This is a genomic window from uncultured Phascolarctobacterium sp. (genome assembly GCF_958349595.1).
In the GTDB taxonomy this organism is placed as follows: Bacteria; Bacillota; Negativicutes; order Acidaminococcales; family Acidaminococcaceae; genus Phascolarctobacterium.
The window spans coordinates 1-57,671 of record NZ_CATWDQ010000011.1 but is presented as its reverse complement, the minus strand read 5'-3'; the positions used below and the strand labels follow the sequence as shown (position 1 = coordinate 57,671).

Genomic DNA, 57,671 nt, shown 5'->3' with positions numbered 1-57,671 from the left:
TCCTCCTGCACAAAAACACCTACGGCCTGAACCCGTAAATCCAGTTCTGCCCGCAGCTTAGCGGCCTGTCCGGCCGACACCTGTCTGGGACTGGCCGCAAAAACAAATCCGGCATATTCCGGCAGCAGCCTGTTGGCAAAAGCTATATCTTCTTGACGTTTTAAACCGCATATTTTGACCTTGGTCATTTTAACTCACCCGCCAGCCGCCGCAGCTCTAAAGTAATATTCTCACTTCTCATCAGCGTTTCGCCGATCAAAACACCGTTCACTCCCGCCTGCTGGAGCTGTCTGACATCTTCCGCAGTCCTGATACCGCTTTCAGAAACAAATATTTTATCACGCGGCACCAACTGCCTCAGCTGCAGACTGTTCTGTAAATCGACACTGAAATCTTTTAAATTACGGTTATTGACGCCAATGATCTCTGCCCCAGCAGCAAGGGCTGCCTCAACTTCTGCCGCATCATGCGCTTCCACCAAAACCTCCAGGCCTATACTGGCGGCTATAGCCAGAAATTCCCTGATCCTGGCCGTTTCCAGCAATGCGCAAATCAACAGTACGGCATCAGCGCCAATAGTTTTGGCTTCATAAATCTGATACTCGCTGATCGTGAAATCCTTCCGTAACACCGGAACGTGCACTGCGGCGCTGATCGCCTGTAAATATTCATCCCTGCCTAAAAAAAACTGCGGCTCTGTTAAACACGAAATTGCCGCTGCCCCTGCTGCTTCATACTCTCCGGCAATCCTCAGATAATCGAATTCCCGGGCAATGATCCCCTTGGAAGGCGAGGCCTTTTTGATCTCCGTGATAAAATTCATACCTGCTCTTGCCAGACGCGCTTTAAAACCACGCTTGCTTTCAGGTAACTCCTCAGCCTCAAACCTGACGCTGCTTAAGCTTTTGCTTTTCTGCAGCCGCTCTACCCTGAGCTGTGTCGCCGCTGCAATATCATCTAAAATCATCGTCCACCTCAGGCATTGCTCAGCGCTATCAGCTGCTGCAATTTTTCTAAAGCCTTACCGTTGTCAATAGTTTCCCTGGCAAGTTCGATACACTCTTTAATAGAACCTTTACCACCCAAATACAGGCTCAGCCCCGAATTTAAAACTACGGCATTGCGTTTTGCTCCCTGTTCTTTACCGCTTAAAATATCATAAGTGATACCAGCATTGACCCTGGCGTCACCGCCCACCAGATCACTTTTCCGGCAGGGTGCAAAACCCAGAGCCTGCGGATCAAGAGTGTAAGTCGTGATCTCGCCGCCGTTTATTTCCGCTATCGTATTCGTTGCCGAAACAGTCACCTCATCGATCCCGTCATTGCCATAAACTACGATACCGCGTTTAACGCCCAAATTGGCAAGAACCTTTGCCAAAGGTTCTACCAATTCTTTTTTATAAACGCCTAACAGCTGCAGGCTGGCAAAAGCAGGGTTCGCTAAAGGGCCGATAATGTTGAAAACCGTGCGGATACCAAGCTCTTTCCGTACCGGTCCGGCAAAACGCATGGAAGCATGATAAGACTGCGCAAATAAAAAACATAGGTCTATCTCCTGCAGCAGTTCCTGATTGCGTTCAGCCGAAAGGTCGATCTTCACGCCCAGTTCCTCCAAAACATCGGCAGCGCCGCTTTTACTGGAAACGCTGCGATTGCCATGCTTGGCTACTGGAACTCCTGCCGCCGCGATCACAAAAGAACTGGTCGTGGAAATATTAAAGGTATTAGCACAATCGCCGCCAGTCCCCACGATATCCAGCACATCCTTGCCCGGATCGATATGCGTGCATTTCTCACGTAAGACCTTGGCACACGCCGTTATTTCTTCAATAGTCTCGCCCTTCATCCGCATCGCCGTAATAAACGCCGCGATCTGCGCATTAGTAGCTGCACCGCTCATGATCTCGCCAAAAGCCCCCACCGTCTCTGCGCCGGTCAGATTCTGTTTGTCAGCCAGTTTATTGATTGCTTCATTGATCATTTTTTTCACTCCTTAATGTATCGCTAAAAAATTTCTTAAAATTTGCAAACCGTCCGGCGTCATAATAGATTCCGGATGGAACTGTACTCCATAAATATCATGATCGCGATGCTTGACCGCCATGATCTCACCATCTGCCGTAGCTGCAAGAACTTCCAGACATTCAGGTTTTGATTTCTTCTCAACTATCAGCGAATGATACCTTGCAGCCGGTATTTCCTGCGGCAGCCCCTTAAACAGTCTGCTGCTGTTATCTATTTTGATCAGACTCTGTTTGCCGTGCACCAGTTCTTTAGCATGTACGATCTTTCCGCCAAACACTTCACCGATCGCCTGATGCCCCAGGCAGACACCTAAAATCGGCAGCTGCCCCTGCAGTTTTTCCAAAATCTCTTCGCAGATCCCCGCAGCCTTGGGGAACCCAGGTCCCGGCGACAAAATAATATGGGAAGGCTGCAGCGCCGCTACTGCTTCCACCGTTATCTGATCGTTGCGGTATACCTTGACTTCACTTGTCAGCATCCCTACAAACTGAAATAAATTAAATGTAAAACTGTCATAATTATCAATAATAACTACCATTGCTTTGCTCCTTACCGTTCCTTTGCCGTTTCCTGCAAGGCTTTCAAACAGGCCCCTGCTTTATTAACGGTTTCAGCAAACTCATTATCGATCACAGAATCAGCGACGATCCCGCCGCCGGCCTGCACATAAACTTTACCTTCACGTTTCACCATCGTGCGGATCGTAATACAGATGTCCATGTTCCCGCCAAAATCTATATAGCCCATACCACCGCCATAAATACCCCTGCGCTGCGGTTCCAGCTCGTCAATGATCTGACAGGCCCTGATTTTCGGCGCCCCGCTTAACGTCCCGGCCGGAAAGACTGCCTGCAAGGCATCCAGACAATCTTTATCCGCTCTTAGACTTCCAATGACGCGGCTGGTGATATGCATCACATGGGAAAATCTTTTGACTTCCAGATAATCAAGCACCTTAACGCTGCCAAATTCACTGACGCGGCCGATGTCATTCCTGCCTAAGTCCACCAGCATATTATGCTCGGCTATTTCTTTGGCATCTGCCAAAAGCTCTTTTTCCAGGGCCTGATCCAGTTCTTCTGTAACGCCCCGAGGCCTTGTCCCCGCGATCGGCATCGTCGTGATCTCACGCCCATTGACCTTTATCAGTGTTTCCGGTGAACTCCCTGCTATCTCCACATCATCGTTTTTCATCAGCACCATATACTGTGACGGATTTGTTGTCCGCAGGATGCGGTAAGCATTGAAAAGATCCTGATCATAATCTGCCGTAAATTTCTGTGAATACACGATCTGAAAAGCATCGCCATTTCTGATATGCTCCTTACATTTCTGCACATTCTCCGCATATAATTCCTTACTCTGGTTAGATTCTACTGCGCCAAGTCTGGCCGCCGTCAACGGCTTCTGCTCCACCGTACTGGTCAGCAGCGTTTCGATCGCCGCAATTTCCCGTTCTGCTTTTGCATAATTCACTTCGATATTATCAGTGCGTACATTGACGATAATAAAAATTTTCTGCTTTAAATGGTCAAAAGCGACCAGTTTATCAAACAGCATCAAATCAAAATCCGGGAAAGCTGTAGCCTTGGCCGGATCAAAATGCAGACTTGGTTCACAATATTGAATAAAGTCATAACCAAAATAACCTACAAACCCTCCTGTCAACGGCGGTATCCCTTCGATTTTCGGCACCTTATATTCTGCCAGCACTTCTTTGATACAGCTGACAGGATCATCTGCCTTAAATCTAACTTTAGCGCTGTTTATCACTTCCACAACTTTATCCTTTGACCTTAGCTTAACGATCGGATCATACCCAATAAAAGAATAACGACCCCAGCGCTCACCGCCCTCCAGACTTTCCAGCAGAAAATAATCGTTGCTGCTGTTTTTGACTGTCGATAAAAACGCCAGCGGCGTTGTCATATCAGCCAGACATTCTTTAGCGACTGGAACTGCGGTATAATCCTTTTGATAGGCTTTAACTTCTTCCAGCGTAAGATTAAGCACTGTGTTCACTCCTTCATCGTCAAAATATAAATAAAAAAGCCTGTCCTTGATATAACAAGGACAGGCTGAAAAAACATCTACCTGCGGTACCACCTTGATTCACGAAAACAAATCGTGCACTTGAAGCAGAGTGCCAACACACCCCTCGCCCCTAACGCAGGCGTTGCGTTGCAGAGTACTCTCGGCAGGCCGATTTGACTGCACCCTCAGCGGTCCATTTATCGAACTGCATTTCTATCCGGCTCCCAGCCCCCCGGACTCTCTGTAAGCGCATCTTTCGACTTGATCTCCGCCTCTACGGTTTTGTGGTCGTTATTTAATTGCTGTAAGTTTAACACCATGTTCAACAGGCGTCAACAAGTTTTTTTAAATTTCCTGAAAAACTTTTGGAACAGGCTAATTCTGTCAACCAGTTTACACTTTTCATAAATTTACAGAAAATTTCCGTTATTTTCAATATTTATGCACGATCACTCTTCGTTGCTCAAAATGATCCTGCTTACATCGCCATCACTGTTAAGATAAAAATCCAGCGTTTTACCAACTTTACTTTCCTGCGGGAAGTCATAACCATACATCATCACGGCGCCTTCCTTATCATCTTTCAGATAAACGACTCTGGCCGGGATCCCGTACTGGCCTATGACCCGGGCACCGCTGTCCCCTGCGCCAATACCGCGCATCGTATAAATTACAGGCGAAGCTGTGGTAAGCTCCACGATTTTTTTACTGCTCCGCTTGACCTTGACCCGCAGCTGCTGAAAATCATAGATCTGCTTACTGCCATCTTTGCTTTCCTTTTTTACCTTGCCAAGCGTCTTTGCTGCAGCGCTGTCAAAGAGCTGCCCTAACTGCCAGTCACCCAAAGAATTATCTTCGTCGATCAGTTCTTCAGCTTCAGGCTTTGCCAGGTAATCGGCAAAAATGTAACCGCTTTTGCCATTCCAGTCAACTTTTTGCCATTCACCGCTTTTACCGCCATTCAGACGAAAAAGCGAATGCCGCGGCAGGCATGCTAAAACAGCGGCAGTCGTTGAAGGACCGGAACGAAAATTCACATCATCATCAGCTAAAACTGCAAACTCTCCTTTTTTATGATCTGCAATTTTTTGTGTTGTATAATAAGCTTCGCTTTTTGCTGCCCAAGCGAGGTCTGTCTGCAGGAGCAAACCCGTCCCCATGATGATCCCCAGCGCAGCAGCAGCTATTTTATGTATCAGCATTGCATTACGTCCTCCTTCATGCTTCTTACGCTTTATTATATGCTAAAGTCTTTACGAATACAAACTTAGAAGATTGAAATAAATGTAAAAACCTGCCTTTTGAGGCAGGTTTTTACATTTATTACTGCATTAATTATTTTATATACTGGTTATCCAAACGTGCCAGCGTACCATTTAACTCCATCTCTTCCATCCACATATTCACATAGTTAAGAAAAATCTGATCGCCCTGCTGCATCAATATGCCAAAGTTATTTTTCGTAAACGGTTCATCGATCAGCGGCGCCGCCAGCTTTGCATTATCACGTACATAACGGCGGGCTTCCATTGTTTCAGTGATCATAATATCTGCTTTGCCCTCTGCAATCAAGCCGGGAATTTCAGCATTTTGCTGATGTACGATCAGCGTGCAGTCAGGAAGATTCGCCAGGGCAAATTTTTCATTGGTACCGCCAGGATTGACCATCACGCGCACATTTTTCTTATTCATATCGGCCAGCGTTTTAAACTTTTCAGCATCGCCTTTACGGCACAAAATAGTTTTGCCAAACACAAGATAACCTTTACTCTGCGCCATCTTTTGCTCTCTGGCCAAAGTACGGGTAATACCGCACATCGCGATATCAAATTTGCCGGCTATAGTATCAGCCGTCAAAGTGCTCCACGTTGTTGGTACAAATTTTACCTGCACTCCCAATGACTGCGCTAAAAGCCCGCTTGCTTCCACATCAAACCCTTCATATTTACCTGTCTCCTGGTTTAAGTAACTCATCGGCTTATAATCGCCTGTAGTACCAACCAAAAGGTAGCCCCTGCTTTGGATCTCGTCCAGTTTTGACGCTTCCGCATGAGGGAACAACCCGCCAAGTCCAAGCATCGTTACTGCTACAAGGGTCATCATCACAACTTTCTTTACACTTACCATACTACCATCCTCCATTTCAAAGATTATTACTCCTTTATTGTAACTATAAAAAAGCGTTTTGTCTATGCCACATTTTTTTCATTTGTTTTCAGTCCGCCTTTCTGCTATCATAGTACTTACAATCTCATCTGTACATCTGGAAGAAAGTATGGTAGGTACTGCTTATGAAAAAATATCTTTGGCTGATCGCGCTGATTTTTTTAGGCATCGGCATCTGGCAACAACAATATCTCAGCGTGCTTCGCAAAGCAGCTATGATCTGTCTGGAGTGTATCGGCATTGGCTAAACGAACTGTTATTCAATTTCTTACAGCTTTTCTTTATAACGGCAATCTTCCAGGTTTTCTTAACGGGCGTATCTGGCAGGGCCCCAGCAAAAGCATCTGTGTCCCCGGGCTCAATTGCTATTCGTGTCCCGGCGCTTTAGGCGCCTGCCCTCTTGGAGCCTTACAAAGCTCTTTATCCGGAGTTGTTCTCCGCTTTCCTTTTTATGTTTTGGGACTTATGATCCTTTTTGGCCTGCTGCTGGGACGAGTTATCTGCGGCTGGCTTTGCCCCTTTGGTCTCATTCAGGAACTGCTTTATAAGATCCCGTCACCCAAGCTTGTCAAAAATAACGCTACACGCACTCTGACCAAACTAAAATATATAATCGGACTGCTTTTTGTTATTATTTTGCCATTGGTATTTTTCTATGCTGTCGGTGTTGGCGCTCCTGCATTCTGTAAATATATCTGCCCTGCCGGTACACTGGAAGCAGCAGTACCGCTTTTAAGCACCAATCCCTTCCTTAAACAGAATCTGGGGCTGCTTTTTAACTGGAAATTGTTTTTACTGATCGTCACTATTATTGCCAGTATTGTTATTTATCGTCCCTTCTGCCGTTTTATCTGCCCTTTGGGGGCATTTTACAGTTTGTTCAACAAGCTGTCTTATTTTGGCATTCAGGTGGACGCAGCCAAATGTATAGGCTGTGACGCCTGTATCCATAAATGCAAAATGGACTGCGTCAAAGTCGGCGACCGGGAGTGCATCAACTGCGGCGAATGTATCGATACCTGCCCTACGGGCGCGATTTCTCTTGGGCGCAAAGTAAAAGCAACAGACGCTGATGTTGCCGGAGCAACAAATAATTAACTTTTGTAACCATTTATAAAAATAGTATAACAAACGTTCCGTCTTTAGATTTTGTTATACTAAAATAAAGTTTATTACACTATTCTAAAATTTTGCAAAGCGAGGTACTGTTATGAGCACACTCAAAAAAGTTATCTTAGGCGTAGCTTTACTTACTGCCGTTGCTGTCAGCGGCATACATTTTTTTGACCTTCCGCATGTTGCTAAAGCCGAAACCACTGCAGCCCCGTCTTTCACTGTAACTGATATGAACGGCCAGCCTGTTTCTCTGGCCTCTTTAAAAGGCAAACCTGTTTTCCTTAATTTTTGGGCTACCTGGTGTCCGCCCTGTGTTGGTGAAATGCCTGATATCCAAAGAGCATATGCAAAATATGGTGATAAGATCCATTTCGTTATCGTCAATATCGACGGCACAAAGCCTGACGTAACCTCCTTTATGGAAAATCACGCGTTCAGTTTCCCCGTTGTCCTCGATACAAACGGTTCTGCTGCTTCCGCCTATGCAGTTCAGGCCATACCAACCAGCTATATTATCGATGCTGATGGTAATATTATCGACAGCCATGTAGGCGCATTAAGCGCTGACGCTATGGAAAGCTTCGTTACTTCTGCTTTCTGACCTTTAAACCCAAATAAAAAAACGACTGCTTTGCAGTCGTTTTTTTATTTGTTTTATTACATTTTATTCATACAAACCTAAAGTTTTCTCAGAAATATTAATCATGATATTTTTAGTCTGGCTGTAATGCTCCAGCATTACCTTGTGGGTTTCACGGCCGATACCGGATTGCTTATAGCCGCCAAAAGGAGCACCGGCAGGAATGGCATTATAGGTATTGACCCACATTCTTCCGGTCTGTATGGCTTTGGCCACACGCAAAGCACGATTGATGTCCTGTGTCCAGACCGCGCCGCCTAAGCCGTAAACGCTTTCGTTTGCCATCCGGATGACGTCTGCTTCATCTTTAAATTTGATAACTACGGCAACAGGTCCAAAAATTTCTTCCTGCGCTACACGCATATTATTAGTGACATCGGTGATCAGCGTCGGAGCCACAAAATTGCCTTTCTCCAAACCATTTTCTGTCAGCTTATAACCACCGCAGGCAATCGTAGCGCCTTCCTTTTTAGCAATATCGATATAACCCAGAATCTTTCTGACCTGATTCGCATCGATCTGCGAGCCCATTTGTACGCCTTTATCAAGCGGCAGCCCTACTTTTACCTTTTGGAACCGTTCGACAGCAGCTGCTACAAACTTATCATAAATCGATTCATGTACAAAGACACGGGAACCTGCGCAGCAGACCTGACCCTGATTGAAGAGAATCCCCAGCAGTAAGCCTTCCATTGCCAGATCCCAGTTGCAGTCCGGGAAGAATATGTTAGCCGATTTTCCACCCAGCTCCAGAGTCGCAGGGATCAGTTTTTCAGCAGCAGCCTCGGCAACAGACCGTCCAACTTCAGTTGAGCCTGTAAAAGCAAGCTTGGCAAAACCAGGATGTTCAAGAATATCGTTACCTGATTTTGAACCTTTGCCGGTAATAATATTCAAAACACCTTTCGGCAGCACGCCTTCAAGCAATCTGGCCAGCTCCAGGATACTGAGCGAAGTCTGGCTGGATGGCTTGATAACGATAGTATCGCCTGCCGCCAGCGCAGGAGCCAGCTTCCAGGCCGCCATCAAAAACGGGAAATTCCAGGGAATGATCTGTCCCACAACACCCAGCGGCTCATGCAAAACCAGACTCATAGTATTGTTATCCAGCATGGTCGCAGTGCCTTCCTGCGTTCTGATCGCTGCCGCAAAATAACGAAAATGGTCCGCCGACATCGGAATATCGATCCCAGAAGTCTCACGCAATGGTTTACCATTATCCATAGATTCAACTTTTGCCAGATGCGCGGCATTGGCATCAATAATATCTGCAATTTTATTCAAGATCTCAGCTCTTTGCTGCGCAGTAGTATCTTTCCAGGTCTCAAAGGCCTTCTGAGCTGCTTTTACGGCTGCATCGACGTCTTCTTTAGTTGCTTCTGCGCATACGGCCAGATGTTCTCCCGTTGCAGGATCGGTAGAATTAAAAGTTGCTCCGTCAGAAGCAGGACGCCATTCGCCATTGATATATAGACCATATTCTTTCAATAAATTTTCTTGCATCATTTACACTTCCTTTATTGTTTTTTCGTTGTCGGCAGCGGGATTGCAGCCGGCTCTTATATATATGATTATAGTGAATTTCCGGCATATGTCAACAAAGTTTTATGTAACATCTACTACATTTTGTTGTTTTCTAATTTATTTAACAATATATTTTGTATTTTAAAGCATATGTCATTTATCCTGATAAACTAAAACGCGGTTTTAAAAACCGCGTTTTATAATGTCTTCCCCAAATTTAGCTTTTAATTTATCAACCGCCTGATTCCGTTTCCCCAAGCGCTCATCCTCGACAAAATTCAGAACAGGCACTGCGCCCGCCGGTTCCAAATGCGCAACGCTGACGCCCAATAATCTTACACCTTCAGTCCATTTTACAGACTGCATCAACTTCTGCGCCAACTCAAAAATTTCTTCGTCATAAGCCACAGGGCCTTCGGCTGTTATACTGCGGGTAATGATCTTGAACGATGCAAACTTTACCTTTAAAGTTACGGTATAACCAACAAAACCGCTGCGCCGCAGCCGCCAGCCGACCCGTCCGCACAGATCAAGGACTGCGTGACGCCGCTCTTCTTCCGTATGCAGATCATGCTCAAAAGTACATTCCTTCCCGATAGATTTAGCAGTATAATCATTAACGACCGGTCTGTCATCCAAACCATGTGCCAGCTGCTTTACCACAGCCGCATTACTGCCCAGCGCTTTCTGCAAAATATGTACATCTGCATCCGCTATCTGCCCGACCGTTGCTATGCCAAACTGCAGCAAACTCTTCTCAGCACTGCGCCCGATACCAAAAATACGCCGCACCGGCAAAGGCCGCAAAATAGCCTCGGCCTCCTCTGCCCTTATAACCACTAAACCGTCCGGCTTTTGCATATCGGAAGCCAGCTTGGCTAAAAATTTATTGGGAGCGATCCCTACGGAAGCCGTTAAGCCTGTTTTTTCTTTGATCGCTTTCTTGACCTGCAGACCGATATCACGCTCACAACCAGCCAGTAGTTCCATTCCCGAAATATCCAGAAATGCTTCATCCACTGAAAGCTGCTCAACCAATGGTGAAAAGCTGTCAAAAACAGCCATTATCTGCCGTGATACTTCCTGATAACGCTTCATCCTTCCCGGTAAAAAAACGGCCTGCGGACACAGCCGCCTGGCTTCTACCATTGGCATTGCCGAATGCACACCGTATACCCGTGCCTCATAAGAACAGGTAGATACAACGCCGCGATCCGACTGTCCCCCGACAATTACCGGCAGTCCCAGCAGTTTGGGATTATCAAATTGTTCGACAGATGCAAAAAACGCATCCATATCGACATGCATGATCCAACGGCGCATAACGATCCTCTCAATACAACAGTAAAAAATATACAGACGGTACTAACAAAAACAGCCCTATCGCATTATAATACAAAAACAGCAGCAAATAATGCCTGACCTGGGCAGGATAGGCCTCCGCAAACAGTTTATAAGATATCACACTGGCCATAGAAGCGATCAGTGTTCCCAACCCGCCGATATTGACCCCCAGCAGTAAGGCTTCCTTCTGTTGCGTAAACGCGGCCAGCAGCATTGCTGCCGGCACATTACTGATAAACTGACTGGCAGCGATACCTGAAAAATACGTCCCGGCAGCACTTCCTAAAAAACTGTCCCTGATAATATTTAAAAAATCAAATTGCGTCAAATTGCCAATAAAAATAAAAAAACCGCCAAAGGTAATCAAAAGCGAATAATCTATCTGTCTGAACAAGCCACGATCCAGCACCAACACCGCCGTTACCGTTATTGCCAGCAGCAGCCAGTGATCGAACCAGTGAAATACCGCAGCCACACACAGTAAAAACAGCAGCGCTAAAACGCCCAGATCCCAGCCCCGTTCTACCTTTACCGCAGCCAGATCCACTTTCAGCGCCCTGTCCTGCTGACGCAGCAAAAGCACAGCCAGCATACCTCCGGCTAAACAGGTCGGCAGCAAAGTGACCTTTAAAAAAGTAATGATCTCAAAATTATAACGGGCATATAAAAACAAATTCTGTGGATTTCCCATCGGTGTCAGCATACTGCCAAGATTGGCCGCTAATGTCTGCCAGATAATGATCTTCCCGACATCGAGCCCGGCTTCTCTGCCAATGATCAAAGTCAGCGGCACAAAAGTTATTAAAGCCACATCGTTCGTTACAAGCATGGAACTGACAAAAGTTACCAGCAGCAGTGCGGCCGTTATCTGACGCAGCGAAACACATTTCTGCAAAAGCCGGACAGCACAGTGATCAAGTATGCGCCGCTTTTTTAACCCGCCCACGACCAACATCAGACAGTATAATAAAACCAAAACATGCCAGTCGATATACTCTGCTTTAGGGATCGCCGCCAGCGAAGAAACTGCCGCTAACATACAGGCGGCCACTAATATCCCCTCGCGCCTGACAAAGCTCTTTGAAAACTCCCAGATTTCTTTTGTATCCAAATTTTTCACCATACCTTCGATATGATAAAATTATAGCATAAACACACGTTTTTGAAAATCTCTTTAAAAGCTGCTTTATTGACATAAGCCAATAATGACGTTATGATATTCACAGTAACCAACTCCTTCAGGAAAGGAGGTTTCTGCTATGTCGAGACCTGTTAAATGGCGTAAGATCTGCTGTATGCCGCTCAATAAAACCTTTGCTCCCTCAGGCAGCAAGCCGCAGGGAAAAATAACCATGACGATCGATGAATATGAAACGATCCGGCTTATGGATCTGGAAAACTGTACGCAGGAAACCTGCGCTATGGCTATGAACGTAGCCAGAACTACCGTTCAAAAAATCTATGAAGAAGCACGTCGTAAATTAGCAGACGCTCTAATCAACGGCAGAGAATTATCCATTGAAGGCGGTGAATTCCGCCTTTGCGACGGACACAACCAAAACTGTGTCCGCGCGACCTGCCGTCGCCAGCAGCTCAAAGAGCTGCTGCAAAAAAAACAATAATCAACCGGAGGCGTATCCAATGTCCGAACAAGTTCGTCAATGCTCTGATGCCGGCTGTGACAAAACATCCTGTGAAAATTGCAGCCAGGCTAATGCAGCGCCCGATTTTTCCGCACCGCTTCACGAAATGAGTACTGTAAAAAAAGTTATCGGTATTGTCAGCGGCAAGGGCGGCGTCGGCAAATCTGTCGTCACAGCGCTTTTAGCTGCTGCCATGCAGAAAGCCGGCCAAAAAACTGCTGTTTTAGACGCAGACATCACCGGCCCGTCTATTCCTAAAGCTTTTGGCCTGCATGGCAAAGCCAATGCCACAGAAATCGGTCTGCTGCCTCTGCAGACAGCAAGTGGTATAGAAATCATCTCTACCAATCTGTTGTTAAATAATGAAACAGATCCTGTCGTTTGGCGCGGGCCGATCATTGCCGGTACCGTCAAACAATTCTGGAGCGACGTGATCTGGACAGACATCGACTATATGTTCATCGACATGCCGCCAGGTACAGGCGATGTTCCGCTGACAGTCTTCCAGTCACTGCCTGTCGACGGCATTATCATCGTTACCTCGCCGCAGGAACTGGTTTCCATGATCGTGGGCAAAGCAGTGAAAATGGCGTCTATGATGCAGATCCCTATTTTAGGACTGATCGAAAATTATTCCTACTTCAAATGCCCTGATAACGGCAAAGAATATCAGGTTTTTGGTCCCAGTCATCTGCAGGCTGCCGCTGCTGATTATGGTCTTGAAATCCTGGCCAGGCTGCCGATAGACCCCGCTTTAGCAGCTGCCTGTGATTCCGGTAATATTGAACATTATCAGACAGATACCCTGAACGACGTGATCGAGCTCTTAAAAAATATGGAATAAACAAAAACTGGCATCAGAATCTGATGCCAGTTTTCTGTCATTCGTATTTTTGTATAAGCTCCAAAGCTTCTGCTTCGCTGATATCTATCAATTCTCCCCGCAGATCAAAAAATTCTTTGAAATAGTCTGAATCGACATTATCAAAATAACGCCAGCACTGCTCTTTACGGCGCCATAGTTCAAATCCTTCTCTGTCTTCATATTTTCTGATCAGCAATAGGCAGCGGCCCGTACTGGTTGTTATTTTTTGATAAATCATCTTACTGCCCCTCTTAAAAACTTTATTTGCTCTCTTTATATAAACATTATAGCACAGCAGTACCCCCCCACAAGACATTTCTACTTTGGCGCAGCCGTTCTTTTACCGTTTTTGCAGTTCAGTTTGATATGTACCTCTGCTACAACGTTAAAATTTCACTCCTGCTCTGTCCAAATATTGACAACCAGCCTGCTTTGTCTTAAAGTAAAACTAACAATAGCTATTTATTAGGAGAAATTTATGCGCACATGGAAGAATGGATTTTTTCTGCCGTTTTTATTAATTTTCATCTGGTACGTCATAAGTGAACTGCAGCTGTTCAGCCCTTATCTGCTGCCCAGTCCGGCTGTCACTGCCGCAACAGCAACTGACCTCATTCACAGCGGCCTGCTCTGGCAGCATTTGCTGATCAGCCTGCAAAGGGTAGCCGGCGGTTTTCTCTGTTCAGTCGTCATCGCTTTACCTCTGGGCATCCTCTGCGGCCGCAGCAATACTTTTCAGACTTATTGCTGGCCTGTACTGGAATTTCTGCGTCATGTTCCGCCCCTGGCCGCAATACCATTAATAATCCTCTGGTTTGGCATTGATGAAGGCTCCAAATTGGTCATCATCTTTCTGGCCTCCTTTTTTCCCCTTTTTCTCAATACTTACAGCGGCGTCAAAAACTGCGACCGTAAATTACTCGAAGTTGGCCGTTCGCTGCATTTCACAGCCTGGCAGCAGGCCAGGCTCATCCAGCTGCCAGCTGCGCTTCCTGCCATCGCCGTAGGGCTGCAGCTCTCGCTGGGTTACAGCTGGCGGGCTCTCATCGGCGCCGAACTAATAGCCGCCTCCTCCGGTATCGGCTATATGATTCTGGACGCAGAACAAATGTCACGCCCGGATGTTGTCTTAGTAGGCCTGTTTGCTATCGGCATCGTCGGCAGTCTGATCGACTGGCTGTTTTTGACACTGACTGATAAAATGCTGCCCTGGAATACAGAAACAGGAGATAATTATGTTGCTTAAAACTACCGGGCTCACTAAAACTTATACAACTTCCGGTCACCTTATCACAGCGCTTGATGCCGTTGATCTGTCATTCTCGGAAAACAGCTTTACCTGCATCGTCGGTAAAAGCGGCTGCGGCAAAACAACTCTACTGCGTTTGCTGGCAGGTTTGGAACCTGCCGCTGCAGGAACGATAACTTACGGCAACGCAACTAAAATCGGTTTTGTTTTTCAGGAACCGCGGCTGATGCCTTGGCTGACCGTCGCCGACAATATCGCCTTCGCCGCCCGCAATGACACCAGCCTGCCCAAGGCTCCGTCAGAAGAACTTCTGGAGCTTTTGGGACTTAAAGAGTTCCGTCTTGCTTATCCTGCGCAGCTTTCCGGAGGTATGGCCCAGCGTGCCGCCTTAGGACGTACGCTGTTTCAAAATCCCGATCTTATTTTAATGGACGAACCTTTCAGCGCTTTAGATTATTTTACGCGCCGCAGTCTTCAGCAAATGCTTTTGGAATTATTTCACAGGCAGAAAAAAAGTATTATCTTTGTCACCCACGATGTAGAAGAGGCTCTGCTTTTAGGCCAGCGCATTTTAGTCATGCAGGAAGGCAGCATCAAAAGCGACCGGACCGTTGATATGGCGTATCCGCGCCAACCTGCTTCCCTCCCGTTTCAGCAGCTAAGGCTGCAGATATTGAACGCCATAGAAAACTGATCAGATAAGGTGGTAATAACAATGCTTCACAGTAAAATCATCAAAAAAATAACGACCGGCTGCTGCCTGGCCGCCCTCATTCTAACTCTTTCCGGCTGCAGCAGCAGTAAATCAACTGCTCCTGCAGACCAGCCGCCCGGTGAACTTAAAATCACCTACGTCAAATCACCGCTGAATATACCTTCGATCATTGACAAAAACCTGCAAACAGTCAGTAAAGAATTTGCCAAAACCAATATCAAAGTTGCTTATCCTGAAATCAATTCCGGAGCCAAACAAACCGAAGCCCTGGCCGCCGGCAGTCTTGATATCTGCAGCGCTCTCGGCGGGACTTCTGCTATTTTGGCAGCCTCTAACGGCGTTGATCTGAAAATAGTCGGCATCTACAGCCGTGCTCCCAAAGCCTTCAATATCATGGCCAAAGACCCAGCCATCAAAACAGCCGCCGACCTGGCAGGGAAAAAAGTTGCCGGTCCTAAAGGCACGATCCTGCACCAGATCCTCATCGCTGCCCTGGCTAAAGAAAAGCTGCAGCCTGACGCTGTTGAGCTGCTGTCCATGGATATCCCTCCCTCTGTCACCGCCATGCTGAATGGCAACGTTGACGCCGCCCTCGTTGCGGGTTCAGATGTCCTGCGTGCCCAAAAAGCAGGCGCGCATATCATAACCAGCGGTGAAGGCCTGGTTGATGCTACGATCGTTATTGCCGCCCGCGGCGAGCTGGTCAAAAACAACCCTGATATTATTAAACACTATCTGTCCGCGCATCGTGAAAATATCGCCTATATGAACCGCGAACAGGCAAAGGCCTATGAATTTACTGCTCAGGCCACCGGGCTTGCACCTGAAGACGTAGCTGCCATGGCTCCCTGGTACGACTTCGCCCCGGAAATAAAAACAGCTGATATCAAAGATTTGAATGAGACGCAGGACTTTCTTTTAGCGACCGGACTACAAAAAAACAAAATCGATCTGACGCCTTATCTTGTTCAACTTTAAAATAACAGGCAGTTCCTGTAGAACTGCCTGTTATTACGCAAAAGCTCCGACAGCAATAGCTGTCGGAGCTTTTATATTTACTTCAGACCTTCCCGTTCCACCATCCGGTCTAAAATCTCACCGGCCTTAAAAATAATCAGATTACATTTGATTTCATCGTTCCGGTATTTTGCCTTCAGCGCGGCACAGTCTATTGCGCCCATTTCTTTAGTAAAGGTTTCAATAAATTCCTTTTCCAGTGCTTTGATACGGCCGCTTTCATGCCCGTTGCGTTTTACATACAGGCTGCTCAGCACCATAACGCCGCCGGTTATGACACCGCAGCTGCTCTCAACGCCCATCCCGCCGCCGAACCCGGCAGCAAGCTTTAAAGCTTCAGCTGGCAGCTTCATATCATAAGCCCAGTTAGCACCATAAAGGATCTTTTCGGCACAATTCAAATCCATAGCGCTGCCAAAACCATCCTGCAACAACTTCAATAACATTTCTACCCCTCCAAACACATCTTATAAATTTACTTCAACGACACTGCCTGACCTCCTTGTCGCCGGCAGGTCGATCAAGCGCTGGTTATCAGAACCACGAAACGGCAGATCAAGGTTGCGCTGCGCCAAAATAAACGGACCATCAACCAAAACGTCTATTAACTGCAACACAGGCTGCTCCTTTACCTCGTCATACAAATAACCTGTATAACACCAAACTGTGAGCTGCGGTCTTTCTCTGCGCACTATCTCCAGAAAATCCACAATCTCTTCTGCCTGCGCCAGCGGATCACCGCCGCTTAAAGTAATGCCCCGATGCAGCGGCGTCAGCCTGGCAAAAACTTCGTCCGCCAACTGCCGCGGCGTATACGCCGTACCGCCCTCAAATGGCAGCAGATCAGGATTATGGCAGCCTTCGCAATGCCGTGGGCAGCCCTGGAAAAAAATCACAGAACGGATCCCGGGCCCATCCACGATCGACTCTTCTAAAACAGCGGCAACTTTGAGCATAACAAACGCCCCCTATTCAGTACAGCAGGTTTCACGACGGTATTTCTGAGTCAGCGTCTTTTCACAGACAGGGCAATAATCACTGTCGATAATACCGGTATAGCCGCATTCCTCGCAATAATCGATCGGGAAATTGATGCCGACATAACCGCAGTCACAAGCCAGCATATGCCGCAGCACATCCTCTACCGCGCCAAGATTGTGTACCGGCGAAGATGCAAATTCCACATAACTGATATGCCCGCCATTAGTAATTTTATGGTATGCGCCCTCTAAACGCATTTTTTCAAAAGCGCTGATCGGATATGATACCGGCACATGGAACGAATTAGTGTAATAAGCCTTATCCGTAACACCGGGGATAATGCCGTATTCCTTCCTGTCCATACGGATAAACCGGCCTGACAGACCCTCGGCAGGCGTAGCAATAAAGCTGTAGTTCAAATCATATTTATCACTCATAGCGTCCACTTTTTCACGCATATGGCCGATGATCTCTTCACCCAGCTTCTGCGCTTCTTCGCTTTGGGCATGATGACAGCCCAGCAGTGCGGTCAGCGTTTCAGCCAACCCGATAAAACCAACGCCAAGAGTACCATGTTTGATCGCTTCTTCGATCCTGTCATCATTAGCCAGCTTGTCACTGTCCAAATACAAGCCCTGCCCCATTAAAAACGGCAGATCGCGGACCTTAAGGTTCGCCTGTACTTTATAACGGTGATAGAGCTGCTCACGCACCAGATCAAGCAAATCGTCCAGCAGATGATAGAAAGTATCGATACTGCGCTCGGACTTGATCGCCAGACGCGGTAAATTGATCGTAGTAAAGGACAGATTCCCGCGCCCCTCTGTAATTTCAGGCCCGCGGCGGTTCGCAATAACACGCGTACGACAGCCCATATAGGCTACATCGCCGCCGTAGGGTTTATTAAAGCTGGTATCCATAAAACTGAACGTCGGATTCAAACGCCGAGCAGCCACGGAAATAGCCAGCTGGAACAAATCATAGTTAGGATCGCCCTTATCAAGGTTCACCCCGCGTTTAACACGGAAAATAACATTCGGGAAAATAGGATTCTCGCCACGCCCCAAACCTCTGCCATAAGCTTTCAGCAAATTACGGGTCACCTTACGCCCATTTTCAGAAGTATCCAGCCCCAGATTCAAACTCGAAAACGGCACCTGCGCACCGGCGCGGGAATGCATACTGTTCAAATTATAAACAAGCGCTTCCATCGCCTGGAACACTTCTTCCTCAGAAGCGCCTTCCATAAATGGAGCCATGTCCGTATCAAAATAGCCAAACGACTGGCCGCCGAACATATCATTCTGCGAGCTTTGCAGAATGATCGCCGCCAGAGCAGTCGCAGAGCCTGGACGTCTGGGCGGACGGATAAAACCATGTCCATTATTGAACCCTTTAGCCAGCAAACGTCCTAACGGTATATTAAGACAATTTAAAGTCTTACCATAAAAATCAAGATCATGGATATGGATATCGCCGCGTTTATGCGCCGCAGCCATCTCTTCGGGGATCAAACGGTTCAGATAAAACTCCCGGCTGGCTGCCGAGGCGATCTGCAGCATTTTTGCAGAAGGAGAATTAGAAATATTAGCGTTATCACGATCGGTCTCCTTCAAAATATCCGCCACAGTGTCCATCAGTTCGCTGCGCGAACTGCGCATGCCTGTTCTTCTGGCCCTGTACAGGATATATGATTTAGCTGTGCGGGCATGGCCGCTTTCAATCAAAACCTTTTCCACCATATCCTGTATATGCTCAACATCTATAGTCTGCCTGTTCTCATTCTTGAGAGCTTTTAAAACACTCAGGGTCAGCTCCATTGCCAGCTGCCTGTCAGCGCCGCCTACGGATTTCGCCGCCTCAAAAATAGCATCGGTAATCTTGGTTTCATCAAACTCTACAACCCTGCCGTCACGTTTCCGGATCATCATTCCTTATCACTCCGATCAACACTTTCATTGTTTTTCATAATACGCTGTAATTCCAGCATAAAATTATTGACGTCAGCAAACTGTCTATAAACAGACGCAAACCGCACATAAGCGATCTGATCAGTTTTCTCTAAATGATTCATGACCGCTTCGCCTATAACTTCGCTCCTGATCTCTGCTTCTCCGCGCATTCTCAGCTCACGTTCGATATGCTCGGCAATCTCCTGGATCTTTTCATAAGAGATCGGCCGCTTCTCGAAAGCCTTGATCAAGCCGCTCAAAAGTTTTTTAGCGTCAAATAATTCCCTCCGGCCATCTTTTTTGCTTACCATCAGAGGTGTTTCCTCATATTTTTCGTAAGTAGTGAATCTGCGTCCACAATCAGGACATTCACGGCGCCGGCGAATAGAAACACCGTCATCTACCGCACGGGAATCGACCACTCGACTGTCACGATAAGAGCAAAACGGGCACTTCATAACGTCACTTCCTTTTACAGCTATATTTATATCAGCGCCTTTATTATATCATAACTTTTGCTTTATTCAAACAATATCTTGTGTTTTTTGTTTTATTTCCCGGGAAATTACCCAAGATATAGAAAAGCTCCCATTGCAAAGCAATGGGAGCTGAACGATTTTATTTTATCCGCGGATCCAGGGCGGAATTTCCGTATCGGAAGTAGGCGGTTTGATAACACCGGAACCATAAGAATTAGCTTGTCCCTGTTGTGCAGGAGCTGCTGTTTGTTGTTTTTCACTGCTGTGCTGCTGTGCATAGCTGTTATTGTAGCTGGGACGGGAAGCGCCGCGCACTCCGACCGCAGGGTTTCTGCGTTCAAAGCCTGTAGCGATAACTGTGACACGGATCTCATCTTCCAGTTCCTCATTGATAACGGCACCAAAAATAATATTGGCTTCCGCATCAACTGCTTCCGTAATAATATTGGAAGCTTCGGTAACATCAAACAATGACAATTCTTTACCGCCGGTAATATTAAAGAGAACGCCGCGTGCCCCTTCAATGGAAGCCTCCAGCAACGGACTCTTGATTGCTGCTTCGGCAGCCGCACGCGCGCCGCCTTCACCTTTGGCAGTACCAATACCCATCAAAGCAGAACCTGCATCAGACATGATCGTTTTCACGTCGGCAAAGTCGGCATTGATAAGGCCCGGCACACCGATCAGGTCGGAAATACCCTGCACGCCCTGACGCAGCACGTCATCGGCAATACGGAAGGCATCAAGCATAGAAGTACGGCGATCGATCACCTGCAGCAAACGATCATTAGGTATAGTGATCAAAGTATCAACTTTATCTTTCAAATTAACGATACCATTTTCAGCCTGCGTCATACGACGTTTGCCCTCAAAAGAAAACGGTTTGGTAACTACGCCGACGGTCAAAGCGCCGACTTCCTTGGCACACTCAGCAACGATATGCGCAGCACCTGTACCTGTACCGCCGCCCATACCAGCTGTTACAAAAACCATATCAGCACCGCGCAGAGATTCCAGCAGCTGATCTCTGGACTCCTCGGCAGCTTTTTCACCAACTTCAGGGTTAGCGCCGGCGCCAAGACCTTTTGTCAGTTTTTCACCGATTTGAATACGGTTGGGAGCTTTGGAAAGCAACAAAGCCTGTGCATCACAGTTTACAGAAATAAATTCCACACCCTGGACACCGGCTGAAATCATCCGGTTGACAGCATTGTTACCGCCGCCGCCGACACCGATAACTTTTATATTGGCTAAATTCTCAAAACTTTTCTCTTCAAATTCTTCAAACATCGTATTGTGCTCCCCCTTATGTATTTGGGTCAAAATGAAAAATCAAAACCATTGACTTTTTACATTCAACATTAATAGTCTTTTTTCCTGCTTTTTATAAAAATTTTTTTATTTTTTCAAAAACAGGTGTCTGATCGCCGCCAGATTTTGGAAAATGCGCATCCCGAAAATCAGGATACCAACAAGATATAAGTCGATACCCAAAAGCATACCAACATAACATAAAAAAGCTGCCAGTACAGCGTTCGTAAAAAATCCGGTAATAAAGACCATATTGTCATAAGAACCTTCCATACTGGAACGAATACCGCCAAAAGCAGTATCCAGCGCCGCCATCAAAGCCACAGAAAGCATTTTGCCGTATTCAGGCGGTATATAGACCGGAAAATACAGACCGGCACAGATACCGACCACCAAACCGGCAATGACATAATAAATCATTTTTCTGCCGCCCCCTTCTTCGCATCGGAAGCCTGCTCTTCTACTACTTTTGCATACTCAAAGCTGCGGCGTCCTTTAAAGGCGGGAATCTCAATATCATCCGACTGACTTAAATCAGCCTGAATGCCCCAAAATTTAAAGTTCTCCAAAACACCGCCCCGCAGTTTGAGCGCGCTTTCCAGATTATTAGGATTGCCAATGGCCTTTATCTCATACGGCGGTGCCGAACGATTGTTGTTTACCGATAAAGTTGGCCCCGCACAGCGTATCTCACTCATCGCCACGATCCTTTCACCGTTGATAGCGATAGCTTCAGCACCTGCGGCACGCAGCTCATTGATAACTCTTAGTAGATCATCATCATGGATAATATACAGATTGGGATTTTCTCCAGGCTTGCTGGCGATCTTACTGTCGTCCAAAACCAGCTTGATCCCCTTTCCGCGCATTTCCAGATCCCCTGCGAAAGCCTTTAAGCGGACTATTTCACTGGCAACGACCTCGTCGCCTGCTTTGGCCTGCAATTTTTCCAGTTCTTTAGATAACTCATTTCGTTCTTTCTCTACTGCTTTCAAACGGTCAGACAAATCCTCGGCACGCTGAATATTGATAGTCTTTTGTCGTTCTGTAGTTTTAAACTGTGTAGCCAACATAAAACCGAGTACGGCGCAAACCAGTGCAATTAAAATTTTTGCATGTTTGTTCGCAAACATTTTATCCTCCGTGTAATTCTCACTGTGTTACTGTTTCAATTTAATATATGGCTTCGTAAATGTCAAGTCAATAAATTCAGCTTGTATGTTTTTTGCTTTTATTTCATTAAAAACAGTAACAAATAAATTAAGTTTATCCATGATTTGATAAACATCACCCAATAAAATCGGATAACCATACTGCAGATAAAACTTAACATTATTTTGCTGATCTACTGCTATCTCCGAGATATGCGCCACCGTATCGCGGTCCAGCTGACTTAAAAATTCCAAAATCATCAAAGCCCGCTTTTCGCCGATTTTATCGCCAAAATAAATATTGCCGGTAACCACGCCTGATAATATAGGAGCGTTGGCATCCTTGATCCCATCGCTGACCTCCATCACCACGCCGGTATAATCAACTTTGGCATAGCCATTATAAGAACAGGCCAGATATACTGCCGGCCGCCGTTCTGTGATCTTCACCCGCATCACACCAGGCCAGCTATACGAAACATCAGCTTTCTCGAACCTTACGTCATGAGTCAGTGCTTTCTTTACCTGCCACGGAGAAATAATAAATAAATTCACAGGTTCCTGCACGCCTGACATCTGCAGGATATCTTTGGCAGTAACCTTTTCACTGCCTTCGATGTTGATACTGCCAAAGGCAAAGCCAGGCTGACGCACCCACTGCCAGCCTGCAGCCACTAAAGCAATGCATATTATACAAAAGCAGAGGAAACGCAAAAGGCGCACCCGACGCCTTCTACGCTCTTTCCGCAAACGTTCACGTGTCGACTGCACCTTTCTCACCTCATTTCATTAACATCAACAATATCGAGCTTATTATTTATCGTTTAAAGAAGCCGACAAAAGAATCTTCTCACATAATTCAGGAAAAGCGATACCTACCGCAGCTGCCGCCTTCGGTACCAGACTGGTAGCCGTCATACCGGGAACCGTGTTCGCTTCCAGCACATAGCCTTTTCCTGCTTCATCCAGCATCACATCCACACGCGCAACGCCGCTGCAGCCCAAAACTTTGTAAGTTGCGACAGCAAGTTCCTGTACGTATCTGGTCGTCGCTTCATCAAGCGGCGCCGGCACTAAATATTCCGTTGCACCTTTAGTATATTTAGAATGGAAATCATAAACGCCGGAATGCGGCACGATATTGATAACAGGCAGAGCTACGGTTTTTCCGCCGTCCTGCATGATCGCGACCGTAAGCTCTTTGCCACGGATAAATTCTTCCACGACGACCTCACGGGAGTAAGCAAAAGCTTTCTGCACGGCAGCATCAATATCAGCTTCGTTATCGACGATCTCCACGCCGATACTGGACCCCTGTGTAGCCGCTTTAATAACTACAGGCAGCTTTTGGAAAACCGACATGATCTTACTGCGGTAATCAGCAGCTTCACCTTTAACAAAAATCAGCGCCTTCGGAGTAGCGATGCCAGCTGCTTGCAGGATACGTTTAGAAGCCGCCTTGTCCATACCCAAAGCACTGGCCAGCATTCCTGAACCCGTATAAGGCATTTCCAGCATCTCCAGTAAAGTCTGCAGCCTTCCGTCTTCGCCATACATACCATGCACAGCGTTAAAAACCACCTTGGCCCCGCACGCTGCCAGCTGTTCTGCCAGCTTTTTCGGTTCCAGATCTATTTCAGCAACATTGTAGCCTTTTTCACGCAAAGCCCCTGCAATAGCAGCGCCCGTAACCAGCGATATCTCACGCTCAGCCGACGGACCGCCCATTATTACTGCAACAACATCGTTTTTATCCATTATTATCTACCTCTCTCAAGTTCGGTAACAAGCTCTTCGCCAACCTTAAAAATATCGCCGGCGCCAACAGTCATGATCAGATCGCCCGGTTCGGCAATTTTAAACAAATATTCCTCCAGCTTCGGCAAAGTGGGAATAAAAGTCACCTGCTGCTGCGTCGCCTCAGTTACCGCTTCTGCCAGCGAAGCACCGCTTACTCCGTCGATAGGGAATTCGCCTGCGGAATAAATATCAGTCAAGATCAGCTGGTCGCAATCTGCAAAACACCGGCTGAATTCTTCAAACAACAATTTCGTGCGGGTATAACGATGCGGCTGAAAAGCGCAGATCAACCGTTTTGGCTGCGTCTGACGCGCTGCTTTCAAGGTCACGCCGATCTCAGTCGGATGATGCGCATAATCGTCAACTACCCAAATGCCATCAATGCGGCCTTTGGTCTCAAAACGTCTTCTGGCGCCGCTGAACTTTTTCAGGGCCGGCAATATCTGCTGCAGCGGGATCTCCATGGCCTGAGCTGTCGCAATAGCCCCCAAAGAATTAAGGACATTATGCTGCCCCGGCACGATCAGCTCTACCGCACTGACAAACGCTCCATCTACATACAGATCATAGCTGGTGCCGTTAACGCTGTAACGGATATTCCGGGCCTGGTAACGCGCCTTTTCATCCTCCAGACCATAACTTATCACAGGAGTGTCCGTTTCTTCCGCCAGTTTCCGCAGCTTCGGGCTGTCCATACATAAAATCGCGGCGCCGCCCTCTTTGACATTCGCCAAAAACTGCGAGAATGCCAGATAAATATTTTCTTCACTGCCATAATGATCCATATGGTCATTTTCAATATTTGTAACAACAGCATACTTCGGATGAAACTTCAAAAAAGAACCGTCGCTTTCATCAGCTTCTGCTACCACATACGGCCCTGCTCCGTTACGGGCATTGCCGCCCAGACTGCTGACTTCGCCGCCAATAATGATCGTCGGATCTATATCAGAAGCAGCAGCGATACAGGAAATCATGGCACTGGTAGTAGTTTTGCCGTGCGCGCCGGCTACAGCCACGCCGTCGGCATGATTGATTATCTCAGCCAGCACATCTGATCTATGCAGGATCGGCAAATTACGTTTTTTAGCCTCCACCAGTTCGGGATTATTTTGATGGATAGCGCTTGATATAACTACAGCGTCGACATCATCGACCTGACATTCGGCATGGCCCATATAAACCAAAGCGCCCTCTTGAGCAAGCTTTGCTCCCATATGGCCGGCATTAAGATCAGAACCTGATACCTGATACCCGCGTTTGAGCAAAACATGCGCAACAGCACTCATTCCGGCTCCTCCAATACCGATAAAATGAATGTTTTGCAGACCTTTAAGCACTTAAAAGCCCTCCTCCGTCATTTTCTCACTAAATTCAACGCCTGCTGCGCGATCTCTGCCGCCGCCTCAGGTCTTCCCAGGCTTTTCGCAGCCTTTTTCATAGCCTGCAGCTGGTTATCGTTGATCAGTAATTTTTCTATCTCTTCCAACAATTTTTCGCCTGTCAGTTCTTTATCCAAAATAACTCTGGCAGCACCTGCCGCTTCCACAGCTTTAGCGTTGAACTCCTGATGATTGGCCGTAGCGTAAGGGTACGGAACCAGCACCGCCGGAACGCCTTTGGCCGCCAGCTCGGCCAGACCTATAGCGCCAGCCCTGAATACAGCCAGATTTGCCGCTGCTAAAGCCACCGGCATATTGTGCAGATACGGCTTGATAATAATATTGGCTTCCAAAGGGCCGTCTTTCTTCATTTCACTCATATAATACTCATAATTGGCTTCGCCGGTAGCATGCAGTACCTGCACCTCCGCCCGACCTGAAAGCTCGCGCTCCACATACTGCATGGCATTATTGATACTGCGGGCGCCGCGGCTGCCGCCTGATACAAGGATAGTTTTTTTATTTGGATCAAGACCCAATTCTGCAATTGCGTCTTTGCGTTTTTTCTGCATTATCTCACTGCGGATAGGATTACCTGTAAAAATCTTCTTCGCTGAACCGCCGAAATATTTTTCAGCCTCACTATAGCCTAAAAAAACCTTTTTTACATAACGCGCCAAAATTTTATTAGTCACACCCGGCATCGCGTTCTGTTCCTGGATACAGGCAGGAATACCCTTCAGCGCTGCCAAAAACACGATCGGCCCGCAAACGTAACCGCCTGTGCCGATAACCAGATCCGGTTTCAGCTTACCAAGCAGACTGTACGCATCTTTCAAGCCACGCAGCAGCTTCATACATGAACGCAACGTGTCCAAACTCAAGCTGCGCTTAAAACCTGCCACATCGATAAACTCCAATTCATAGCCATAACGCGGAATAATGTCTTTTTCCAGGCCCTGCCTTGTCCCGACAAAAATGATTTCTGCATCAGGACGGATAGCCTTGATTTGATCGGCAATAGTCAGCGCCGGATAAATATGTCCGCCGGTACCGCCGCCAGAAAGTATAACTTTCACGGTTTTTCCTCCTAGCCCTTACTTTGGCAATGCCGCAACCAGATTTTTAAAATAACGGCCGCGGGCAGGGAAATTTTCAAACATATCATACGAAGAACAGGCCGGCGACAACAGCACCACCTGCGGCGCTGCAGCCAATTTATACGCTAGCTCCACTGCCTCGTCCATCGTTGCTGCTTTTCTGATATCGCTGACACCGGCGGCAGCGGCAGCTTCGTAAAAACGCTCTTTCGCCTCGCCCAGCAAGATCAGCACATCCGTTTTTGCCTGTACCAGCTTCATCATCGGCTCCAGCGGCGTCATTTTATCATGGCCGCCTGCCAGCAGGATTATATGCCCTTCAAAAGCTTCCAGTGCCTTGATCGTCGAATCAGGATTAGTTGCTTTAGAATCATTATAATACGGCACTCCGTTCACCGTCATCACATATTCCAGACGATGCTCAACGCCGGTAAAATCAAGCAGTACCCTGCGCATATTTTCAATAGTGACCCCGGCAAAAAAGCACGCCGCAATAGCCGCCAGCACATTTTCTTCATTATGCCCGCCAAATATCCGCAATTCTTTTTTATGGCACACAGTATAAAGCTGACGGTCCCAGGCGATCGTAAAATTACCGCCATTCAAATAGACGCCCTGATTAAGCTGTTCCCTGCGGCTGAACCAGCAGACCCTGGACGGCGCCAACGCGCCCCAGCTGCGCACGATCGGATCATCATAATTCAGGATCACGATATCCTCCGGCCGCTGCTTTTTAAAAATATTGCATTTAGCCTCGCCATAAGCCGCCATCGTATGATGACGGTCCAAATGGTCAGGCGTAAGATTCAAAATCACCGCTACATCCGGGCGGAACTCACGCACGCCCTCCAGCTGAAAACTGGAAAGTTCAGCTGCAAGCCAGGCGTCAGGCCCTAAATTTTCGACTTCCTTGGATAATGCCTGCCCAATATTACCGCCGACAGCCGTTGGTACAGGTAAAGTCTGCAGCATTTCCCCAACTAAAGTCGTCGTTGTTGTTTTTCCATTGGTCCCGGTGATACCTATGATATGCCCGTCATAACTGCGATAAGCAGCCTCCACCTCACTAATGACCTCTATTCCCAGCTGACTGGCCCTGTCCGTCAACGGATTAGCCAGCGGGATCCCAGGCGATAAAACGATCTGCTCTACCTCTGCCAGCAAAGCCTCGCCGTTACCACAGAACAATCCGCCGCCCTGCTGTTGCAGCAGTGCGCGCAGCCCGCTGTCTATCTCTGTTTCACGGTCGCTGTACAAAAGCACTCTGCAGCCTTGTTTTGCCAAAGCATCAGCAGCTCCGCAGCCGCTGATACCAGTTCCATATACTAAAACAGTCTTTGCCATTAGCAGCCGCCTCCATTCCCCAGACACCACAGTCCGATACCGATCAGGCACAGCAACAAACTGCCGCCTGCAAAAACCTTCACGACCTTTGTTTCCTTCCAGCCGCCCAACTCAAAATGGTGATGGATAGGCGTCATACGGAAAATACGCTTGCCGCCGGTCTTTTTGAAATAACCGACCTGGATGATCACCGAAGCAGCTTCCATAACATAAACACCGCCCAGAATGATCAGCAGCAGCTCCGTCCGTGTCAGCAAAGCCAAAGCGGCAATGCCGCCGCCTAACGCCAACGACCCGGTATCGCCCATAAAAACCTTCGCCGGATAACGGTTGAACAATAAAAAGCCCAGACAGGCGCCAGTCAAACTCAAAGCAAACATGCTGAGATCCATACTGCCAGCCTGATAAGCAATATAAGCATAAGCAAGCGTCACCGGCACTGTTACCGAAGCCGCCAGTCCGTCCAATCCATCAGTAAGATTAACGGCATTGGTAGTGGCTACTAAAAGTAAAAACGCCAGCACATAATATAAACTGCCCAAAGGAACCGTCAGCGCCGTGCCCGGGATATTCAAGCCCAGATCGGCCTGCGGCTGTAATTCCAGATAATAAACATAAGCTCCGGCCAGCAGAAATTGTAAAAACAGCTTCTGTTTGGCGGTAAGCCCCAGGTTACGTTTCATAACCACTTTGATATAGTCGTCGATAAAGCCGATCAGTGCGTGACCGAAAGTCAGCAGCAAAGCGATCAATACCGCCGGCGTCAGCCTGCACCAAACCAATACAGCGGCTAGTACCGCCGTCAGCATCATCAGGCCGCCCATTGTCGGCGTACCGCTCTTTTTCTGATGCGCCTGCGGTCCGCAGTCACGGATACTCTGACCAAACTTCAACTTATGCAGCAGCGGTATCAGCACCGGCCCGCTGGCCGCGCAGATCACAAAAGACGTCGCCAATGCTCCCCAAAGGCTGTAATCCATTTTCTATCAATCTCCAAACTTATAGCTGTTTATTTTGAAACACTAACTCTAAAAGTGAATCTACCTGCATCGAGTGCGAACCCTTTAAAAGCACTATGTCGTGCGGCTGCAGAAGGCTATCAAGCAGCCGGGCCGCTTCGTCACGTCCGGCGCACCAATAAGCCGTTCCGCCCAAAGCCTCCACCGCCGCCGTAATCGCCCTGGCTTCTTCACCATAAGCAATCACCACATCGGTCTTTTCCCGCACGGCAAACTGCCCCACCCTGCGGTGTGAATCAGAAGAAATATCGCCCAGCTCCAACATATCTGCCAAAACTGCGATCGTCCGCGCTCCAGGCGATGCCTTCTTTGCCTCATGCAAAGTTTTTAAAGCAGCTTCCATCGAAGCCGGGCTGGCGTTATATGCGTCATTGATCACCGTCAGCGTACCTGCGCGCACTATTTCCTGACGACTTCCTGTCAGTTTTGCTGTCCTTAAAGCTTTAGCGCTGTCATTTAATTTTACACCAAAAACAGCACCTACTGCAATCGCGGCCAAAGCATTTTGTACATTATGCTCGCCAATAAAGGGCATATCCACTTCCGTACGCTCGCCCGACCTGCTGTCAATACAGGTAAATACACTTCCCTGAGCCGTTGTTACCACATTATCGCCGCGGAAAGTAGCCTTACCAGCATAACCATAAGTCACGACCTGCGCTTTAGTCTTATCGGCCATCGCCGCCACGTACTCATTATCGGCATTAAGCACCGCCACCTGCTGTGCCGTCAGCTCTTCAACGATCTCTCCTTTGGCTCTGGCAATGTTTTCCATACTGCCCAGCAGCTCCATATGCGTTTCACCGACATTAGTCACCACGGCTACATCAGGCTCCGCGATCTCGCACAGCTCCCTGATCTGTCCCAGACCACGCATACCCATTTCCACAACAGCGATCTCTGTGTCAGGCTGAACGCTCAGCAGCGTCTTCGGCAAACCGATCTCGTTATTAAAATTGCCCTGAGTTTTTACTACTTTGAATTTAGTCGCCAGACAGGCGGCGATCATGTCTTTAGTAGAAGTTTTACCATTAGAACCGGTAACCGCCACCACTTTCAACTGCTTGTGCCGCAACCTGTAGGCATGGGCTATCTGCTGATAAGCAAGCAGCGTATCCTCAACAGTTATCACCACAGTCCCCGCCGGCAGCTCCGGCACAGGTTTAGATACCAGCACCGCCGCAACCCCGTGTTCCAAAGCCATTTGACAATAAGCATGCCCGTCAAAACGCTCGCCGCACAAAGCTACAAAAAGCTCGCCCCTGCTCTCTACCCGTGAATCAGTAGTAATACCGCTGAAAACCAGCTCCCGCATATTTTCACAACGGCCGCCTGTCGCCGCCATTATTTCCTGCAAGCTCAACATATGATCACCTTTTCTTCCAGTATTCCTGTACCACTTCACGATCATCAAAGTGGATAGTTTTATCTGCCAGAATCTGATAATTTTCATGCCCCTTACCGGCTATCATGATCACATCATTCGCAGCTGCCTCAGCCAGGGCATGACAAATAGCCTCCCTGCGGTCCGCGATCAGCTCAACGCTCTTCCCGTCCGGTACCTCCTGCAGTGCCGCCGCGATCTCGGCAATGATAGCAGCCGGGTCCTCAGTACGGGGATTGTCAGAAGTGACTACGATCTTATCAGCCAGCTCCAAAGCGATCCTGCCCATGATCGGCCGCTTTTTATTATCACGGTCGCCGCCGCAGCCAAACACTACCCACAGTTTCCCTTCCGTGATACTGCGCGCAGTCTTCAGCACATTTTCCAACCCGTCAGGAGTATGGGCATAATCAACGATAACGGTATAAGGCTGCCCTGCTTCCACTAACTGGAAGCGTCCCGGCACGCCGTCAAAACCATTTAAAACCTCAACGATCGTTTTTTTATCGATCCGTTCAGCCAAAACAGCCGCTACCGCCGCCATGACATTATAAACATTGAACTCGCCTGTGATTTTCAGCAGCAGATCCAGCTCACCGGCCGGAGTATGCAGCTGTAAACGCATTTGTTTGGCTTCCACTTTAAAAAACAACGGATAAATATCATTATCACGTCCTTCGCCATACGTCAGCACCTTTGTTTTGGTACGGGCGCGCAAAATCGGCGAACTGGCATCATCCATGTTGAAAATTGCCGTTTTGTTCTCTTTTTTACCTTCGTGCAGATGCTCAAACAACAAGCCTTTAGCATCACGATAATTTTCCAGAGTTTTATGAAAATCCAAATGATCCTGCGTGATATTAGTCAAAACGGCGGTGTCATATTCGCAGCCTGCCACACGCTTCAGCGCCAGCGCATGCGAAGAAACCTCCATCACCACATATTCGCAGCCAGCCTGCTTCATTCTGTATAAAGCACGCTGCAGATCGACCACGTCGGGAGTGGTATTATGCGCCACGATCGCCTCATCCTCGATCATGATATTGATAGTGCCAATAAGACCCACCTTAAAACCGGCACGCCGCAAAATAGCACGCACGATATTGGTAGTAGTAGTTTTGCCATTCGTCCCCGTCACACCGATCATCCGCATCGTTTTACCGGGATAATCATAGAAAAAAGGAGCTGCCGCTTCCATACCTGTTCTGGTATCGGCCACCTGCAAAAGCGTCAGTCCTGCCGGGCAGACCTCTGGTATATCTTCGACTAAAGCAGCAACAGCACCGGCCTCAGCAGCCTGCGCCAAATATTTATGTCCATCCACATGCGCGCCCTTCAGGCAGATAAACAGGCTTCCGGCCTGTACCTCACGCGAATCAGCAGTCACATCAGTAATGATCTTGTCAACATTGCCAATAACCTGTACTTCCGGCAGTACAGCCACGATTTCCTGTAAAGTCTTTTGCATACGGCATACCTCCAAAAGTGAAAGGGCAGCCTATATACAGGCTGCCTTCTAAAATCTTCATATATTATAGCATATTTTTAGTAAGAAGGCGATGAAATGATTATTTTGCATAAGCATAGCCGTCATAAGCAACTTTGCGGCTATCAGCCTTCACATAGATATTATTGCGGGCCACTGTCATCCCCAGTTGTTTTTCAGCGATACTGGTGATCCTTTCAGGACCTTTCAGCTGCTCGACTTCGATTTTCATTTCAGAATTTTTCAGCAGCAGCGTTGCCTCCTGCTGCTTCAAAGAAACAAGCGCATCTCCGGTACGGACCAGGCTTTCACTGCGCGCGACCGCAGTAAAATAAACCGCCATTACAAGCAATACCAGCACGGCAGCACGGCGACGCACAAGTCTATAGTCAACCTTCCTGACTTTGCGGACCCGCTCGACGGGTCTTTCGTATTCAATTTCTTCCCATGCGTAATTATCATACTTACGTGCTAACATGCTTTACCCTCCAAATCAGCGTTTGATCGCATAACGTAACCGTGCGCTGCGCGAACGCGGATTCATCTCTATTTCCGCGTCGCTGGGAACAATGTTCCCCGCTTTCTTCACCAGCGGCTTTCTGCCGCAAACACAAACCGGAAGCTGCGGCGGGCAAATACAGCCCTTCGCCAGCTGAGCCAGTGTCTGTTTCACAATCCTGTCTTCTAAAGAATGAAAAGTGATCACGCCGATCCGTCCACCGCTTTTTAAGCGTTCGACCGCCTGCGTTACAACCTTTTCCAAAATATTCAGTTCATCATTGACTTCGATACGGATCGCCTGAAACGTACGTTTTGCCGGATGCGGACCATCCTGCCGCGCTCCCCTGGGAATAGCCTTTTTGATCACATTCACCAGTTCAAAAGTCGTTTCAAGAGGTTTTTCAGCCCGTTCCTTAACGATAAACTGAGCAATTCTTTTACTCCAGCGTTCTTCACCATAACGGTAAATGATCTCCGCCAGTTCCTCTTCTTTATAATGATTTACTATATAATAAGCGTCTTTTTTGCTGTCCTTATCCATCCTCATATCAAGCGGGCCGTCATGCATATATGAAAACCCACGTTCCGGTGTGTCCAGCTGATAGGAAGAAACCCCCAGATCAAAAAAGATACCATCGATCTTATCGATACCCAGACCGTCTAAAACATCGCCGAAATCCTTAAAATTTGACTTGGCGATTTTTATTTTACAGGGCAGCCCCTGTAATCTGGCACTTGCAGCTGCAATAGCGTCATCGTCCTGATCGATCGCGACCAGCGTGCCCCGCTCACTGAGCTGCATGGCGAACCCTTTGGAATGTCCTGCACCACCCATGGTGCAGTCCACATAAATTCCATCTTTATCAGTTATCAGCCAGTCGATACTCTCGTCCAGCAATACACTTTTATGTACAAAGTCCATTGTCACGGCCGCCTGTCCTTAGATTCCTAAATCAAGATCTGCCAGCTGTTCGGCCAACTCGCCCACATCTTCGGCATTCTCTTCGTTATATGCGTTCCAGCGCTCGGCATCCCAAATCTCTGCCCGGTTGCCAACGCCGACAATAACAGCGTTTTTATCCAGCCCGGCAAACTCACGCAGATTGGCAGGCAAAAGCACCCTGCCCTGTTTATCGCACTCGCCTTCAGCCGCACCGCCAAAAAAGAAACGGTTAAAATCACGGGCCCCCTTACGAGTCATCGGCAAAGAATTAAGCTTTGCTTCCAAAAGACGCCACTGCTCAAGATCATAAACAAACAAGCAGCCGTCCAGCCCTTTTGTTAAAACAAACTTTGTTCCCAAAGCTTCACGGAGCTTTACAGGCATGAAAAGGCGTCCTTTTGCATCAAGGCTATGTTGAAATTCTCCCATTAACATTTTTAGACACCCTCCCCTCCACTTTGCTCCACTTTTCACCATTATAACCTCATTTTTGTGAAATTACAACATTTTTTTACTAATATATAAGAAATTATATAAAAAAAACTTCCGCAAGCCTTAGCTTGCGGAAGTTTAAATCTTTTCAATATTAATAATTAGTACATCTCAGCTCAAAATAGCCCTGCGGATGATCGCAGACCGGACATTTTTCAGGAGCTTTTTCAGCTACGACGATCCTGCCGCAGTTGCTGCAGATCCAAACCTGTTTCTCTTCACGTTTGAACACTCTGTCATTTTCGATATTGGCGAGCAGTGCCAGATATCTTTCCTCATGTTCTTTTTCGATCTTGGCAACTTCTTCAAAGAGAAAAGCAATTTTATCAAAACCCTCTTCTCTTGCTTCTTTGGCAAAACCTGCATACATATCGGTCCATTCATAATGCTCGCCGGCAGCAGCATCTTTCAGATTGGCCATAGTATCAGGCAGGCTGGCGTGCGGAATACCGCCGCTCATCAAAATCTTAAACCAGATTTTGGCATGCTCCTTCTCGTTGCCCGCAGTCTCTTCAAAAATAGAAGCGATCTGGTTATAGCCTTCTTTTTTAGCGATACCTGCATAGTAAGTATATTTATTTCTCGCTTCAGATTCACCTGCGAACGCGGTATGCAAATTAGCTTCTGTTTTACTTCCTTTAAATTCCATTGGAAACTCCTCCTTTAAAACAATTTTTTATTATACAGCCCGTTGCGGGCGTATGTGCTCAGTTCTTTTCCTTGGCTTCCAGCTTCTGGCATTCAGGGCATACACCATTAAAAACGACATCATGGTCTTCCATTCTGAACCCGGTCACTGCTCCTACTTTTTCGTCCAGACCTTCAATATAATCCATATTCTCAACATTCATAAACATCCCGCAATGAGTACACTTAATATGATAATGCCTGCTCAGGATATGGTCAAAACGGTCAGAACCGCTGGGTACGGAAACCTTGCCCAAAAGGCCGCTTTCAACCAGTGAATTAAGATTTCTATACACAGTACCCTTGCTTATATCAGGATATTCCATTGTAATACGGTCATATACTTCTTCGGCAGTGGGGTGATCTGCTAAAAATCTTACAGCAGCTATAACAAGCTGTCTTTGGATAGTATTTCTCTTCGTCATATATACCTCTCCTATCGAAACTTATTCTTAATTAGAATTATACACCCAAGTAAATTGTTGTCAAGTGTTTTCACTATTTTTTCACCCGCTGAAACAGTATTTTCAGCAGCCGGTGCGGTGGTTGTTTTTGCAAATTGCGAAATCAATATCGATAAGTTTTTTTCATAAAATAGTACTTAAACAAATCAGATAATTTATAAAGAAATTTGCTTCATTGACAACAAAGAAGCAGGCGACGTATAATTTATGCAGCGGCTAACCGCACCAACACAAGTATTTCAAACAAATAACACATATATCGAGGTCCATATGCATACAATAACATTAGATAAACTTGCCATTGGTCAAAAAGCGATCATCACTACCGTCGGTGGCGAAGGCATACTGCGCCGCCGTTTTTTAGACATGGGGCTGACCCCCAAAACCAAAGTCATGGTCCGTAAAAAAGCACCCTTAGGTGACCCGATCGAAATTTTTCTGCGCGGCTACGAGCTTACCCTAAGGCTTGATGACGCCAATAAGATCATCGTTGCACCGGAACCGGAGGCACTATGAGCTTAACTTTCGCCCTTGTCGGCAATCAAAACTGCGGCAAAAGCACACTCTTCAATTATCTGACAGGCAGCAACCAGCATGTCGGCAACTTCCCCGGCGTCACAGTACAGAAAAAAGAAGGCCGGCTGCTGACAAACAAAGACGTCACCGTTATCGATCTGCCCGGCATCTATTCGCTGTCGCCTTATACATCGGAAGAAATCGTGACCCGCGACCTGCTTTTGCGCAATAAACCTGATATCATCATCAATGTCATTGACGCCACCAACATCGAACGCAGTCTCTATCTGTCACTGCAGCTCATCGAACTCAACACCCCGATGATCATGGCCCTGAACATGATGGACGAGCTTACCGCCAGCGGCGGTTCTATCGACATCCAGAAAATAGAAGAACGCCTTACCGTACCCGTTGTCCCTATTACGGCCAATTCAGGCGCCGGCGTAGACGAACTGCTTTCCCGCGCCCTGAAAACAGCACAGGATAAGAAAATGCCTGAACGCCTTGACTTCTGCTCCGGCGTCACCCATATGGCGATCCATTCCATCGCCCACCTGATCGAAGGCAAAGTGCGCAGTAAAGGTTTGCCGCTGCGCTTCTCGGCCACCAAACTCATCGAAGGCGATGAACCGCTGGCCCAAGAGCTTGAACTGACGGCAAACGAACTGGATATTATCGACCACGTTACCAACGATCTGGAAATAGCTCTGGATACAGATAAAGAAGCGGCGCTGGCTGACATGCGCTACACATATATTGAAGAATTATGTTCTTATGCCGTCCATAAGCCGCAGGCTACTATCGCTCAACTGAGGTCAGTCGAAATCGACCATTACCTGACCCATAAATATTTTGCGCTCCCCATTTTCCTGCTGACTATCTTTACAGTCTTCTGGCTCACCTTTGACGTTATCGGCGCCGCCCTTAGCGACTGGCTCGAAGTCGGCATCAGCGCCGTCACCGAAGCAGCTGATCTGGGGCTTACCGCCATTGGGATCAGCGCACCGATCCATTCGCTTATCATCGACGGTCTCTTTACCGGCGTAGGCAGCGTCCTTTCCTTCCTGCCCACGATCGTCACCCTGTTTTTCTTCCTCTCCATGCTGGAAGACAGCGGTTATATGGCGCGTATCGCCTTTGTTATGGATAAACTGCTGCGTAAGATAGGCCTTTCAGGTTCTTCGTTCGTCCCCATGCTGATCGGCTTTGGCTGCAGTGTCCCGGCTATTATGGCCACCCGCACTCTCGCCAGCGAACGTGACCGCAAAATGACTATGATCCTGACCCCCTTCATGTCCTGCAGCGCCAAGCTGCCTATCTATGGTGTCTTTATCTCGGCCTTCTTTGCCGACAATAAAGCCGCTGTCATGATGTTCCTGTATCTGCTGGGGATTTTCGTCGCGATCGCTTCCGGACTGCTTTTAAAAACCTTCGTTTATAACGGCCAGCCCGTGCCCTTTGTTATGGAACTGCCAGCTTATCGTCTGCCCACAGCACGCAATATCCTTCTGCACATGTGGAGCAAAGCCAAGGACTTCCTGTATAAAGCCTTTACTGTCATCTTCATTGCCAGTATTGTCATCTGGCTGCTGCAAAGCTTTGACAGCCGCTTCTATATGGTCGATAATCCAGAAAACAGTATGCTGGCCGGTATCGGCAGCTTTATCGCCCCCTTCTTCGCACCGCTCGGGTTCGGCGACTGGCGGGCAGCAACAGCGCTTGTCACCGGCCTCACTGCCAAAGAAGTAGTCATCAGTACACTGTCTGTCCTGCTGGGCGGCGACGGCGATATACCGGGTACAGCACTGCAAAGCATCTTTACCCCGCTGACCGCGCTCAGCTTCCTCACCTTTTCCCTGCTCTATCCGCCCTGTGTCGCGGCACTGGCTGCCATCAGGCGCGAAATGAACTCTACTGTACAAACTCTTTATATCATGTTCTATCAGATCATAACCTCCTGGATCGTCGCTTTTATCGTTTATCACCTCGGTAAACTATTGGGCTTCGAGTAAACTTCCAGCTAACAAAAATACCGTTCCCGGATCTTGAACCCGGGAACGGTATTTTTATCTTTTTATTTCTCTTCTTCCTTGATCTCGACCGGTACAAAGACAAACTCGACCAGCTTGCCGTCCTTATCGAACACATACGCCGCACGTACCACCTGCTGACGGCTGTAGCCCATCATGTACAGCAAACGGTCTGCCTGGTCAAAACGCTCAAAAGAAGCAAATTTTACTTCCTTCTGCTTGCCAAATTTTTCCCTCAGCTGCTTTTGCAGCTCGGCAAAGCCCTCGGCTGTCAGCTTGCTTTGCAGTCCCGGTGCCAGATCACCCTGCACCTGGGCAAAACCGCTGCCTGCCGGCGCTTCCAGTGCCGCTACAAATTTATCTACCACACGCTGCTCTCTGTTCAGGTCATTGCCGTCGCCGGCTGCCATACACACGCTGCTCACTGCCAAAGCCAGCAGCATCACTACTGCCAATACTGATTTTTTCACTGGGATCTACCTCTTTCAATTTTTTATTTTGTTTTGCCGGGCCGGCTTCACTGCGGCCCGTTTTTTTGTTACTGCCGTTTAAGCGCTTGCTGCTTCCGCAGTTTCCTGCGTTCCGTCAGCTGCTTCCTGCTGCTTCTGCTGCTCTTTATCAGCCTCATAAGCTTCCTGCATACGGGCATATCTGGCTTCCAAACGCTCCATGCGGGCCTCGTAAGCCGCTTCCATTTTTTCCAGCCGTGCTTCATAATCTGCTTCCAGCTTCTTCATGCGTTCTGCCATATCAGCATTGCTTTCCTGCTCATTACGTTCTGCCTCCGGCAGCTTATCCAGCGCAATGCTGATACCCATATTCATCATATGTTTGCTGCTGGTAGTTGAAGCGCCGATACTCAGCATCGTCCGTTTGTCCGGGCGGTAGAAGCCGCCCACGGCCAATGCCTGCTTGCCTTCATAGCTGCCCATCGCCATTGCAAAGTCTGCACGGCTGTTGGCATTTTCCGGCTGCGGGTGCAAACCTGCCAAAGCGGCACTCAAGGCGCCCACCTCTTTGATCTCGACACCCATTTCGTTGACCTTGCTTCCGATATCCTGGATCTGTCCCTGCATCCCCTCGATAGCTTCGCCGACGCGGATCGTGCTGCCATCCTCACGGTGCAGCGTTACTTCGCCGCTGCCTACTGTGGTGCTGCTGGTCGTAGTCTCCTCTTTGCCGTCCTTGCTCGTTACCGTCGTTTTGCTCACCGTCAGGCTGTCGCCGCTCATCTTTGTCTCGCCGCTGGTATTTTTGGTAACATTGCCGTCCTTGTCAGTCACCTTAGTACTCGTGTTCAGCGACATACCGCTCTCATTGGTCACAAAGCTGCTGCTCTGTTCCGTTTTCCTGTCGGCACTGTTAGTGCTGGTTTTGGACGTGGTGACGCTGGTACCACCTGCAGAAGTATTATTTTCTGTTTTAATGATGTTCTTCCCGTCAGCCGATGTTTGCTCCGCTGCCTGCGTCGTGCCGTTCAGGGCACTGGTTTTAAAATCGTTGGTCACTTTATTGCCGTCGCCGTCTGTGCCCTCCAAATGGTTGGCAACTGCATCCGTCTGACCGATCGTGCCGCCAGCTATATTTACCTTGTTACCATCTACATACAATTCGTCCGCATCCAACCTGCCGGTAGTTACTTTGTTCCCCTTGATGGTAGTCTCTGTAAAGCTGCCGCCGGGAGTAACTGCCGTATCGCCGCTATGGCTGAATACCGCGCCGCTGCTGCCGTTGGTAAAGGTATAACCGCCCACCTTACTGGTCATCGTCCCGTTACCCTTATCAACGCTGAACTTGGCCGTGCTGATATCGTTACTGCTGTTGACGCCGATATACAGTCCTTTATCAGTGATAAAGCCTTCCGTATCGTTCATCACCGAGCTGTTTTTGCCAACGTGGATACCCTTGTCGTTGATCGTCACTTCATTGGTCTTACCTTCTGCAACTTTAATACCGTCCTCGCTGATAACAGTCTGGTTATCCTTACCGTCAGCGACGATGATCTGATCGCTGGCTGTGACTTTATTGGTTTCAATGCCGTCACCGGTAACAGTAGTATTGCCCTCGATCGTCGTTGTATCACCGTCAGGCTTGCCGATACCGCTGGTACTAGCTCCACCGCCGCCTCCGGTACCACCGCCGCCTGTCCCGCTGCCTTCAAGCGACGTAACCCGCTGATCCAGCCATTTTATATCTACGCCATTCACCTTGCCTCCGCTCAGGCTGACGCCGCCGATCTTGCCGTCGCTGCTGAAAACAGTACCGTTGATACTGTTAATGCCTGTCACAACACCGCCTGCTGCAAAATTTACACCGCCGATAGCCGCTGTTAGCGCTTCCAGATTACTTGTTTTCATACCTGCTTTAGTAAAGCTGGTTGCCGTTTCTATCGTAGTCGTATCGTTAATGCCGTCACCGTCGGCGTCACTGCGTTGTACACCTGCCATATCGGCTGTGCCAACACCACTATTTTGAATATCATCTACTGTTGTTTTTAATGTTGCAAGTCTATCATCCAGTGTTTTGATATTCACGCCGCCAACACTCAAACCATCCGTTGCGTTACCACTGATAGCGACACCGTTCAGGTTGGCCGCCGTCACTGTACCTGTTACCAGGCTGGTGTGGTCGATATGCGTTCCATTGCTATCGGCAAAAGTGCTGATGCCGTTCATAGCCTTCGCCCCTACATGGATACCGCTGGCATCTACTGTGACCTGCTTTTCCGCGCCCTGTCCAAAGATAATAGCATTATCAGTGATCTGCGTATGGGTTTGATTGCCTACATTTCCGACAACTACATTGCCGCTGAAGCTGGTACTGGTAGTACCGCTGTCATAGCTCATGCCTGTAGTCGCAGTTTGCAAATCAGTTACTTTGGTATTGACTGCTGCCAAACCTGTATCTGCATCGCCAACAGTCGTTTTTAAAGTATCAACGTCAGTTTTATCCGCTTTTAATGCTGCTTTCTCTGCGGTATAGGCTTCACTTATCCCTGCATACTTAGCAGCTAACTCCGTGCCGCCCTCTTTCAACGTCGTTGCCTCTACCGTGCCTGTTACGACAATGCCGCTGCCGCTGATTTTTGTATTTCCTTCGATAGTAGTCAGGCTATCTGCCGTATCTACTGTACCGCTATGTTTGATACCTACCGTATTGGCGCTGGTTGCACCACCGTTAGTTTTCAAATCAGCAATATCATCGGTTATTGTTTTTAAGCTGTAGCCGCCAATTGCCGCATCTTTAGCCGCATCAGTGCCACTGATTGTCACACCGTTCACAGTTTTGGCCGTCAAAGCACCGTCACTGACAAAGCCAAAGCCCGTAGCGCCAACTTTAAACTCACCTGCTGTCACTACTGTCGCAGCCACACCGCCGACAAAAGTAGTTGTACCATTGTCATAGGTCATGCCTGTTGTTGCTGTTTCCAAAGCTGTTGCTCTGCCGCTCAATGCAGTATCGGCGTCAGCCAGTTCCTCTATTTTGGTATTATATTCACTCTGTGCTACTTTGGTACCAATGGCAGTATTCAACTCTGTTTTCACAGTATAAATCTGTCCGCCTGTCACAGCTTCCTCACTGCCGCTGGCAATACTACCATCCGAGAGACCGCTCAGCTTACCGTTTGTTAAGGTAACGCTTCCTACTGTCAGTTTGCCGTTTTCCAAAATCACATTACCAACGGTAACTTTATTTGTTGTCAGGCCATTTTCTGTGATACTGGTATTCTTTTCGATAGTAGTCGTCGTACCAGCATCATCACGTTCGATACCGGCAGTTTTCGTCTGCAAGTTGCTGATATTACCTGTATTGCCGCCGCTGCTGGTTTGCAACCCGGCAATATCATCACTTATCTCTTTTAAGCTATAACCGCCAATGGTCGCATTCTTAGCCGCATCAGTACCGCTGATCGTCACGCCGTTGATGGTTGCCGCCGTCAATGCGCCGTCAGCGGTTACGCCGAAGTTACCGCCTACTTGTAAATTAGCCGCAGTTACGCCGCCGGCAAAGGTGGTCATTTCCGCACCTGCTGTACCGCTGTAGCTCATGCCGGTGGTGGCTGTTTGCAGCTCGCCGATAGACACAGCATTTGCTTCTGCTTTCGTATAAGTAGCAGACAAGCCAGTTGTAGTATCGTTAACAGCTGTTTCCAAATCGTCCGTACGTTTCAGCAAACCATTAGTACTGTCACTGATCGTTGTTTTCAGCTGCGTCACGTCAACGTCGCCCACTGTATAATTGCTGCCGTCTTTTTTCAACATTACACCGTTAAAGGTATCTGTACCGCTGATACCTGCTGTGCCGATAGTTACACTGTTGACTGTACCATCTGTTCCCAGCGTTACGCCATTCACCTTACCGCTGCCGATAGTCACGCCGTTGTAAGTACCGGTCGTGGTCAGGTTGCCGCTGTTGTCGATTGCGACACCGTTGATACTTTTCACACTGCTTACAACGCCCGCTTTGATCGTCACACCATCTACTGTAGTTCCTGTTGCTGGGGAATATTCAATCTTGTAGGTACTCTTTTTTACTGTAGTAATACTCCCTTCAGCAGTTGTCATACGCCCAGTTAGGTCAGTAATACTTGTTTCAGCAGTTGTCATGCGCCCGGTTAAATCAGTAACATTCTGGTTTGTCGCATACAATTGCCTGCCGCTGACGGCTTCCGTGCTGTCAGCAGACAATATTGCATCAGCCAATCCGCGCAAAGTGCCGTTCATCTCGATATCAGCTATATTTGTCAGATTGCGGAACAGATTATCATCATATACAGCAATACTACCACTGACATAGTCATAATAAAGATCACCTTCTTTATGACCGAAACTGACAGTCTGATAACCACTTGTAGAAGAATAAGCGCCCAGGGCCAAACTATTTTCCTCATCTACATAAGCCTGATAGCCTAAAGCGACACTATCAGAGTTCCTGACATTAGAATAAGCGCCTATAGCCGCAGAATTGTAACCAATCCAATCACCATCGAGATCGCCAACCATACTATAAGCGCCCAGGGCCACAGCATTAGCAGAGTTTACACTTGCTTGGGTACCGATCACCGTCGCATCTCTGGAACTGCGCTCAAGCAAATTTCTGACTTGGGCATCTTTACCAAATGCCATACTGCCTAGATTGCCAGAATCCGGATCATCGTTAGTACCATAAAAAATGTTCATACCATTAATTTTGCTGCTATTGATCGTACCGTTTTCGATAACCGTTTGGTTGGCAGCATCGCCGCCTATTGTAATTCTGCTGCCGGTAATGGTAATTTTGTTAGTATTGTCCGCGTCCAACTGGTCACCATCGACTATCGTAATATCGCTGATACCTGCCAGGCTGCGGCCGTAGTAAGTAGAAAGATCAAAATCATCATTATCAAAATCAAACCTGTAATAGCCGAAATTCACTTGATTATCTTCGCTAGCCCGACTGCCGGCGCCCAGCGCAAGGCTGTTGTTTACAACGCTGCCGTTCTCATCTTCAACTCTGCTCCCATAACCCAGGGCGACATTGTTACTCCCAGCAACATATATGTCAGAACCCAAAACTATACTGTTTATGCTGTCACTTTCTATACTTGAACCGTTGCCGATAATAGTACTATTCTTGCTATTAGCATTTATAGTTGAATCGCGACCCATAATAATACTATATGGGCTGTCATCACATATACTTGAACCGCTACCGATAATGTTACTATAACTAGCTCCACCAAGAACTGTTGAACTCTCGCCTAAAACAATACTATTGTCAGAGTTATCATGGATATATGAATCATAGCCCAGAAGAATAGTAGAGTAAGAAGCAGTATTAATAGCCTGACCAATGGCAATACTCTCACTAGAAGAGGCAGATGCTCCACCAATAGCTATAGAACCACCCTCAGCAAAACCATTACCGATTATAATCCCCTTACTTGTATCCTCCCATTTGATCTCGCCATCCTTTAAGATAATGCCGCCAGCCGTCAGTGCACCTGTATTGCTGACACTGAAACCTTCACTGCTGAAAGGAATATCAGTTTTGCCGATAATCGCATTGCCGCCAATCGTCAGGCCATCAGCCGCACTGCCCAAAACTGCCACGCCGTTAATGCTGCTAAGACCTGTGATCGCGCCCTTATTTCCATATTCGCCGGCGATAAAATCGATACTGCTTATACCCGCCAGACTGCGGCCATAATAAGCAGAGTCATCCAAATTTCCATCAGCGTCAAATCTGTAATAGCCAAAATTAACTTCATTATTTTTTGCTGTATAACTGCCGGTACCTATAACAATACTGTTTACAGTCTCATCACCAACAGAAGCACCAAAACCAATAGCTACACTATCATCTGCACTAATAGTCTTGCTATTACTGCCAATGGCTATACTATTCTTACCACCAGCCTGAGCACCAGAACCAATTGCAATACTATCTTTTGAAAATGCTTCAGCCCAAAAACCAAGCGCTGTAGCATTTTCACCATATGTTCTAGCCGCACGACCAACAGCCACACCACCAGTCCCATTGACCGCAGCCTCATGACCAAGCACCACCCCCTGACTACCCGATGCTATCTTCGCGGAAATACCAATAGCTATGTTCTCGTATTCTCTATCTACAGTAAAATTAGCATCGTTAATGGTAGTAACGCCTGTCAAAGCGCCTGCCATTTCAATATTTTTAATACCTGCCAGGCTGCGGGTTGTGGTCCATGTACTGGTAGTACTGTCCCAATGTCCGAAAGATACCTGTTCTTCTGCGCTGGTTGAAGCATTATAGCCTAAAGCAGTACTGTTGAGATGATTAACTACAGCATTGTAACCTACAGCTGTAGCATAATCAACCGTGTAATTAGAACCAGTACCTGCATTATAGCTCCCTGTATAACCACCAACAAGTGTTGGCATAATTCCAGCGTCCTCATCAGCATTAAGGGTATTGACACTGTAACCCATAATAGTAAGAGCCTCATCGGCTTCTTGTTTCGTATCTGTCTTCCTTACAGTTTCTGCTTCGTCCCCAGCAGGCGTTGTGGTGCCATCGCTCTGCCCTTTTCCGTCCACAGTCTCGGTCTGCCCTGTTGGCTGACCGGCCTCGGCCGCCCACGTGGGCGCAGCATAATAGCTTTGCATGCTCATAGCCAATAACACTGCCAAAAGCAGTTTTTTGGCACGCATATCCCTTTTACTCATCTTCTCCCAGCTCCCTTATGGTTTGATTAGTTTTATATTTTCCTCAATGGTTCGTTGTTTTTAAAAGCTGCAGCATTTGCAGCAGCGCCCCCAGTTCTTCTACCGTGTAGCTGCCTTGTGGTGCGGCAGCAGCAAACGGTAAAGACGGCAGTCCTAAAAAATAGTCCAGCCGCCTCTCCAGCACATTGGCGATCCGCAGCAGCAGCTTCAGGCTGATCTGTACCCGGCCGCACTCGATGTTACTAAGGTGCGTCTGGCTGACACCGATCTTTGCTGCCAGTTCAAACTGCGTCAGTTCCTGTTCGGCCCGCAGGTTGCGGATACGGGCACCGACACCTTTCAGTTTAGTTTCATCGTACATACTTCACCCCCTGCAGCTTTGGGCAGACAAATAAAAGCTGCCTGAAAATTTTACTTAGCGACACTTACTGTTCATATTTTCAAATTACAGCTTTATATTTATTTACAAAAGCAATATCTTTAGTTATTATAGCACCTCTGTACCCCCCCACAAGACGCACGAAGGATTTTGTGTACATTTTTGTGTTTGCGCCGCGATACGCTTGGCGCCGCCGGCCTATGTAAACGGCTCGGCGGCTTGGTTTCAAAGGTTGGGCAAGAGTCGAAAAAATTTTTAGAAAATTTTTTTAATTTTTAATTTTTTTGCCCGTCGAGGGGAAATTTTGGTTTGAAGTTTTTAATTTTGGGGTGGATTTTTTATTTTTTCCCTGAAAAAGATACAAAAAATCCAGACCTGCTTAAAAACAGCAGATCTGGATTGGGGAATATTTTCAATCAGAGCACAGGGTTGCCATACTCTGATGAAAAACATGTATTATTTTATAAATAGTTAGAAGGTCCAGCGTGAACCGATATTCCAGCTCCAGTCTTTTTGAAAATCACCGCCGGCGCTACGTTCAAAATCAAGATATATATGATTATTTTTACCAGTCTGGATCGCTGCGCCGATACCATACTCAAACCAGGTATCTTTAAAGCTGCGGTCCATTTTTATGCAGCTGCCGCTGCTGTCTGTCAGCGTGGCGTGATAACCGCCGCCAAATTCATGCAGCAGGTTGGCTTTGAGATAAATATTTGTTTTGGAGTCGATGTCTTTGCCCAGATTAAAACCTAACCGTCCCAAGGCACTGCGAATACCTCCCTGACGTACGTCAATGCCGTTGCTGGTGGTATAATTATCGCCACCAAGATACCCCAGTGTCAGTTGCCCCTGCGGTTCGATATACCAGCCTTTGTCGTCCAGTATTTTTTTACGTCCGTATTCGCCGCTTAAGGAGACACCGACATTATGCATATCACCGCGAATCTTTTTACCGTTTTCGTCGAACATTTTGAAGTTGGTATCCATATGATGGAAACGTAAAACGACATCCAGATAATGGCCTTTATTACCCATTTCTGTAACATAGAAATTCATGGCCCGACTGTTATTTTCGCCGCTGCCGCGGGAATAGCCGGCATCGCCGTCAGCATAGCTGACAGATACGCCTCCATAGCGGGTGTAGTTGGGCTTTGCTTTCATTACTTCATCATAGCCTAATTCATAATGTGTATACTTGTTTTTGAAACCAAAATTACCATTGCGGCCTATTTTGGCGCCTTTGACTCTGACCCAGATCCCTTTTTCATCTGCGCCTTTATGCCGCAGATCACCCAAACGTTTCATCAGCTGGTCGTGATCGAGCCAGGTGTAATAGGCCAGCGCTCCTGCCGAGACGGCACCCTCCACACCGGGAGTCGGTTTTTCTTCAGGATCGATATTGGTTACAGCTTTCAGATACCAGTCGGTAGTGTAGTTGGGATCATATGTATTTGCTTTTTTATCCAGTTCGTAGCGCTGGTAATACAGTGTGCCTTCACCATCTACGGCTGTAAATTTACCATTATTATTTTTAACGCTGGCCAGCACTGTGTTTTCGGCTTCTGTACCTGTATAAAGACCGGTGATCTCATTTAAGGCGATAGCATGAGTACCGTCAAAGGTATCGGTCACATAGATGCGGTCACTGTTGTTGACATTGGTCGTACCGTCGATATCCAGAACAAAATAACCGCCGTTGCCACTGATATTTTCGGCAGTAAGGCTACTGAAGCTGCCGCCATCTTTGGTCATATCAACTACTGAGGTATTATTAATAAAATTGGTCAGCGAGGATGAGCCAGTCATTCTCCACATACTGTCAGTCATCGTCAGATCTATGGTACCGGAGTTTTCTACTGCGGATTTACCTGCAAACAGTGAGTTGGCTGCCAGATCAAGTTCGATACTGCCGCTGTTATCAGCCAACATATTGCCATGGATAGTAAATCTGCTGTCAGCGGCAAGCCCTTCGATTTTACCGCCGTTATCAGCATAAACAGCATAGCTGCCCGGGGCGACAGCACTGATATCGGCCCCGCCTTGGAATTTGATGCTGCCGTCGGCAGAATCGGCATAAGCAGCATGGGCTCCTGTTCCCTGCACGCTGAGCTGTAATCCGTCACCTGTTTCGATAACGCCGCGGGCCGCGTAAAGTCCATGCGCACCGTCGCCTTTAGTAGTCACATTGCTGTCATCACCTAAAGCAATGTTGGCATCCAGCATATCCGCATAAACGCCATGTGACTGTGCCCCCTGGGTATATATGGTAGAATCGCCGCCTACTTTTACCTGAGCCGCTTTTTCTTCACTGCCTTTAGAGGAAGCCGCAGCATAGACTTCAATACCATGCGCTTTATCACCCGATGTGGTAAGGTAATTGCGTCCATTCAAAACAGTAGTGCTTTCACCATCAGTCTTGACTGCCGAAGCATTAGCGCCGGACGTAAAAATATTGACATGCGCAGCCGCATTGACAGCTGCTTTGTTATTGTAAATACCGTTGGCGTTGTCTTTAGCTGTTGTAATGACCGCCAGCGCTTCCGTGCCGTCGCTAAAATGGTTAAGGTTTACCTGACCACTGAGCGCATGAATAGCAGTAGCGTCTTTACCTGTAGTATCGATAAACAGATTGCCGTGGAAATTGGTAGTGCCGTTTTCATTATAGACGCCGTGAGCGCCCAGGTCTTTGGTACTATAACGACCCCATTTGCCGCTGTCGCCGGCAGTAGTAATTTTAGTGGTGCCAAAAAATTCGGTAGTACCGCCTGCGGCTTCGGTAACCACTGCGGCACTGCCTGCCCCGGTGGTGTTGATCTGAGTATTGCCAGTCAGCTTAATCTGTGCTCCATTGATCGGAGTAACGCCATAAGGAGTAGCGCCGTTCCAAAGGCCAAAGGCCGGTACGTAACGGTCGATATAGGCTACATCACCGCTGAGATTGATAACCGTATTGCCATTAAATTCAACTGTGCCATTGATCGCACGCAGGGCTGAACTGCCGGCGCCTGTCATATTGATATTGGTATCACCGTTGATGATAGTATTGCCATGATCGTGACGAATAGCATAAGCTTCTTTTGTGCTGGCAGCGTCAGAAAAATTGGCATTGCCATTGAGCGTGATAGTGCTGTTGGCAGCCCCTACTCCGGTCCAAATACCGTAGCCGCGGCTATAACCATTATTTTCAAAATTGATATTGTCGGCAGTGATAACTACATTTTGATTGTTATTGGCAACATAGATACCGGCCACTTCGTCATATTTAGTGCTTTGGCCGCCAGCAGCGTCCAAGGCCATAGTCACATTGTAACCGGCTTTGTCTATCAGCAGACTGGCACCGTCATTATGCAGCCTGATGGCATTGGTATGAGCATAGGCATCATCATTATAAGTTCGGATCTCTACATGGCCGGCGCCATCAATGATAACAGCATCGGCAGTGCGGATATTCATGGCACTGCCATGGGCACCCGTCTGATTGTTGACGTCATTGATGATCCTGACTGTACCTGTGATCCTGCTGCCGCCTGAAACAGTTACAAATTCAGTGTTGGTTTCCAAACCTGCAGGCAGGTCACTGTTGACAACTTTTTCAGTTGCTACAGCGGCTTCGCCTGGAACATTGATCCCCCAGCAGCACATAACACTTGCCGCCAGTAAAGAAGACATTACTTTTTTCTGTAATAAATTTCGTTTACCTTGCTCTGTTTTTTGCATAACCATCTCACCTTTCTTGAAATAAAGTTGCAACATATAATAAAAAATTCCCCAATTTTTTATTGCCGTCATTATTTTTCCAACAGTCTCTACAAGAAGCTTTATTTTTATTTCTAATAGTTTATATCTTTCTTTTATTAACAATTTATTATTTTTTATAGTTTATATTATGCTTGTAAGTTATTTTTGATATAATACCACATTCGTCCCCCCCCGCAAGACATATTTATCTTCTTTTGTTTCGTCAGTTTTAATAGTCTTGCAAAACCTACTTTTAGCGCAATCAAAAAAACACCGATTTTTATCGGTGTTTTGAATTTACAGATATTATTTTAAAACAAAAAGCGCAATGCTTTGCATTGCGCTTTTTGGCGTTTTTCAGTCGTGCAGATGCGGTGCTTTATAATCAGCCGGCAGCCAGAAAAGCCTGATCGGCAGATTGGACGCTCCCGGAGGCGACCAGGTAAAACGTCCTTCACTGCTGGGCTCAAGCGTAGCGATGCGGAAGCCTTCTTCGCCTAAGCGGCCAAAAGCAGGAATATCAGGGATATTGATGAGCTTACGTTCACTGCCCTGCTCTAAAACGCCTACGCCGGCAAACATGCCGCCCCACGGATTGAGCCAAAGCTCATAAGGTTTATCGCCTTTCAGCTTATAATCGATATTATAAACAACGCCGTAATTGCCATAGTTTTCGGCCGGCAGCCCTGTGGTCGCATCTATGCCCCGCAGATATTCGCCGGTCTGGCTGTCTGCTAAAAGCAGTGCGTAGCCTGTGCCTGTTTCAGTTTCAATCGGACGCTGCAGCGTATAGTTCAGCTCAGCTTTGGCAAAAGTACCCCGCAAAGGATGCTCGTCCATAGGCAGCTGCTGCGCCAATGCCGCAAAAAGTTCAACATCGCTCTGCGGTTCGCACATCAGTACCGTTACTTCGACCGGCCTGTCGCTGGTAAAGTCGATAGTGCCTGTTAAAAGCTTGTCTGGCGGCAGCAGCGTGCCTTGCCCGCCCAGAAGTTCCGTCGTTTTGCCAAAACCCAGCGTAGTGGTGTGCGGTTTCTGGTCAGCAAAATAATATTCCTGTGATTTTTTACCAACAGCCTGATAGTCATGGCTGGGACCGTCGATACCGCTGCGGGTAACAGTAAAACTGGCAGGACGCAATCCGTTATTTTTGACAAGGATCGCCAGCTTTTTCAGTTTACTGGTACCGTTGACATGATGAAAGAACAGCCGCCCTTCACCCTGCAGTGTATCCCGGTATAAAATACCTGTTTCGTAAACCATTTCCGGGCTGTCGGAAAATAGCAGCCGCGGACCGTCGGCCTTCACTTTGGCCCGCAGCTGCTGATGATCAGGTACGCCCTGCTGCGGCCAGACAGCCTGAGCCAGACCTGCGGACGGGGTATTCAAAAGAAAGCCGCACATACATGCGGCTATAAGGTTTCCTAAAATTTTTTTCATAAGTATAATTATCCCCAACTACTGTTTTAAACTATTTGCATAGTCCTGCAAAAATTTTTCCAGGCCTTTATCAGTCAGCGGGTGCAGCAGCATCTGTTCCAGCACATTGGTCGGGATCGTCGCTATCTGCACTCCGGCCAGCATGACCTGATTGACATGGTCAAGATTGCGGATACTGGCAGCGATGATCTCCGTTTTCAGACCATACTGCTTAAAGATTTTGACCATATTGGCAACAAGCTGCACGCCGTCTTCACCGATGTCGTCCAAACGTCCGATAAAGGGACTGACGTAGGACGCGCCGGCATTAGCGGCCAGCATGGCCTGAGATAAGCTGAACACCAGGGTAACATTGGTTTTTATACCCTCGCTGCTCAGGATCTTTACTGCTTTTAAGCCTTCGGCAATACAGGGGATCTTGACAACGATGTTATCGGCTATCTGTGCCAGCTGACGTGCTTCACGCACCATGCCGGCACAGTCGGTACTGATAACTTCCGCACTGACCGGCCCTGTTACAAGTTTGCAGATTTCCGGTATCACTTCAGCCTGCGTGCGTCCGCTTTTAGCGATCAGGCTGGGATTAGTAGTAACACCATAGATGATACCCAATTCCGCCATGCCAGCTATTTCGTCGACATCAGCGGTATCCATAAAAATTTTCATCACTGAACCCTCTCTCCCACTGGAACTATACTATTTTAAGGTAATACGACTACCTTGGTGGCATTGGTCTGCCCCGGCAGGCTCATGGTCATGATGTTATACCAGGCCATGATGCGGTCGCCTTCTTTGATATTCTGACAGTCTTCATAAACGTCTTTGCTGACAGTTACGATGATGTCACGGTTAGAGTTGAGCAGGCGTACGGATTCTCCGTCTTCACTGGGAATAACCTTTTCAACATGCATATATTTGCCCTGTTTTTCGTTATTTTTGCCAAAAACAATGGCAAAGCCTTCTGCCTGCGGCGGATAGCTGCGGGTCATTTTGCTGGAATAGTAGGCGGTCACTTTGCGGCCTTTCCTTAAAGCGCGGTCGCCTTTCAGGTCGCCGTCTTTCCCGTCGATAAGCAAGGTTTTATCAGTTACGATAACTGTGGCTACAGGATAATTGCCATCGCCTTTTACAGTTACTTTATCTCCGTCAACGGCAATTATTTCGCCGGTAGTAGCCATTACGTCGCGTACCGGGCTGGGATAGATCTTTTCTGGTGGCTCTGCCGCGCTGACGATACCCAATCCCAGCGTAAACAGGCAAATCAATGTTAGAATAAATGTGCGTTGTAATTTCATGATCACAACTCCTCTCATCGGTTCGTACTTTTTATATTATAGCAAACCTTTGTGACAAATGCGTGTTATTTTAATAACTTAATCATGATAAAAACCTTGCCTATGTTAAAAAGGCCCGCAATGCGAGCCTTTTCTTATTTGTTGGTATAGGCGATGGCAAGCTCAGTAAGCATAGCCACAGCTTTATAAAGGCAGTTTTCATCAAAATCGAAGCAGCTGTTATGATGTCCGGCGGCAATTTCAGTGCCATACATCAGGTAAGCGGCACGGCCGCCCTTCTGCTGCACACGTTCCATAAAATACGAGCAGTCTTCACTGCCGCCCAGATCCATATAGTCCACAACTTTGGCATATTGACCGCAGCGTTCTGCGAGCACTTTGATCTCGGCGCCCAGTTCATGGTCGGCTACACAGGCAGGCGCACCGCCTGCTTCGCTGATAGTGACGTCGACATTATACATATCGGCGGAGGCTTTGATCATGCGGCGGGCTTCACTTATCATAAATTCATTGATCTCGGTATTGGCGCCGCGTGTTTCCATTTTGATCAGCCCCACGTCAGGAAGAACATTCCTGCCGGTACCGGCCTGTAATACGCCTACGTTGATCCTGGAAGCGCCCTGCCCGTGGCGGGAAATAGAGTGCAGCGCGATACATGATGCTGCCGCTGCCAAAAGGGCATTGCGGCCTTTTTCAGGTGCGGCACCGGCGTGGCTGGATTCGCCTTTGAAGCTGGCGTCCAGTTTTGTCGTTGCCAGAAAACCGCCTGTCAGGCAGACAAGCGAGTCCGCTTCGGTTGCTTTAAAGCCAATGTGCCCGCCAAACATATAATCGACATCGTCAACGATACCTTTGGCTACCATAGCACGTGCGCCGCGCACACCTTCTTCGGCCGGCTGAAAAATAAGCTTGACGGTTCCTGCCAGCTCTTCTTTATGTGCAGCAAGCAGTTTAGCCAGGCCAAGGCCAATAGTGACATGGCCGTCGTGACCACAGGCATGCATCGCGTTCGCATGCAGCGAACGAAAACTGTTTGCCAGGGGGCGATGCTGCTCGTCTGCGCATTCTTCAACATCATTGCAGTCCATATCGACACGAAAAGCGACAGTTTTACCGGGTCGGGCAAATTTCATCACGCCGACGACTCCTGTTTTTCCGCCCTTCATTTTCTCTACCAGATCTGCGTCAGCGCCTTCGCTGACGGCGCGGGCCATAGCCTGCTCCAGAACTTCCGCTCCGGGAAGTCCCATCATTTCAGATTCTTCAAGGGCATCGTCGCCCATATAAACGTCATAACCCAGTGCCTGCAGTTCTTTGATCACCATGGAAGCGGTCCTGAACTCCGTCCAGCCTGTTTCAGGATGACGGTGCAGATCACGACGACGCTTTACTAATTCGGGCTGCAGAGCTTCTGCTTCCTGCCAGATTTTTTGCATACTTCATATCCCCTCTTTCAAAAATCTAAAAAAGCACCAGCTGATCGCTGTCAATAGGCATCAAAGCATCGGCCGGGGTCTGTTTTCTATTTTTGTCTGTTACCCACTTGCCGCAGGCAGGGCAGCTCATGCTGGCTGTTCGCACAGCCCAGGCCAGATGTTTACCGCACTTGGGGCAGATAAATTCGACCTGCATTATTTCGCTTGCTTTGCGCTTTTCCATGACTGTTGCTTCGCACCTTTCGTTTGTACTCTTTGGTTTATTATACTATAATGCGCTGAACTTTGCAGACATTTTTAGCATTAAACCACATGGACAAATACCTGAAAATGGTCTATTCTATAAAGAGAATGTGTTTAGGAAAAGAAAAGCGAGGTAATAGTATGGCTGGATTGGCACAGGAATTTGAACGGCTTGGCTGCTGGGAATCGGCAACTGAGGAAGAAAATATCGTGATTTATGGTATGGATTTTGAAGATGAAAAAGTTTTTGTGGTTTTTACAGACGATGCCGGCAAAACGCCTGCCGATGAGGCAGCGCCGCTGGTGGCCGCCTGCTACAGCGACGACGACTGTTTTAAATGGGGCAAGGAGCTGGAAAACTTTGCCGCCTGGAAGCAATTGTGCGCCGAGCATAAGCCCGGCTCTCCTGCTTTGCTGCACGCTTTGGCAGCATACGAACTGCCCAAGAAATAGTATTAAAGCGAAAAAAGTCCTGCCGCTTGAAGCGGCAGGACTTTTGCATATTTTTAATTCAGTTTAAAGGTCACTTCAACGCTGGTATCTATTTTCAAAGTACCGGGCATCAGCTGCGTCGGAGCTGCCGCATCGGCTGCTAACGACCGTTTATAATTCATTCCTGACGCAACCATAGTCTCGCCGTTGTAGTCGCTGACTTCGGCGCTGAGCATTTCGCCAAGGTTACGTCCGCCGGCATTGGCCACGATCGCAGCTTTCGTCCTGGCATTGTCAACGGCAGCTGCTAAAAGCTGACGCTGCACAGTGCTTTCTTCGCTTAAGGCAAAGTTGACCTGATTGACATTAGTAACGCCTTCCTGAACGGTTTTATCGATAACATCGCCCAGTTTTTTCAAATCGTCTACCTTGATCCGCAAGGTGGTATTCAAGACATAGCCTTTTTGCCTGCTTTTGCCGTTGATATTTTCATAATCAGGATACAGGTTATAGCTGGAGCTTTGGATATTGCCTTCGCTGATCGCCAGCCCTAACAGGGCCCGGCGTACCTTCTGGCTTGCTTCCGCAGCCTGATCGCGCGCTGCTTCGGCAGTATCGGCTTTAACGCTGATCCCCAGCGTTACATAAGCCATATCCGGCGCTACTTCCTGTTTGGCAACGCCTCTGACAGAAATCGTATTTGCTTCGGCTGCCATAGCAGCACCCTGCATCGATAATAAACTTATGGCAACCAGTGTTGCAGCTGCCAGTGCTTTAACTTTTTTCATAGTAAGACCTCCCATTTCATTATGCCTTCATTATAGCATCGAACCTATGGCAAAACTATGTTTTTTAGCAAGCTTCACCTAGATATTACTTTTCTATCACAAAATTGTCACTGCTATTGCCAATTTGCCAAAAAAATTTTACAATTATATAAGCATTTAAACTTAGAAAAGAGGTCATCATCATGGAACGCAAAGTTATCCAAGTCGAGGAACGTCCGCCGCTTCTGCTCAACATTCCGCTCAGTATCCAGCATCTGTTTGCAATGTTCGGCGCAACTGTGCTCGTGCCGTTTCTCTTCAATGTCAATCCTACTACCTGTTTGTTTATGAATGGTATTGGCACATTATTGTATATTTTTCTTACCAAAGGCAAAATACCTTCTTATCTTGGTTCCAGTTTTGCTTTTATTTCCCCGGTAATGGTCATTCTAAGTACATCCAGTTACTCTGACGCCCAATCCGGTTTTATCGTTTTCGGTCTTATCTTCATTTTATTTTCCCTCATTATCAAATATACCGGCACCGGCTGGATAGACGTTATTTTCCCACCTGCCTGTATGGGTGCCATCATCGCTGTTATCGGCCTGGAGCTTGCGCCTACGGCGGCAGGCATGGCCGGTCTTACAGGTGATGTGATCGATTTCCGTAATATTGCGGTTTCCATGTTTACTCTGGCTGTGACGATTATTGGTTCCGTAGCTTTTAAAGGCTTTCTTTCTATTATCCCTATTTTATTCGGCGTTATCTGCGGTTATATCTTCTCTTTCTTTATGGGGCTGGTAGATTTAGCTCCTGTCGCAGCCGCCCCGTGGTTCCAGCTGCCGCATTTTTATCAGCCGACCTTCAATATCAATGCGATCCTGATCATTGCTCCGGCGGCTTTAGTAGTGCTGGCCGAACACATCGGCCATTTAGTAGTTACCGGCAACGTAGTAGAACGCAATCTGATCAAAGATCCGGGCCTGGCGCGTTCACTTTTTGCTGACGGCTGCTCCAACATCCTGTCCGGTTTCTTCGGTGCTACTCCTAATACCACTTATGGTGAAAATATCGGCGTTATGGCCATCACTAAAGTTTACAGCGTATGGGTTATCGGCGGTGCGGCAGTCATGGCGATCTGCCTTTCCTTTGTCGGTAAGCTGTCCGAGCTTATCCGCAGTATCCCCGTTCCCGTCATGGGCGGCGTCTGCATCCTGCTGTTCGGCGTTATTGCTGCTTCCGGGATCAGGGTACTGGTTGAAAGTAAGGTCGATTACAGCAAGTCTGCTAATCTTGTAATGTCCTCTGTAATTATGATCGTCGGCCTCAGTGGCGCCAAACTTACCTTCGGAACGATCAGCGTTCAGGGTATGGTTTTGGCAACACTGGTCGCTATTTTGATGAGCCTGACCTTTAAACTGCTTGATTCTTTAGGTTTGATGCGTAAAGATTGATGTAAAAAGTTTCGTAAAAAAAGACCTTACCTTTTGCAAGGTAAGGTCTTTTTGCTTCATTCAGGCAGAGAAAGAGATTAGCGCCGTCATTATACTTTCATATCAACTTTTTTGACTGCTTCAACTGCTTCGTTATCATCATGCAGTTTTTTCTGCTGTGCTTCAGCAGCATATTTTTTCAGCAATACCGTTACGAGGCCCGGCTCCGTCAGACCACCCGGACCGTCGATACAGCCACGGTCACAGGCCATACCTTCAAACAGCTCACATCTTATTTTCCCGTCAATAACTTTCTGCAGATCTTCAAGGCAATGCTCCAAGCCACTGGCATAATGCATAGCTGGTTCAGGACGCCCTGCTTCCTGCAGTGCATGGGCTACAGCCCCCTGCACCCCTTTGTGCAAAGGGAAGGAAATACCGAAGCCCGATGCTTTGGTAGCGTATTCTTCAGGTGTAACTGCGGCAGGGTCAATCCCCGCTCCTTCCAGCATACAGAATAATTCTTCAAAGGTCAGCACATAATCAATAGCATCAGCGAACTGTCTGGCTTCACCCTTTTTAGCTATACAAGGCCCAATAAAAACCGTAACGGCATCCGGATATTTTGTTTTTACATAGCGTCCGCAAGCAACCATTGGCGAAACTGTAGTAGAAATTTTATCGATATGCTCGGGCAAATGCTGTTTAATAAGGGAAACGAACGAAGAACAGCAAGAGCTGGTAATAAAGCTTTGCTGCGCCGGCACTTTCTCCATAAATTCTTCCGCTTCATGTAATGCCGCCATATCGGCTCCGACAGCAACTTCTTCGACACCGGCAAAACCCATTTTTTTGATAGCGGCAACTATCTGTTCCGGCGTTACTTTAAAACCCAGCTGCCCTATAAAAGAGGGCGCCAGCAGCGCATAGACCTGCTGCCCGCTTTTAATAGTCTGGATAAGCTGTACGATACTGCTGCGTTCGTCGATTGCACCAAAAGGACATGCGCTGCGGCAGGCACCGCATTGAACGCATTTCTGCGTATCGATTTTCGCTTTCCTGTCAGCACCTGCCGTAATCGCATCTAAAGGACAGGCACGTTCACAGGGACGGCTTACTTCAATGATCGCCCCATAAGGGCAGACCTTTTTACACATACCACATTCTATACATTTACTTTTATCTATATAGGCCCTGTTCTGGTGAATAGAAATAGCCTGTTTAGGGCATTTGTTCATACATTTATGGGCTACACAATGGCGGCAAGCATCGGTGATCAAAAATTTGTCGATCGGACACTGATCACAGGCTTCCGGTAAAACATCGATAATTGGCAATTCTTTATTGACAGGCTCTGCTAAAGCACGAGTAGAAGCTTCCACGATGTTCAGGTCTACCGTAAGTCCCAACGCCATGTTGATACGATTCTTTAACACCGCCCGTTCTTTATGCACACAACAGCGCACACGCGGGCCATCTTCAGTTACAACGCTGTAGAGTATATCATAAACATGCTCCGGTAAAGTACCCTGCCATGTAAATTTTGCCAAACCTGTTAAAACAGCACGACGGAATTTAGTAACTTCAGTCAGTTCCATATGATATACCTCCAGTGTAAAGTTCTGTACAAGATTATTGTACCGTTTTTTATTCAAATCAGCAAATAAAAGAAGTTAGAAAATTATACTGACGCCTATAGAAAAAATAAAGTATCTTTCTATCGCACGCGCATGCTCCTTTTTATACACCGGCGGTCAGAGGATGTTATCTCGCTGCGCTCGTAACCGCTGCGCCACACGAGCTGAAGCTCTAGGTGGCTCATGTGTCCCAGGCCAGGGCCTGCTCGGATAGATAACTAATAATAAAAAAGCAGACATACCAAAAATGGTATGTCTGCTTTTTAACCGGCAACTTTCTATCCTCCCAGGCCGCTTCCAGCCAAGTACTTTCGACGTT

The 57,671-nt window shown here is 47.6% G+C and carries 54 protein-coding genes (1 of these 54 running past the window's edge); 12 read left to right on the top strand and 42 right to left on the bottom strand.

Annotation, left to right across the window (positions count from 1 at the left end):
- The 7 genes from Q4G98_RS08835 to Q4G98_RS08805 all read right to left on the bottom strand — a co-directional run.
- Positions 1-188, bottom strand: the start of a protein-coding gene (locus tag Q4G98_RS08835; RefSeq protein ID WP_177559766.1) for a phosphoribosylanthranilate isomerase. It extends 439 nt beyond the left edge of the window; the window shows 188 of its 627 coding nt (coding positions 1-188); its start codon is at positions 186-188; its stop codon lies beyond the left edge, outside the window.
- A complete protein-coding gene (gene trpC / locus Q4G98_RS08830; protein WP_177559763.1) occupies positions 185-967 on the bottom strand; it encodes an indole-3-glycerol phosphate synthase TrpC in 783 nt (260 codons plus the stop codon). Before trpC ends, Q4G98_RS08835 begins: the two co-directional genes overlap by 4 nt.
- Before the next feature lie 8 nt (positions 968-975).
- Positions 976-1,983 (bottom strand): anthranilate phosphoribosyltransferase, encoded by a 1,008-nt coding sequence (gene trpD, locus Q4G98_RS08825; RefSeq protein ID WP_177559760.1) that lies wholly within the window; start codon positions 1,981-1,983, stop codon positions 976-978.
- Between the two features lie 12 nt (positions 1,984-1,995).
- The gene (locus Q4G98_RS08820) at positions 1,996-2,565 is read right to left on the bottom strand and encodes an aminodeoxychorismate/anthranilate synthase component II (RefSeq protein ID WP_293548288.1); all 570 of its coding nucleotides are present in this window, start codon (positions 2,563-2,565) and stop codon (positions 1,996-1,998) included.
- Between the two features lie 11 nt (positions 2,566-2,576).
- Complete coding sequence (trpE, locus tag Q4G98_RS08815) at positions 2,577-4,040, bottom strand: anthranilate synthase component I (protein ID WP_298563818.1); 1,464 nt, start codon at positions 4,038-4,040, stop codon at positions 2,577-2,579.
- Between the two features lie 470 nt (positions 4,041-4,510).
- Positions 4,511-5,263 carry an SH3 domain-containing protein gene (locus Q4G98_RS08810; protein WP_298563816.1) on the bottom strand — a complete coding sequence of 251 codons (753 nt, stop codon included), beginning with the start codon at positions 5,261-5,263 and terminating at the stop codon, positions 4,511-4,513.
- A 133-nt stretch (positions 5,264-5,396) separates the two neighbouring features.
- A complete protein-coding gene (locus tag Q4G98_RS08805; protein WP_177559751.1) occupies positions 5,397-6,188 on the bottom strand; it encodes a transporter substrate-binding domain-containing protein in 792 nt (263 codons plus the stop codon).
- A 164-nt stretch (positions 6,189-6,352) separates the two neighbouring features.
- Here Q4G98_RS08805 and Q4G98_RS08800 point away from each other — a divergent pair, with 164 nt between their 5' ends.
- The 3 genes from Q4G98_RS08800 (at position 6,353) to Q4G98_RS08790 (ending at position 7,944) form a co-directional block, all read left to right on the top strand.
- Entirely contained in the window at positions 6,353-6,475 is a 123-nt protein-coding gene (locus Q4G98_RS08800) for a CD1871A family CXXC motif-containing protein (RefSeq protein WP_256317431.1), read from the top strand.
- On the top strand, positions 6,468-7,325 hold the full coding sequence (locus tag Q4G98_RS08795) for a 4Fe-4S binding protein (RefSeq protein ID WP_298563812.1): 858 nt from the start codon (positions 6,468-6,470) through the stop codon (positions 7,323-7,325). The genes Q4G98_RS08800 and Q4G98_RS08795 overlap by 8 nt, the downstream gene beginning before the upstream one ends.
- Positions 7,326-7,437: 112 nt before the next feature.
- Positions 7,438-7,944: a thioredoxin family protein gene (locus Q4G98_RS08790; RefSeq protein WP_177559745.1), complete on the top strand. Its 507-nt coding sequence runs from the start codon at positions 7,438-7,440 to the stop codon at positions 7,942-7,944.
- A 63-nt stretch (positions 7,945-8,007) separates the two neighbouring features.
- On the opposite strand, the gene Q4G98_RS08785 is transcribed toward Q4G98_RS08790, so the two are convergent.
- From Q4G98_RS08785 to Q4G98_RS08775, 3 genes are all read right to left on the bottom strand, one after another.
- Positions 8,008-9,486 carry an aldehyde dehydrogenase family protein gene (locus Q4G98_RS08785; RefSeq protein ID WP_177559826.1) on the bottom strand — a complete coding sequence of 493 codons (1,479 nt, stop codon included), beginning with the start codon at positions 9,484-9,486 and terminating at the stop codon, positions 8,008-8,010.
- A 204-nt stretch (positions 9,487-9,690) separates the two neighbouring features.
- Positions 9,691-10,830 (bottom strand): DNA polymerase IV, encoded by a 1,140-nt coding sequence (locus tag Q4G98_RS08780; protein WP_298563808.1) that lies wholly within the window; start codon positions 10,828-10,830, stop codon positions 9,691-9,693.
- A gap of 10 nt (positions 10,831-10,840) precedes the next feature.
- On the bottom strand, positions 10,841-11,974 hold the full coding sequence (locus tag Q4G98_RS08775) for an SLC13 family permease (protein WP_298563806.1): 1,134 nt from the start codon (positions 11,972-11,974) through the stop codon (positions 10,841-10,843).
- Positions 11,975-12,110: 136 nt separating this feature from the next.
- Between Q4G98_RS08775 and Q4G98_RS08770 the strand changes: the two genes are divergently transcribed.
- Positions 12,111-12,473 (top strand): DUF134 domain-containing protein, encoded by a 363-nt coding sequence (locus tag Q4G98_RS08770; protein ID WP_177559734.1) that lies wholly within the window; start codon positions 12,111-12,113, stop codon positions 12,471-12,473.
- Between the two features lie 19 nt (positions 12,474-12,492).
- A complete protein-coding gene (locus Q4G98_RS08765; protein ID WP_298563804.1) occupies positions 12,493-13,338 on the top strand; it encodes an Mrp/NBP35 family ATP-binding protein in 846 nt (281 codons plus the stop codon).
- Positions 13,339-13,375: 37 nt separating this feature from the next.
- On the opposite strand, the gene Q4G98_RS08760 is transcribed toward Q4G98_RS08765, so the two are convergent.
- A complete protein-coding gene (locus Q4G98_RS08760; RefSeq protein ID WP_177559729.1) occupies positions 13,376-13,597 on the bottom strand; it encodes a hypothetical protein in 222 nt (73 codons plus the stop codon).
- Between the two features lie 240 nt (positions 13,598-13,837).
- On the opposite strand from Q4G98_RS08760, the gene Q4G98_RS08755 reads away from it, so the two are divergent.
- The 3 genes from Q4G98_RS08755 to Q4G98_RS08745 are packed head-to-tail and all read left to right on the top strand — an operon-like array spanning position 13,838 to position 16,301.
- Positions 13,838-14,605, top strand: a complete 768-nt coding sequence (locus Q4G98_RS08755) for an ABC transporter permease (RefSeq protein WP_298563802.1) — start codon at positions 13,838-13,840, stop codon at positions 14,603-14,605.
- Positions 14,595-15,302 (top strand): ABC transporter ATP-binding protein, encoded by a 708-nt coding sequence (locus Q4G98_RS08750; protein ID WP_293719430.1) that lies wholly within the window; start codon positions 14,595-14,597, stop codon positions 15,300-15,302. The genes Q4G98_RS08755 and Q4G98_RS08750 overlap by 11 nt, the downstream gene beginning before the upstream one ends.
- 21 nt (positions 15,303-15,323) lie before the next feature.
- Entirely contained in the window at positions 15,324-16,301 is a 978-nt protein-coding gene (locus tag Q4G98_RS08745; RefSeq protein WP_298563800.1) for an ABC transporter substrate-binding protein, read from the top strand.
- Positions 16,302-16,378: 77 nt separating this feature from the next.
- On the opposite strand, the gene Q4G98_RS08740 is transcribed toward Q4G98_RS08745, so the two are convergent.
- The 20 genes from Q4G98_RS08740 to Q4G98_RS08645 form a co-directional block, all read right to left on the bottom strand.
- Entirely contained in the window at positions 16,379-16,786 is a 408-nt protein-coding gene (locus tag Q4G98_RS08740) for a C-GCAxxG-C-C family (seleno)protein (RefSeq protein WP_293548256.1), read from the bottom strand.
- A gap of 21 nt (positions 16,787-16,807) precedes the next feature.
- Positions 16,808-17,296, bottom strand: a complete 489-nt coding sequence (gene nrdG, locus Q4G98_RS08735) for an anaerobic ribonucleoside-triphosphate reductase activating protein (RefSeq protein WP_177559721.1) — start codon at positions 17,294-17,296, stop codon at positions 16,808-16,810.
- 12 nt (positions 17,297-17,308) lie between these two features.
- Positions 17,309-19,252, bottom strand: coding sequence for an anaerobic ribonucleoside-triphosphate reductase (gene nrdD / locus Q4G98_RS08730; protein WP_298563796.1), 1,944 nt, complete (start codon positions 19,250-19,252; stop codon positions 17,309-17,311).
- The gene (gene nrdR / locus Q4G98_RS08725) at positions 19,249-19,731 is read right to left on the bottom strand and encodes a transcriptional regulator NrdR (protein ID WP_301961931.1); all 483 of its coding nucleotides are present in this window, start codon (positions 19,729-19,731) and stop codon (positions 19,249-19,251) included. The genes nrdD and nrdR overlap by 4 nt, the downstream gene beginning before the upstream one ends.
- A 165-nt stretch (positions 19,732-19,896) precedes the next feature.
- Positions 19,897-21,042: a cell division protein FtsZ gene (gene ftsZ, locus Q4G98_RS08720; protein WP_177559713.1), complete on the bottom strand. Its 1,146-nt coding sequence runs from the start codon at positions 21,040-21,042 to the stop codon at positions 19,897-19,899.
- A gap of 108 nt (positions 21,043-21,150) precedes the next feature.
- A complete protein-coding gene (locus Q4G98_RS08715) occupies positions 21,151-21,480 on the bottom strand; it encodes a small basic family protein (RefSeq protein ID WP_366916970.1) in 330 nt (109 codons plus the stop codon).
- Positions 21,480-22,196, bottom strand: coding sequence for a DUF881 domain-containing protein (locus Q4G98_RS08710; RefSeq protein WP_177559710.1), 717 nt, complete (start codon positions 22,194-22,196; stop codon positions 21,480-21,482). The genes Q4G98_RS08715 and Q4G98_RS08710 overlap by 1 nt, the downstream gene beginning before the upstream one ends.
- Positions 22,197-22,223: 27 nt before the next feature.
- Positions 22,224-22,985 (bottom strand): cell division protein FtsQ/DivIB, encoded by a 762-nt coding sequence (locus Q4G98_RS08705; protein WP_177559707.1) that lies wholly within the window; start codon positions 22,983-22,985, stop codon positions 22,224-22,226.
- A gap of 42 nt (positions 22,986-23,027) precedes the next feature.
- Positions 23,028-23,972, bottom strand: coding sequence for a D-alanine--D-alanine ligase (locus tag Q4G98_RS08700; protein WP_177559704.1), 945 nt, complete (start codon positions 23,970-23,972; stop codon positions 23,028-23,030).
- A gap of 2 nt (positions 23,973-23,974) precedes the next feature.
- The gene (gene murC, locus Q4G98_RS08695; protein WP_177559701.1) at positions 23,975-25,354 is read right to left on the bottom strand and encodes a UDP-N-acetylmuramate--L-alanine ligase; all 1,380 of its coding nucleotides are present in this window, start codon (positions 25,352-25,354) and stop codon (positions 23,975-23,977) included.
- A gap of 17 nt (positions 25,355-25,371) precedes the next feature.
- Entirely contained in the window at positions 25,372-26,475 is a 1,104-nt protein-coding gene (murG, locus tag Q4G98_RS08690) for an undecaprenyldiphospho-muramoylpentapeptide beta-N-acetylglucosaminyltransferase (protein WP_177559698.1), read from the bottom strand.
- An 18-nt stretch (positions 26,476-26,493) separates the two neighbouring features.
- Positions 26,494-27,840 (bottom strand): UDP-N-acetylmuramoyl-L-alanine--D-glutamate ligase, encoded by a 1,347-nt coding sequence (murD, locus tag Q4G98_RS08685; RefSeq protein ID WP_177559695.1) that lies wholly within the window; start codon positions 27,838-27,840, stop codon positions 26,494-26,496.
- Positions 27,840-28,820, bottom strand: a complete 981-nt coding sequence (gene mraY / locus Q4G98_RS08680; RefSeq protein ID WP_177559692.1) for a phospho-N-acetylmuramoyl-pentapeptide-transferase — start codon at positions 28,818-28,820, stop codon at positions 27,840-27,842. The genes murD and mraY overlap by 1 nt, the downstream gene beginning before the upstream one ends.
- A 19-nt stretch (positions 28,821-28,839) precedes the next feature.
- The gene (murF, locus tag Q4G98_RS08675) at positions 28,840-30,225 is read right to left on the bottom strand and encodes a UDP-N-acetylmuramoyl-tripeptide--D-alanyl-D-alanine ligase (protein WP_298563783.1); all 1,386 of its coding nucleotides are present in this window, start codon (positions 30,223-30,225) and stop codon (positions 28,840-28,842) included.
- 4 nt (positions 30,226-30,229) lie between these two features.
- Positions 30,230-31,711, bottom strand: coding sequence for a UDP-N-acetylmuramoyl-L-alanyl-D-glutamate--2,6-diaminopimelate ligase (locus Q4G98_RS08670; RefSeq protein WP_298563781.1), 1,482 nt, complete (start codon positions 31,709-31,711; stop codon positions 30,230-30,232).
- A 100-nt stretch (positions 31,712-31,811) separates the two neighbouring features.
- The gene (locus Q4G98_RS08665) at positions 31,812-32,207 is read right to left on the bottom strand and encodes a hypothetical protein (protein WP_298563779.1); all 396 of its coding nucleotides are present in this window, start codon (positions 32,205-32,207) and stop codon (positions 31,812-31,814) included.
- 15 nt (positions 32,208-32,222) lie between these two features.
- A complete protein-coding gene (rsmH, locus tag Q4G98_RS08660; RefSeq protein ID WP_177559680.1) occupies positions 32,223-33,152 on the bottom strand; it encodes a 16S rRNA (cytosine(1402)-N(4))-methyltransferase RsmH in 930 nt (309 codons plus the stop codon).
- Between the two features lie 18 nt (positions 33,153-33,170).
- The gene (gene mraZ, locus Q4G98_RS08655) at positions 33,171-33,608 is read right to left on the bottom strand and encodes a division/cell wall cluster transcriptional repressor MraZ (protein WP_177559677.1); all 438 of its coding nucleotides are present in this window, start codon (positions 33,606-33,608) and stop codon (positions 33,171-33,173) included.
- Positions 33,609-33,759: 151 nt separating this feature from the next.
- Complete coding sequence (rbr, locus tag Q4G98_RS08650) at positions 33,760-34,314, bottom strand: rubrerythrin (RefSeq protein ID WP_177559675.1); 555 nt, start codon at positions 34,312-34,314, stop codon at positions 33,760-33,762.
- 58 nt (positions 34,315-34,372) lie between these two features.
- The gene (locus tag Q4G98_RS08645) at positions 34,373-34,777 is read right to left on the bottom strand and encodes a Fur family transcriptional regulator (RefSeq protein WP_301961930.1); all 405 of its coding nucleotides are present in this window, start codon (positions 34,775-34,777) and stop codon (positions 34,373-34,375) included.
- A 309-nt stretch (positions 34,778-35,086) separates the two neighbouring features.
- Between Q4G98_RS08645 and Q4G98_RS08640 the strand changes: the two genes are divergently transcribed.
- A complete protein-coding gene (locus tag Q4G98_RS08640) occupies positions 35,087-35,332 on the top strand; it encodes a ferrous iron transport protein A (protein WP_177559671.1) in 246 nt (81 codons plus the stop codon).
- Positions 35,329-37,344 carry a ferrous iron transport protein B gene (gene feoB, locus Q4G98_RS08635; protein ID WP_298563774.1) on the top strand — a complete coding sequence of 672 codons (2,016 nt, stop codon included), beginning with the start codon at positions 35,329-35,331 and terminating at the stop codon, positions 37,342-37,344. The genes Q4G98_RS08640 and feoB overlap by 4 nt, the downstream gene beginning before the upstream one ends.
- A 62-nt stretch (positions 37,345-37,406) precedes the next feature.
- On the opposite strand, the gene Q4G98_RS08630 is transcribed toward feoB, so the two are convergent.
- From Q4G98_RS08630 to Q4G98_RS08590, 9 genes are all read right to left on the bottom strand, one after another.
- The gene (locus tag Q4G98_RS08630; protein ID WP_298563771.1) at positions 37,407-37,832 is read right to left on the bottom strand and encodes a hypothetical protein; all 426 of its coding nucleotides are present in this window, start codon (positions 37,830-37,832) and stop codon (positions 37,407-37,409) included.
- A gap of 78 nt (positions 37,833-37,910) precedes the next feature.
- On the bottom strand, positions 37,911-44,549 hold the full coding sequence (locus Q4G98_RS08625) for a YadA-like family protein (protein ID WP_301961929.1): 6,639 nt from the start codon (positions 44,547-44,549) through the stop codon (positions 37,911-37,913).
- Between the two features lie 43 nt (positions 44,550-44,592).
- Positions 44,593-44,910, bottom strand: coding sequence for a helix-turn-helix domain-containing protein (locus Q4G98_RS08620; RefSeq protein ID WP_298564284.1), 318 nt, complete (start codon positions 44,908-44,910; stop codon positions 44,593-44,595).
- Between the two features lie 489 nt (positions 44,911-45,399).
- Positions 45,400-48,648: an autotransporter outer membrane beta-barrel domain-containing protein gene (locus Q4G98_RS08615; protein WP_298564283.1), complete on the bottom strand. Its 3,249-nt coding sequence runs from the start codon at positions 48,646-48,648 to the stop codon at positions 45,400-45,402.
- Between the two features lie 378 nt (positions 48,649-49,026).
- Positions 49,027-50,109, bottom strand: a complete 1,083-nt coding sequence (locus tag Q4G98_RS08610) for a copper amine oxidase (RefSeq protein WP_298564282.1) — start codon at positions 50,107-50,109, stop codon at positions 49,027-49,029.
- Positions 50,110-50,127: 18 nt separating this feature from the next.
- Entirely contained in the window at positions 50,128-50,775 is a 648-nt protein-coding gene (gene fsa, locus Q4G98_RS08605; protein ID WP_298564286.1) for a fructose-6-phosphate aldolase, read from the bottom strand.
- Between the two features lie 35 nt (positions 50,776-50,810).
- Positions 50,811-51,404, bottom strand: a complete 594-nt coding sequence (locus Q4G98_RS08600; RefSeq protein WP_298564281.1) for a hypothetical protein — start codon at positions 51,402-51,404, stop codon at positions 50,811-50,813.
- 134 nt (positions 51,405-51,538) lie between these two features.
- Positions 51,539-52,840: an amidohydrolase gene (locus Q4G98_RS08595; protein ID WP_298564280.1), complete on the bottom strand. Its 1,302-nt coding sequence runs from the start codon at positions 52,838-52,840 to the stop codon at positions 51,539-51,541.
- Positions 52,841-52,865: 25 nt separating this feature from the next.
- Complete coding sequence (locus Q4G98_RS08590) at positions 52,866-53,063, bottom strand: hypothetical protein (protein WP_177561527.1); 198 nt, start codon at positions 53,061-53,063, stop codon at positions 52,866-52,868.
- 161 nt (positions 53,064-53,224) lie between these two features.
- Between Q4G98_RS08590 and Q4G98_RS08585 the strand changes: the two genes are divergently transcribed.
- Positions 53,225-53,536, top strand: a complete 312-nt coding sequence (locus Q4G98_RS08585; protein ID WP_177561526.1) for a hypothetical protein — start codon at positions 53,225-53,227, stop codon at positions 53,534-53,536.
- A 53-nt stretch (positions 53,537-53,589) separates the two neighbouring features.
- Here Q4G98_RS08585 and Q4G98_RS08580 read toward each other — a convergent pair whose 3' ends face one another.
- Complete coding sequence (locus Q4G98_RS08580; protein WP_301961928.1) at positions 53,590-54,303, bottom strand: SIMPL domain-containing protein; 714 nt, start codon at positions 54,301-54,303, stop codon at positions 53,590-53,592.
- 182 nt (positions 54,304-54,485) lie between these two features.
- Here Q4G98_RS08580 and uraA point away from each other — a divergent pair, with 182 nt between their 5' ends.
- Positions 54,486-55,736 (top strand): uracil permease, encoded by a 1,251-nt coding sequence (gene uraA, locus Q4G98_RS08575; protein ID WP_298564277.1) that lies wholly within the window; start codon positions 54,486-54,488, stop codon positions 55,734-55,736.
- Positions 55,737-55,825: 89 nt separating this feature from the next.
- Here the strand turns inward: uraA and Q4G98_RS08570 are convergent, their stop codons facing one another.
- Positions 55,826-57,313: a 4Fe-4S dicluster domain-containing protein gene (locus Q4G98_RS08570; protein WP_301961927.1), complete on the bottom strand. Its 1,488-nt coding sequence runs from the start codon at positions 57,311-57,313 to the stop codon at positions 55,826-55,828.
- Between the last annotated feature and the right edge of the window lie 358 nt (positions 57,314-57,671).

Coding starts and splice junctions, on each gene's coding strand:
- trpC (WP_177559763.1), bottom strand. CDS start 967: ATGATTTTAGATGATATTGCAGCGGCGACACAGCTCAGGGTAGAGCGG.
- trpD (WP_177559760.1), bottom strand. CDS start 1,983: ATGATCAATGAAGCAATCAATAAACTGGCTGACAAACAGAATCTGACC.
- Q4G98_RS08820 (WP_293548288.1), bottom strand. CDS start 2,565: ATGGTAGTTATTATTGATAATTATGACAGTTTTACATTTAATTTATTT.
- Q4G98_RS08810 (WP_298563816.1), bottom strand. CDS start 5,263: ATGCTGATACATAAAATAGCTGCTGCTGCGCTGGGGATCATCATGGGG.
- Q4G98_RS08805 (WP_177559751.1), bottom strand. CDS start 6,188: ATGGTAAGTGTAAAGAAAGTTGTGATGATGACCCTTGTAGCAGTAACG.
- Q4G98_RS08800 (WP_256317431.1), top strand. CDS start 6,353: ATGAAAAAATATCTTTGGCTGATCGCGCTGATTTTTTTAGGCATCGGC.
- Q4G98_RS08790 (WP_177559745.1), top strand. CDS start 7,438: ATGAGCACACTCAAAAAAGTTATCTTAGGCGTAGCTTTACTTACTGCC.
- Q4G98_RS08785 (WP_177559826.1), bottom strand. CDS start 9,486: ATGCAAGAAAATTTATTGAAAGAATATGGTCTATATATCAATGGCGAA.
- Q4G98_RS08780 (WP_298563808.1), bottom strand. CDS start 10,830: ATGCGCCGTTGGATCATGCATGTCGATATGGATGCGTTTTTTGCATCT.
- Q4G98_RS08775 (WP_298563806.1), bottom strand. CDS start 11,974: ATGGTGAAAAATTTGGATACAAAAGAAATCTGGGAGTTTTCAAAGAGC.
- Q4G98_RS08770 (WP_177559734.1), top strand. CDS start 12,111: ATGTCGAGACCTGTTAAATGGCGTAAGATCTGCTGTATGCCGCTCAAT.
- Q4G98_RS08765 (WP_298563804.1), top strand. CDS start 12,493: ATGTCCGAACAAGTTCGTCAATGCTCTGATGCCGGCTGTGACAAAACA.
- Q4G98_RS08760 (WP_177559729.1), bottom strand. CDS start 13,597: ATGATTTATCAAAAAATAACAACCAGTACGGGCCGCTGCCTATTGCTG.
- Q4G98_RS08755 (WP_298563802.1), top strand. CDS start 13,838: ATGCGCACATGGAAGAATGGATTTTTTCTGCCGTTTTTATTAATTTTC.
- Q4G98_RS08750 (WP_293719430.1), top strand. CDS start 14,595: ATGTTGCTTAAAACTACCGGGCTCACTAAAACTTATACAACTTCCGGT.
- Q4G98_RS08745 (WP_298563800.1), top strand. CDS start 15,324: ATGCTTCACAGTAAAATCATCAAAAAAATAACGACCGGCTGCTGCCTG.
- Q4G98_RS08740 (WP_293548256.1), bottom strand. CDS start 16,786: ATGTTATTGAAGTTGTTGCAGGATGGTTTTGGCAGCGCTATGGATTTG.
- nrdG (WP_177559721.1), bottom strand. CDS start 17,296: ATGCTCAAAGTTGCCGCTGTTTTAGAAGAGTCGATCGTGGATGGGCCC.
- nrdD (WP_298563796.1), bottom strand. CDS start 19,252: ATGATGATCCGGAAACGTGACGGCAGGGTTGTAGAGTTTGATGAAACC.
- nrdR (WP_301961931.1), bottom strand. CDS start 19,731: ATGAAGTGCCCGTTTTGCTCTTATCGTGACAGTCGAGTGGTCGATTCC.
- ftsZ (WP_177559713.1), bottom strand. CDS start 21,042: ATGTTTGAAGAATTTGAAGAGAAAAGTTTTGAGAATTTAGCCAATATA.
- Q4G98_RS08710 (WP_177559710.1), bottom strand. CDS start 22,196: ATGTTTGCGAACAAACATGCAAAAATTTTAATTGCACTGGTTTGCGCC.
- Q4G98_RS08700 (WP_177559704.1), bottom strand. CDS start 23,972: ATGGATAAAAACGATGTTGTTGCAGTAATAATGGGCGGTCCGTCGGCT.
- murD (WP_177559695.1), bottom strand. CDS start 27,840: ATGGCAAAGACTGTTTTAGTATATGGAACTGGTATCAGCGGCTGCGGA.
- mraY (WP_177559692.1), bottom strand. CDS start 28,820: ATGGATTACAGCCTTTGGGGAGCATTGGCGACGTCTTTTGTGATCTGC.
- murF (WP_298563783.1), bottom strand. CDS start 30,225: ATGTTGAGCTTGCAGGAAATAATGGCGGCGACAGGCGGCCGTTGTGAA.
- Q4G98_RS08670 (WP_298563781.1), bottom strand. CDS start 31,711: ATGCAAAAGACTTTACAGGAAATCGTGGCTGTACTGCCGGAAGTACAG.
- Q4G98_RS08665 (WP_298563779.1), bottom strand. CDS start 32,207: ATGTTAGCACGTAAGTATGATAATTACGCATGGGAAGAAATTGAATAC.
- rsmH (WP_177559680.1), bottom strand. CDS start 33,152: ATGGACTTTGTACATAAAAGTGTATTGCTGGACGAGAGTATCGACTGG.
- mraZ (WP_177559677.1), bottom strand. CDS start 33,608: ATGTTAATGGGAGAATTTCAACATAGCCTTGATGCAAAAGGACGCCTT.
- rbr (WP_177559675.1), bottom strand. CDS start 34,314: ATGGAATTTAAAGGAAGTAAAACAGAAGCTAATTTGCATACCGCGTTC.
- Q4G98_RS08645 (WP_301961930.1), bottom strand. CDS start 34,777: ATGACGAAGAGAAATACTATCCAAAGACAGCTTGTTATAGCTGCTGTA.
- Q4G98_RS08640 (WP_177559671.1), top strand. CDS start 35,087: ATGCATACAATAACATTAGATAAACTTGCCATTGGTCAAAAAGCGATC.
- feoB (WP_298563774.1), top strand. CDS start 35,329: ATGAGCTTAACTTTCGCCCTTGTCGGCAATCAAAACTGCGGCAAAAGC.
- Q4G98_RS08625 (WP_301961929.1), bottom strand. CDS start 44,549: ATGAGTAAAAGGGATATGCGTGCCAAAAAACTGCTTTTGGCAGTGTTA.
- Q4G98_RS08620 (WP_298564284.1), bottom strand. CDS start 44,910: ATGTACGATGAAACTAAACTGAAAGGTGTCGGTGCCCGTATCCGCAAC.
- Q4G98_RS08615 (WP_298564283.1), bottom strand. CDS start 48,648: ATGCAAAAAACAGAGCAAGGTAAACGAAATTTATTACAGAAAAAAGTA.
- Q4G98_RS08610 (WP_298564282.1), bottom strand. CDS start 50,109: ATGAAAAAAATTTTAGGAAACCTTATAGCCGCATGTATGTGCGGCTTT.
- fsa (WP_298564286.1), bottom strand. CDS start 50,775: ATGAAAATTTTTATGGATACCGCTGATGTCGACGAAATAGCTGGCATG.
- Q4G98_RS08600 (WP_298564281.1), bottom strand. CDS start 51,404: ATGAAATTACAACGCACATTTATTCTAACATTGATTTGCCTGTTTACG.
- Q4G98_RS08595 (WP_298564280.1), bottom strand. CDS start 52,840: ATGCAAAAAATCTGGCAGGAAGCAGAAGCTCTGCAGCCCGAATTAGTA.
- Q4G98_RS08590 (WP_177561527.1), bottom strand. CDS start 53,063: ATGGAAAAGCGCAAAGCAAGCGAAATAATGCAGGTCGAATTTATCTGC.
- Q4G98_RS08585 (WP_177561526.1), top strand. CDS start 53,225: ATGGCTGGATTGGCACAGGAATTTGAACGGCTTGGCTGCTGGGAATCG.
- Q4G98_RS08580 (WP_301961928.1), bottom strand. CDS start 54,303: ATGAAAAAAGTTAAAGCACTGGCAGCTGCAACACTGGTTGCCATAAGT.
- uraA (WP_298564277.1), top strand. CDS start 54,486: ATGGAACGCAAAGTTATCCAAGTCGAGGAACGTCCGCCGCTTCTGCTC.
- Q4G98_RS08570 (WP_301961927.1), bottom strand. CDS start 57,313: ATGGAACTGACTGAAGTTACTAAATTCCGTCGTGCTGTTTTAACAGGT.